At 59.2% G+C, this 57,671-nt stretch carries 52 protein-coding genes and 2 tRNA genes (1 of these 54 running past the window's edge); 24 read left to right on the forward strand and 30 right to left on the reverse strand.

All coding sequences use genetic code 11. The features are described 5' to 3' along the window. Both DXT96_RS05470 and DXT96_RS05475 read left to right on the forward strand, forming a co-directional pair. On the forward strand, positions 1-80 hold the 3' portion of the coding sequence (locus DXT96_RS05470; protein WP_153513752.1) for an NAD(P)-dependent alcohol dehydrogenase. 988 nt of this gene lie to the left of the window's left edge; only the last 80 of its 1,068 coding nucleotides appear in the window; its start codon lies beyond the left edge, outside the window; its stop codon occupies positions 78-80. Positions 81-151: 71 nt separating this feature from the next. Beyond that, positions 152-1,087, forward strand: a complete 936-nt coding sequence (locus DXT96_RS05475; RefSeq protein ID WP_194287550.1) for a DMT family transporter — start codon at positions 152-154, stop codon at positions 1,085-1,087. A gap of 19 nt (positions 1,088-1,106) precedes the next feature. Here the strand turns inward: DXT96_RS05475 and DXT96_RS05480 are convergent, their stop codons facing one another. The 5 genes from DXT96_RS05480 to yajC form a co-directional block, all read right to left on the reverse strand. Next, positions 1,107-1,565, reverse strand: coding sequence for a hypothetical protein (locus DXT96_RS05480; protein ID WP_153513753.1), 459 nt, complete (start codon positions 1,563-1,565; stop codon positions 1,107-1,109). A 129-nt stretch (positions 1,566-1,694) separates the two neighbouring features. Beyond that, on the reverse strand, positions 1,695-2,540 hold the full coding sequence (locus DXT96_RS05485; RefSeq protein ID WP_153513754.1) for a phytoene/squalene synthase family protein: 846 nt from the start codon (positions 2,538-2,540) through the stop codon (positions 1,695-1,697). A 22-nt stretch (positions 2,541-2,562) separates the two neighbouring features. Next, positions 2,563-2,955 (reverse strand): Mth938-like domain-containing protein, encoded by a 393-nt coding sequence (locus tag DXT96_RS05490; protein ID WP_153513755.1) that lies wholly within the window; start codon positions 2,953-2,955, stop codon positions 2,563-2,565. Beyond that, entirely contained in the window at positions 2,955-5,519 is a 2,565-nt protein-coding gene (secDF, locus tag DXT96_RS05495; protein WP_149897561.1) for a protein translocase subunit SecDF, read from the reverse strand. The genes DXT96_RS05490 and secDF overlap by 1 nt, the downstream gene beginning before the upstream one ends. An 83-nt stretch (positions 5,520-5,602) precedes the next feature. Next, on the reverse strand, positions 5,603-5,950 hold the full coding sequence (gene yajC, locus DXT96_RS05500) for a preprotein translocase subunit YajC (RefSeq protein ID WP_149897560.1): 348 nt from the start codon (positions 5,948-5,950) through the stop codon (positions 5,603-5,605). A gap of 207 nt (positions 5,951-6,157) precedes the next feature. Here yajC and DXT96_RS05505 point away from each other — a divergent pair, with 207 nt between their 5' ends. Both DXT96_RS05505 and fdhA read left to right on the forward strand, forming a co-directional pair. Further along, positions 6,158-7,030: an ATP-binding protein gene (locus tag DXT96_RS05505; protein ID WP_153513756.1), complete on the forward strand. Its 873-nt coding sequence runs from the start codon at positions 6,158-6,160 to the stop codon at positions 7,028-7,030. Positions 7,031-7,195: 165 nt separating this feature from the next. After that, positions 7,196-8,386 (forward strand): formaldehyde dehydrogenase, glutathione-independent, encoded by a 1,191-nt coding sequence (gene fdhA, locus DXT96_RS05510; RefSeq protein WP_153513757.1) that lies wholly within the window; start codon positions 7,196-7,198, stop codon positions 8,384-8,386. Between the two features lie 81 nt (positions 8,387-8,467). Here fdhA and DXT96_RS05515 read toward each other — a convergent pair whose 3' ends face one another. After that, positions 8,468-9,127: a TetR/AcrR family transcriptional regulator gene (locus DXT96_RS05515; protein ID WP_153513758.1), complete on the reverse strand. Its 660-nt coding sequence runs from the start codon at positions 9,125-9,127 to the stop codon at positions 8,468-8,470. A 111-nt stretch (positions 9,128-9,238) separates the two neighbouring features. Between DXT96_RS05515 and DXT96_RS05520 the strand changes: the two genes are divergently transcribed. Beyond that, positions 9,239-10,612 (forward strand): cytochrome P450, encoded by a 1,374-nt coding sequence (locus DXT96_RS05520; RefSeq protein ID WP_153513759.1) that lies wholly within the window; start codon positions 9,239-9,241, stop codon positions 10,610-10,612. Positions 10,613-10,682: 70 nt separating this feature from the next. On the opposite strand, the gene DXT96_RS05525 is transcribed toward DXT96_RS05520, so the two are convergent. From DXT96_RS05525 to DXT96_RS05535, 3 genes are all read right to left on the reverse strand, one after another. Further along, positions 10,683-10,886 (reverse strand): DUF3126 family protein, encoded by a 204-nt coding sequence (locus tag DXT96_RS05525; RefSeq protein ID WP_003502851.1) that lies wholly within the window; start codon positions 10,884-10,886, stop codon positions 10,683-10,685. 120 nt (positions 10,887-11,006) lie between these two features. Beyond that, positions 11,007-11,831: a serine O-acetyltransferase gene (cysE, locus tag DXT96_RS05530; RefSeq protein ID WP_153513760.1), complete on the reverse strand. Its 825-nt coding sequence runs from the start codon at positions 11,829-11,831 to the stop codon at positions 11,007-11,009. A 201-nt stretch (positions 11,832-12,032) separates the two neighbouring features. After that, positions 12,033-12,809, reverse strand: a complete 777-nt coding sequence (locus DXT96_RS05535) for an alpha/beta fold hydrolase (RefSeq protein WP_153513761.1) — start codon at positions 12,807-12,809, stop codon at positions 12,033-12,035. Positions 12,810-12,979: 170 nt separating this feature from the next. Between DXT96_RS05535 and DXT96_RS05540 the strand changes: the two genes are divergently transcribed. Both DXT96_RS05540 and DXT96_RS05545 read left to right on the forward strand, forming a co-directional pair. Beyond that, on the forward strand, positions 12,980-13,225 hold the full coding sequence (locus DXT96_RS05540) for a zinc-finger domain-containing protein (protein ID WP_045016369.1): 246 nt from the start codon (positions 12,980-12,982) through the stop codon (positions 13,223-13,225). Between the two features lie 28 nt (positions 13,226-13,253). Continuing rightward, positions 13,254-14,435: an FAD-dependent monooxygenase gene (locus DXT96_RS05545; RefSeq protein WP_153513762.1), complete on the forward strand. Its 1,182-nt coding sequence runs from the start codon at positions 13,254-13,256 to the stop codon at positions 14,433-14,435. On the opposite strand, the gene DXT96_RS05550 is transcribed toward DXT96_RS05545, so the two are convergent. Next, positions 14,436-15,623, reverse strand: coding sequence for a cystathionine beta-lyase (locus tag DXT96_RS05550; protein WP_153513763.1), 1,188 nt, complete (start codon positions 15,621-15,623; stop codon positions 14,436-14,438). It lies immediately after the preceding gene. Positions 15,624-15,998: 375 nt separating this feature from the next. Here DXT96_RS05550 and DXT96_RS05555 point away from each other — a divergent pair, with 375 nt between their 5' ends. The 6 genes from DXT96_RS05555 to DXT96_RS05580 all read left to right on the forward strand — a co-directional run bounded on the left by DXT96_RS05555 (position 15,999) and on the right by DXT96_RS05580 (position 21,200). Then, positions 15,999-17,021, forward strand: coding sequence for an amino acid ABC transporter substrate-binding protein (locus DXT96_RS05555; RefSeq protein WP_174372539.1), 1,023 nt, complete (start codon positions 15,999-16,001; stop codon positions 17,019-17,021). Positions 17,022-17,129: 108 nt separating this feature from the next. After that, positions 17,130-18,326 (forward strand): amino acid ABC transporter permease, encoded by a 1,197-nt coding sequence (locus DXT96_RS05560; protein WP_153513764.1) that lies wholly within the window; start codon positions 17,130-17,132, stop codon positions 18,324-18,326. 3 nt (positions 18,327-18,329) lie between these two features. Continuing rightward, positions 18,330-19,487: an amino acid ABC transporter permease gene (locus tag DXT96_RS05565; protein WP_153513765.1), complete on the forward strand. Its 1,158-nt coding sequence runs from the start codon at positions 18,330-18,332 to the stop codon at positions 19,485-19,487. An 11-nt stretch (positions 19,488-19,498) separates the two neighbouring features. Next, positions 19,499-20,272: an amino acid ABC transporter ATP-binding protein gene (locus tag DXT96_RS05570; protein ID WP_046800084.1), complete on the forward strand. Its 774-nt coding sequence runs from the start codon at positions 19,499-19,501 to the stop codon at positions 20,270-20,272. 328 nt (positions 20,273-20,600) lie between these two features. Next, positions 20,601-20,675: transfer RNA gene (locus DXT96_RS05575), tRNA-Glu, on the forward strand. Positions 20,676-21,125: 450 nt separating this feature from the next. Beyond that, positions 21,126-21,200 (forward strand) — tRNA-Glu (locus DXT96_RS05580). A gap of 128 nt (positions 21,201-21,328) precedes the next feature. Here the strand turns inward: DXT96_RS05580 and recJ are convergent. The 5 genes from recJ to DXT96_RS05605 all read right to left on the reverse strand — a co-directional run bounded on the left by recJ (position 21,329) and on the right by DXT96_RS05605 (position 27,531). Then, on the reverse strand, positions 21,329-23,137 hold the full coding sequence (recJ, locus tag DXT96_RS05585) for a single-stranded-DNA-specific exonuclease RecJ (protein ID WP_153514208.1): 1,809 nt from the start codon (positions 23,135-23,137) through the stop codon (positions 21,329-21,331). A 103-nt stretch (positions 23,138-23,240) separates the two neighbouring features. After that, positions 23,241-23,465, reverse strand: a complete 225-nt coding sequence (locus DXT96_RS26890) for a hypothetical protein (protein WP_174372537.1) — start codon at positions 23,463-23,465, stop codon at positions 23,241-23,243. A 210-nt stretch (positions 23,466-23,675) separates the two neighbouring features. Beyond that, the gene (locus DXT96_RS05595) at positions 23,676-24,986 is read right to left on the reverse strand and encodes a homoserine dehydrogenase (RefSeq protein ID WP_153513767.1); all 1,311 of its coding nucleotides are present in this window, start codon (positions 24,984-24,986) and stop codon (positions 23,676-23,678) included. Positions 24,987-25,047: 61 nt separating this feature from the next. Continuing rightward, positions 25,048-26,268, reverse strand: a complete 1,221-nt coding sequence (locus tag DXT96_RS05600; RefSeq protein WP_153513768.1) for an LL-diaminopimelate aminotransferase — start codon at positions 26,266-26,268, stop codon at positions 25,048-25,050. A gap of 303 nt (positions 26,269-26,571) precedes the next feature. Then, positions 26,572-27,531 (reverse strand): nucleoside hydrolase, encoded by a 960-nt coding sequence (locus DXT96_RS05605; RefSeq protein ID WP_153514209.1) that lies wholly within the window; start codon positions 27,529-27,531, stop codon positions 26,572-26,574. A 184-nt stretch (positions 27,532-27,715) separates the two neighbouring features. On the opposite strand from DXT96_RS05605, the gene DXT96_RS05610 reads away from it, so the two are divergent. Then, positions 27,716-28,519, forward strand: a complete 804-nt coding sequence (locus tag DXT96_RS05610) for a TSUP family transporter (RefSeq protein WP_207133049.1) — start codon at positions 27,716-27,718, stop codon at positions 28,517-28,519. 56 nt (positions 28,520-28,575) lie between these two features. On the opposite strand, the gene DXT96_RS05615 is transcribed toward DXT96_RS05610, so the two are convergent. The 8 genes from DXT96_RS05615 to hemN all read right to left on the reverse strand — a co-directional run bounded on the left by DXT96_RS05615 (position 28,576) and on the right by hemN (position 36,751). Beyond that, complete coding sequence (locus DXT96_RS05615; protein ID WP_149897546.1) at positions 28,576-29,274, reverse strand: hypothetical protein; 699 nt, start codon at positions 29,272-29,274, stop codon at positions 28,576-28,578. 279 nt (positions 29,275-29,553) lie between these two features. Beyond that, positions 29,554-30,483: a lipid A biosynthesis lauroyl acyltransferase gene (locus DXT96_RS05620; RefSeq protein ID WP_369809522.1), complete on the reverse strand. Its 930-nt coding sequence runs from the start codon at positions 30,481-30,483 to the stop codon at positions 29,554-29,556. 5 nt (positions 30,484-30,488) lie between these two features. Continuing rightward, positions 30,489-31,517: a zinc-binding dehydrogenase gene (locus DXT96_RS05625; protein WP_149897544.1), complete on the reverse strand. Its 1,029-nt coding sequence runs from the start codon at positions 31,515-31,517 to the stop codon at positions 30,489-30,491. A 152-nt stretch (positions 31,518-31,669) separates the two neighbouring features. After that, the gene (locus DXT96_RS05630) at positions 31,670-32,953 is read right to left on the reverse strand and encodes a beta-ketoacyl-ACP synthase (RefSeq protein ID WP_153513771.1); all 1,284 of its coding nucleotides are present in this window, start codon (positions 32,951-32,953) and stop codon (positions 31,670-31,672) included. Positions 32,954-32,965: 12 nt separating this feature from the next. After that, positions 32,966-34,162 carry a beta-ketoacyl-ACP synthase gene (locus tag DXT96_RS05635; protein WP_153513772.1) on the reverse strand — a complete coding sequence of 399 codons (1,197 nt, stop codon included), beginning with the start codon at positions 34,160-34,162 and terminating at the stop codon, positions 32,966-32,968. Between the two features lie 209 nt (positions 34,163-34,371). Then, positions 34,372-34,851, reverse strand: coding sequence for a 3-hydroxyacyl-ACP dehydratase FabZ family protein (locus DXT96_RS05640; protein WP_080790685.1), 480 nt, complete (start codon positions 34,849-34,851; stop codon positions 34,372-34,374). Positions 34,852-35,002: 151 nt separating this feature from the next. After that, a complete protein-coding gene (locus DXT96_RS05645) occupies positions 35,003-35,287 on the reverse strand; it encodes an acyl carrier protein (RefSeq protein ID WP_003495848.1) in 285 nt (94 codons plus the stop codon). Between the two features lie 114 nt (positions 35,288-35,401). Beyond that, the gene (gene hemN, locus DXT96_RS05650; protein ID WP_153513773.1) at positions 35,402-36,751 is read right to left on the reverse strand and encodes an oxygen-independent coproporphyrinogen III oxidase; all 1,350 of its coding nucleotides are present in this window, start codon (positions 36,749-36,751) and stop codon (positions 35,402-35,404) included. A 213-nt stretch (positions 36,752-36,964) separates the two neighbouring features. Here hemN and fnrN point away from each other — a divergent pair, with 213 nt between their 5' ends. Next, positions 36,965-37,690 carry a transcriptional regulator FnrN gene (fnrN, locus tag DXT96_RS05655; protein WP_149897539.1) on the forward strand — a complete coding sequence of 242 codons (726 nt, stop codon included), beginning with the start codon at positions 36,965-36,967 and terminating at the stop codon, positions 37,688-37,690. A gap of 564 nt (positions 37,691-38,254) precedes the next feature. Here fnrN and DXT96_RS05660 read toward each other — a convergent pair. Further along, entirely contained in the window at positions 38,255-38,680 is a 426-nt protein-coding gene (locus DXT96_RS05660; protein WP_236776530.1) for a hypothetical protein, read from the reverse strand. 139 nt (positions 38,681-38,819) lie between these two features. Between DXT96_RS05660 and DXT96_RS05665 the strand changes: the two genes are divergently transcribed. From DXT96_RS05665 to DXT96_RS05690, 6 genes are all read left to right on the forward strand, one after another. Then, positions 38,820-40,679: an alpha/beta hydrolase gene (locus DXT96_RS05665; protein WP_153513774.1), complete on the forward strand. Its 1,860-nt coding sequence runs from the start codon at positions 38,820-38,822 to the stop codon at positions 40,677-40,679. A 32-nt stretch (positions 40,680-40,711) separates the two neighbouring features. Beyond that, positions 40,712-41,431, forward strand: coding sequence for a DNA/RNA nuclease SfsA (sfsA, locus tag DXT96_RS05670; protein WP_153513775.1), 720 nt, complete (start codon positions 40,712-40,714; stop codon positions 41,429-41,431). A gap of 31 nt (positions 41,432-41,462) precedes the next feature. After that, positions 41,463-42,296: a type I methionyl aminopeptidase gene (map, locus tag DXT96_RS05675; protein ID WP_153513776.1), complete on the forward strand. Its 834-nt coding sequence runs from the start codon at positions 41,463-41,465 to the stop codon at positions 42,294-42,296. A 13-nt stretch (positions 42,297-42,309) separates the two neighbouring features. Beyond that, a complete protein-coding gene (gene radC, locus DXT96_RS05680) occupies positions 42,310-43,146 on the forward strand; it encodes a DNA repair protein RadC (RefSeq protein WP_153513777.1) in 837 nt (278 codons plus the stop codon). A gap of 148 nt (positions 43,147-43,294) precedes the next feature. Further along, a complete protein-coding gene (locus DXT96_RS05685; RefSeq protein ID WP_153513778.1) occupies positions 43,295-43,717 on the forward strand; it encodes a TadE/TadG family type IV pilus assembly protein in 423 nt (140 codons plus the stop codon). 1 nt (position 43,718) lies between these two features. Continuing rightward, the gene (locus DXT96_RS05690; RefSeq protein ID WP_153513779.1) at positions 43,719-45,458 is read left to right on the forward strand and encodes a TadG family pilus assembly protein; all 1,740 of its coding nucleotides are present in this window, start codon (positions 43,719-43,721) and stop codon (positions 45,456-45,458) included. Between the two features lie 67 nt (positions 45,459-45,525). Here DXT96_RS05690 and DXT96_RS05695 read toward each other — a convergent pair whose 3' ends face one another. From DXT96_RS05695 to rpiA, 4 genes are all read right to left on the reverse strand, one after another. Further along, a complete protein-coding gene (locus tag DXT96_RS05695; protein ID WP_149897531.1) occupies positions 45,526-46,902 on the reverse strand; it encodes a class II 3-deoxy-7-phosphoheptulonate synthase in 1,377 nt (458 codons plus the stop codon). A 250-nt stretch (positions 46,903-47,152) separates the two neighbouring features. After that, complete coding sequence (gene gor / locus DXT96_RS05700) at positions 47,153-48,541, reverse strand: glutathione-disulfide reductase (protein ID WP_153513780.1); 1,389 nt, start codon at positions 48,539-48,541, stop codon at positions 47,153-47,155. Positions 48,542-48,688: 147 nt separating this feature from the next. Further along, positions 48,689-49,258, reverse strand: coding sequence for a DUF2059 domain-containing protein (locus DXT96_RS05705; RefSeq protein ID WP_149897529.1), 570 nt, complete (start codon positions 49,256-49,258; stop codon positions 48,689-48,691). A 16-nt stretch (positions 49,259-49,274) separates the two neighbouring features. Next, the gene (rpiA, locus tag DXT96_RS05710) at positions 49,275-49,970 is read right to left on the reverse strand and encodes a ribose-5-phosphate isomerase RpiA (protein WP_153513781.1); all 696 of its coding nucleotides are present in this window, start codon (positions 49,968-49,970) and stop codon (positions 49,275-49,277) included. Positions 49,971-50,160: 190 nt separating this feature from the next. Between rpiA and DXT96_RS05715 the strand changes: the two genes are divergently transcribed. Next, complete coding sequence (locus tag DXT96_RS05715; RefSeq protein WP_371418791.1) at positions 50,161-50,862, forward strand: HAD family hydrolase; 702 nt, start codon at positions 50,161-50,163, stop codon at positions 50,860-50,862. A gap of 73 nt (positions 50,863-50,935) precedes the next feature. Here the strand turns inward: DXT96_RS05715 and DXT96_RS05720 are convergent, their stop codons facing one another. Continuing rightward, positions 50,936-52,792, reverse strand: a complete 1,857-nt coding sequence (locus tag DXT96_RS05720) for a murein L,D-transpeptidase (protein WP_371418812.1) — start codon at positions 52,790-52,792, stop codon at positions 50,936-50,938. A 500-nt stretch (positions 52,793-53,292) separates the two neighbouring features. Here DXT96_RS05720 and fumC point away from each other — a divergent pair, with 500 nt between their 5' ends. Both fumC and DXT96_RS05730 read left to right on the forward strand, forming a co-directional pair. Then, on the forward strand, positions 53,293-54,684 hold the full coding sequence (gene fumC, locus DXT96_RS05725) for a class II fumarate hydratase (protein ID WP_153513783.1): 1,392 nt from the start codon (positions 53,293-53,295) through the stop codon (positions 54,682-54,684). A gap of 208 nt (positions 54,685-54,892) precedes the next feature. Continuing rightward, positions 54,893-55,825, forward strand: coding sequence for an alpha/beta hydrolase (locus DXT96_RS05730; protein ID WP_153513784.1), 933 nt, complete (start codon positions 54,893-54,895; stop codon positions 55,823-55,825). Positions 55,826-55,942: 117 nt separating this feature from the next. Here DXT96_RS05730 and DXT96_RS05735 read toward each other — a convergent pair whose 3' ends face one another. Continuing rightward, complete coding sequence (locus DXT96_RS05735; protein ID WP_371418792.1) at positions 55,943-57,580, reverse strand: CTP synthase; 1,638 nt, start codon at positions 57,578-57,580, stop codon at positions 55,943-55,945. Positions 57,581-57,671 lie beyond the last annotated feature (91 nt).

The following is a 57,671-nucleotide window of genomic DNA, read 5'->3' on the forward strand; positions in this document are numbered from 1 at the left end:
ATGAACGCATGATAAAAAGCGATGTGCGTTATCGTTTCGTCATTGATATGAAGAGCCTGCCGCGCCGACAAGCCGCCTGACTTTTAGGAAGGGGCGATCTTACGACGCCCCTTTCCTCATTGGACCTTCGGGTCGAAAGCGCAGCCTGCCCATGACCAGCCAGACCGGTTTCAGCGACGTCGCCAAGGGTATGACCATCATGGCGGGTTGCATGTTCGTGCTGCCGATCATGGACGCCATCGCCAAATATATGGCGGTCAGCGGCGGCATGTCGCCCGCGCAGGTGACCTTTTACCGGTTCTTTTTTCAGGTGCTGTGCACCCTGCCCCTGCTCATTCTCGTCTCACCGAAAGCGCTGTTCAGCGCCAAGCGGCCGTGGATGAACTGCCTGCGCGGTGTGCTGCACGCCTCCGCCAGCCTGATGTTCTTCGCCGCCGTCAAATACATGCCGCTTGCCGATGTCTTTGCGATCTATTTCGTCGAGCCGTTCATGCTGACGATGATGTCGGCCCTCTTCCTCGGTGACAAAGTCGGCTGGAAGCGCTGGACGGCGATCGTCGTCGGTTTCGGCGGCGCGCTGATCGTCATTCAGCCGAGTTTCGAAATTTTCGGCTGGACATCGCTTCTGCCCGTCGCCTGCGCTTTTCTCTACACGCTTTACCTGTTCCTCAACCGCGCCATCGGCGATGCCGACAGTCCACTCGTCATGCAGACCATGTCCGGCATTGCGGGCACGATATTCATGGGTGCGGTGCTTCTGGCCGGCGATGCGCTGGGCGATAAGGATTTCACGATGTCGCTCCCGCAATCCGGCTTCGCGCTTGTCCTTCTCATCCTGCTGGGATCGATATCCGGCTACATGCACCTGCTGATCGTCAGGGCTTTCAGGCTTGCGCCGTTGTCGCTTCTGGCGCCGTTCCAGTATTTCGAGATCATCTCGGCAACCATTCTCGGTTATGCGCTGTTTTCGGATTTTCCGACGCCGTCGAAATGGCTCGGCATCCTCATCATCGTTGCGTCCGGCCTGTTCATCATCTGGCGAGAAAGCAGGCAGGCCCACGCCACCCCGCCGCTTGACGGGCAATGACGGTCAAAAGCGGCGCGCGTCAGGTGCCCGAGGGCAGCGGTCCTTCATCGTGATGGTCCTGCGCCTCCACAAGGCTGCCAAGCAGCCAGAGGGAAACCTCAGCCGCTTCACCGGCGGATTTGAAGCGGTATGAGCCGCTATATTTCGGCATGTCAAAAAAGGTGACGACAAAACCATCGCCGCTTTCCAGACTTTCGACCCTGATCCGCTCGGGGTCGATCATCACGCAAACATAATGGGAGCCCATGTTGCGCATGAAGCCGGCCTTGTTGTCGTGCAGCCGCACGAAGGCCGCCCCGCCGTCAACTGTCATATGCAGGCTTCGGATTGCCTCGTTGGGAAAGGCACGGGCGAAATCCATGATCGCCTGCCCCACATCATGGCTGTTATCCTCATCCGTTGCCCGCGTCATGCGCCAGGCATAAACGGCAAAGACCGCAAGCAGCACGAAGACGATAATCCAGATCGCCATATTCATCGGGGACGCTCCCTCAGCACCGAAACATCACGACTCGCGAATCGAAACGACGCGAACCCGCTTCAGGTTCATAGAGATCGAGGCTTGTGTGAAGTTTGGCTTGTCGGAAGACAAGGCGTGAACGGAAAATCAGAAGCGCTTCAGGAACGACGCCTTTGCAAGCGCCCACTGCCGGCGAAGCTGCGACAGCTGCAACTCGCCCTCGAACACGCCAACCCCGGCCTTTCTGGCGGCAAGGATGACCGGCCCGGACAGGGCAACAGGCAGATAGGCCGCAAAGACGGCCCTGGGAACCTTCGCGCGTCTTGCCCTTTCAAGATGATCGAGCGCATGGGCGGCAAACAGCTCGATGGCGATGCCGATACGTTGCCTGTCGTCGCCTTCGAGAAAGGTCTCGCGATCCAGCCCGGCGGCCGAGAGCATGTCAGCGGGAATATAGACCTGCCCGCGGCGGCGATGCAGCGGCATCAGGAGCAGAATGCCGGCCATGGCCTGCGCCACACCCGCATGTCCAGCCGCTTCCGCGCTCGCAGGGGCGTCCTCCGTCGAAAGCACGAGGCTCGCCAGCTGGATCAGGGCCGAGGCGGTTTCCCCGGCATAACCTTCAAGCGCATTGCGATCCTCGAACAGATCGTCATAGAGATCGAAAATGCGCGCCTCGATCATATTGGCCAGCACCGGGCGCGGCAGGCGGTATTGCTCGATAGCGGTCAAAAGAGCGGCAGCAACGGGATGGGACAGACTATCGCCATGTGCATTGCCCTCAAGCAGATCGCGCCACCATTGCATGCGCACTTCGCCGGGCAGCGCCTCGCGCACGGAATCGCGGATACGGGCGATTTCGGCATTAAAAGCGTAAAGCGCCGCCAGAGAATTGCGTTTATCGGCAGGCGACAGAAGACAGGCGAGATAGCGGTCGCGATCGGTGTCGCGCAGCGTCGCAAGGCAGACGTCGAGATTTTCTGTGGGTGCCATGGTTCCCGCCCGAAACGTCCTGTCAGCCTTCGACGGCAATCAGCGCCGCAGCCACGGCGCGCGATTCCGAAAGCATGATATTATAAGTGCGCACGGCAGCACCCGTGCTCATCGGATCGACCGAAATACCCGCTTCCTTGAAGGCCGCGCGCAACTCCTTCGGCAAAACACGCATGTCATCACCGGTGCCGATCAGAAGCACCTCGATATCCTGCGCCTGCGACAGAACATGATCGAAATGTCCGATCGTCAGTTCTTTAAAATCGACGGGGCTCCATCCGTGAATGCCCGAAGGCAAAAGCAGCAGCGAGCCGCGATGCGACATGTCGGCAAAACGGAAACCGCCATTGCCATAGGCATCGATGGGCGCCCGGCCGGGAAAATGGGCCGGGCGTATTTCTATCCCGCCGACCATCAGACGGCAGGCTTGCCGCCAATGGCGTTGCCGGGCTTTTCATCCTTCTCGTCTTCCGCGTCCTTGTTGTCGGGACGCAGCTTGAAGGCGATCAGCACCGGTGCCGCGATATAGAGCGAGGAGAACACGCCGATACCGACACCGAACAGCATGGCGAAGGTGAAGGACCTGATAACCTCGCCACCGAAGAGATAGAGCGCCAGCAGTGCCAGAAGCACGGTCAGACCGGTGAGGATGGTACGCGACAACGTCTGGTTCAGCGACACGTCGATGACCATCGACAACGGCATCTTTTTATATCGCCTGAGGTTTTCGCGGATACGGTCGTAGATAACCACGGTATCGTTCAGCGAATAACCGATAATCGTCAGGATGGCCGCGATACTGGTGAGGTTGAACTCTATCCCCAGGAAGACGAAAAGGCCGATGGTAAAGACCACGTCATGCACCATCGAGATGACCGCGCCCAGCGCAAACTGCCACTCGAAGCGGAACCAGATGTAGATCATGATCCCCGTCATGGCGAGCAGGATGCCAATCGTGGAGGTGAAGGTCAGATCGCCCGAGACCGCAGGACCGACGACTTCGACGCGGCGGAAGTCGTATTTGTCCTCAAGCTCGCCGCGCACCAGGGTGATAGCCGACTGCTCGGCATTTTCGCCGCCGTCCTGCGCCTGAATGCGGATCAGAACATCCTGCGGCGTGCCGAAGTTCTGCGCCTGGATTTCACCGAGATTGAGCTGATTCAGACGCTCGCGAATATCGCTAAGGTCCGCCTCGCCCTGCTTGGCGCGCACTTCGATGACCGAGCCGCCCTGGAAATCGATGCCCAGGTTCAGGCCCTTGCCGACGAAGCCGCCGATGCAGGCGAGCATGACCGCGCCGGTGATCATGAACACGACGCGACGGTAACGCATGAAGGGAATGTCACGGCCATCGAACATGGCGGTGCGGACACCCTTCGGCAGATGCTTCGGACGGCTGCGGCGCACCCAGTAGCCGAACATCCAAGCCGTCAGCGTGTAGGCCGTGAAGACGGTGGTGATGATGCCGACCGCAAGCGTGACGGCAAAGCCCTTGACCGGACCGGTGCCCATGTAGAACAGCACGCTCGCCACGATCAGCGTCGTCAGGTTGGCGTCGACGATTGTCGCAAAGGCGCGCGTGAAACCGTTATCCAGTGCCTGGATCAGCGGTTTTCCACTTTTCACCTCTTCGCGTATGCGCTCGTAGATCAGAACGTTGGAATCCACCGCCATGCCGATCGTCAAGACGATACCGGCGATACCGGGCAAGGTCAGCGTCGATCCGATCACACTGAGGACCGCCAGCAGCATGACGATGTTGACGATGAGCGCGATGTTCGCCAGCAGGCCGAAGAAGCCGTAGAAAACGAACATGAAGATGAGGACGCCGACAGCGCCGATGGCGCTTGCCGTCAGGCCGGCGGTGATGGAGTCGTTACCAAGGCTCGGGCCGACGGTGCGTTCTTCAACCACGGTCAGCGTCGCCGGCAGAGCACCCGCACGCAGCAGAACCGCGAGATCGTTTGCACCCTGTACCGAGAAATTACCGGAAATCTGCCCCGAACCGCCGATGATCGGCTCGCGGATGACAGGCGCGGAAATCACCTGGTTGTCGAGCACGATGGCGAAAGGCTTGCCGACATTCTGCTGCGTCGCCTGCGCAAAGCGCTGCGCGCCGCGGCTGTCGAAGCGGAAGGTGACGACCGGCTCGTTGGTCTGCTGGTTGAAGCTGGCCTGCGAATCCACGAGGTTATCGCCGGAAACGAGGGCGCGACGTTCCACCAGATAAGGAACCGGCGGATCGTCCTGCGAATAAAGAACTTCTGATGTCGCGGGCGGACGGCCGTTCATGGCTTCCTGCACCGGCATTGTCGTGTCGACCATGCGGAAGGACAGCTTTGCCGTCTGGTTGAGAAGCGATTTCAGGCGCTGCGGATCCTGAAGACCCGGCACCTGCACGATGATGCGGTCGGAACCCTGACGCTGGATGAGCGGCTCGGTGGTGCCCACTTCGTCGACGCGGCGACGCACGACTTCGATGGACTGCGCCACGGCCGAAGACAGGCGGTAATCGACGCCTTCATCCGTGAGGTTGAGCCGCAGCAGATTGTCGCCGCCGTCGCTCATCGTCACTTCGGTGATGGAACCGCCGACCAGCGTTCCGGCGGATACCGGCTGCGTCAGGTCGCGAAGCGCCGTCTTGGCGGCTTCCAGCTGGGCCGGGTCGCTGATGCGAACCTGAATCTGCTGGCCGTTACCGGTCAGCCCCGAATATTTGATATTGGCGTCGCGAAGCTGTGTGCGCACATCGCCAACGATCGTCTCAAGCCGTTCCTTGACAATGTCGGAACGCTCGATCTTGAGCATGATGTGCGAGCCGCCCTGAAGGTCGAGACCGAGCGTTACCTTGTTGTCCTTGTACCAGGCAGGCATGCTCTCCAGCTGTTTTTCCGAAAACAGGTTGGGAGAGGCGATGAAGACGCTTGCCAGCACAAGCAGCCAGATGAAGACTGTTTTCCAACGGGAAAAATGAAGCATTTCGATCTCGGTCAGGGTTGGGGGTCGCGCGGACAGCGCAACCCGTCAAAATTCGCAATCAGGCGTCCGGTTGTCCGGCAGGATCAGGAAGCAGCTTCCGTCTTGACCACTTCGCCCTTCACGCGCACTTCGGCGATGTAGGCACGAGCAGCACGGATTTTCACGCCTTCGGCGATTTCGACTTCGAGTTCATTGTCATCGATGACCTTGACCACCTTGCCGACGATGCCGCCACCGAGAACGACCTGATCGCCACGGCGAATGCTGGTCAGCGTTTCCTGGCGCTTCTTCATCTGCGCGCGCTGCGGGCGGATGAGGAAAAAGTACCAGACCACCATAAGCGGCGCAAACAGGAACAGCATTTCCAGGCCGGAACCGAAACCCGATGCAGCGCCTGTCGCGTCCTGGGCAAAAGCTTGACTAATGAACATATAAAACTCCTCAACGATTACAGCACGACCTCGTATGCCGCCCCAGCTTTCAAGCCGCCGGAATATAGTGGGGAACGCCGGGATTGCAACAGATGCAGGGCCCTCGCCGTACCGATTCCGGACCTCTTAACCTTTATGGTGCGGAAACGCCATGCTAGGCCGGGTCGAAAACATTGTTTTGAACATTACATAAGCGGAAGAAACCCCATGATTCGAGAAGAGACGGCCACCCTGCTTCTTGCTGAACTGCGTCGACTGAACGTCGCCGTGGAACGATTGGCCGGCCCGGCACCTGCCATAAATGACTGGAATGCGGCCGATTGTTTCGTGTGGACGCCAGTCAATTCCTTTCTGCAACCGGTCCCCCGCCCCAACCGCATCGCGCTGAAACTCATTCGCGGCGTCGATCATGTGCGTGATATCCTGCATGAAAACACCCTGCGTTTCGCCGAGGGTTTTCCCGCCAACAACGTGCTGCTATGGGGTGCGCGCGGCATGGGCAAATCCTCGCTGGTCAAGGCGGTTCACGAAGATGTGCGCACCGCAAGTGGCGTCCCCCTGAAACTGGTCGAGGTGCATCGCGAGGATATCCACACCCTGCCCGCTTTGCTCGACATCCTGAAAATCTCGGACCAGCGCGTCATCCTGTTCTGCGACGATCTATCCTTCGATCACGACGACACGGCCTACAAGTCGCTGAAGGCGGCGCTCGACGGCGGCATTGAGGGGCGGCCGGACAATGTCCTCTTCTACGCCACTTCCAACCGTCGCCACCTTCTGCCGCGCCACATGATGGAAAACGAGCAGTCGACCGCCATCAACCCGTCGGAAGCGGTCGAAGAGAAGGTCTCTCTGTCCGATCGCTTCGGCCTGTGGCTCGGCTTCCACAAATGCGGTCAGGAAGACTATCTGACGATGATCGACAGCTATGCCGAACACTTCGATCTGGGGCTGGACCGAGAAACCCTGCACCGCGAGGCGCTTGAATGGGCGACCACCCGCGGCGGCCGCTCGGGCCGCGTCGCGTGGCAATATATTCAGGACGCGGCCGGGCGTTTGAGAAAATCCATCGACCGATAACGCCACAGTGACTTCCGGCGAGAGCCGGTGTCGTTGCGGCTATAGGCGTTGTCGTATTCCCGACCGCCACATCGCCCGCCAAATGGTTTGCTGCACATCTATGGATTCACCCTGTCCGCGGAGGAGCGGGCGGGTGTTTGTGTTCAACCCGAGGAGGAGATGGATATGAGCAGGAACAGAGGCGTCGTTTACCTGAAGCCCGGACAGGTCGAGGTCCGCGACATCGATGACCCGAAGCTCGAGGCGCCGGATGGCCGCCGTATCGAGCACGGCGTGATTCTGAAAGTGATTTCGACGAATATCTGCGGCTCCGATCAGCATATGGTGCGCGGCCGCACGACCGCGATGCCGGGCCTTGTCCTTGGCCATGAAATCACCGGCGAAGTCATCGAAAAAGGCGTCGATGTCGAAATGCTGGAAATCGGCGACATCGTCTCGGTGCCCTTCAACGTCGCCTGCGGCCGCTGCCGTTGCTGCAAGTCGCAGGATACCGGCGTCTGCCTGACGGTGAACCCGTCACGCGCCGGCGGCGCTTATGGTTACGTCGATATGGGCGGCTGGATCGGCGGACAGGCCCGTTATGTCACCATCCCCTATGCCGACTTCAACCTTCTGAAATTCCCCGATCGCGACAGGGCGATGTCGAAGATCCGCGACCTCACCATGCTGTCTGACATCCTGCCGACCGGTTTCCACGGCGCGGTCAAGGCTGGCGTCGGTGTCGGCTCCACGGTTTATGTCGCAGGCGCCGGCCCGGTCGGTCTTGCCGCTGCCGCCTCAGCCCGCATTCTCGGCGCCGCCGTCGTCATGGTCGGCGATTTCAACAAGGAGCGTCTCGCTCACGCGGCACGCGTCGGTTTCGAGCCCGTCGATCTGTCCAAGGGTGACCGGCTGGGCGACATGATTGCCGAGATCGTCGGCACCAACGAAGTCGACAGCGCCATCGACGCCGTCGGTTTCGAAGCACGCGGCCATTCCGGCGGCGAACAGCCGGCCATCGTTCTCAACCAGATGATGGAAATCACCCGCGCCGCCGGCTCTATCGGCATCCCCGGTCTATACGTCACCGAAGATCCCGGCGCGGTTGACAATGCGGCGAAACAGGGCGCCCTGTCCCTGCGTTTCGGCCTTGGCTGGGCCAAGGCGCAATCCTTCCACACCGGCCAGACGCCAGTGCTGAAATATAACCGCCAGCTCATGCAGGCGATCCTGCATGACCGCCTGCCCATCGCCGACATCGTCAATGCCAAGATCATCGCACTCGACGATGCCGTGCAGGGCTATGAAAGCTTCGATCAGGGCGCAGCAACCAAGTTCGTGCTCGACCCGCACGGCGATCTTTTGAAAGCGGCCTGACGCCTCGATCAACAGGCAAGAATGATAGAACGCCCGCGACACATCCAGTCGCGGGCGTTTTTGCATGACCAAGCATGTCTCCTACGCTTCGCTCTCGGCAAGCGCTTCAAGCTCGGCCACCGCCTCAGCCGAAAGATAAGGCCTGAACAGGCTGGAGACCTGCTGCAGCCCCCAATCCAGCTGCTGCTGCCCGAATTCGCTGACGCCTTCCTGCAGATTGAGATAGGCCGCCCAATAAGTCGAGACGATCCACAGATTCGTCAGAACCGCGTCGCGCTCGCTCTCGGGAATAGTCACCAAACCCGCATTCTGCATGCGGCCGACAATGTCGCCAACCGCCAGCCGCATGGCGGCACTTATGGTTCTGACGGGTTCCACCAGTGACGGTGCAAGTGCGATCAGGCAGACCAGATCGCGAAACAGAAAGCGGTAGTTCCACACCAGCGAGAACCATTGCCGAAGAAAACCGGCATAGGTGGCCGCCGCCCCCTCGTCTGCCCCGTCAACGGTTGCGACCAGCATCATCGCATCGGCTTCGAACCGCGCAAACAGCGCAAGAACCAGCGATTCCTTGGTGCGAAAATGATAATAAAGATTGCCCTCGTTAATATCGACCGCAAGGGCGATTTCGGCCGTCGTTACGCGATCAGGCCCGCGCCCGTTGAACAGCTCAAGGGCGGCCTCCAGAATTCTGTCCCGCGTGCGCGCTCTGCGTGGTGGCTCTGCCTCATTGCTCTTCATCAAAATCTTGCCCCACCATTGAAACCTAAGGCATGTACCTTAAATACCTATAATAAGGTATGTACCTTAACAGCAAAATCCCGTTGTTCAAACGTGAATAAGGAGCTGTCGATGATCGGAACTGGCCTTCACACCCCGCCCATGGATGAGACCGGGGCAGAGCCCCTGTCAAAACTTGCCACGGCGCGTCTTGCAATCTCGCTTGTCCGTAATCCGTTAAAGGCCTTACCACCGGATATTTTCAGCGAACCGGCGGTTTTCACCCGGCTTGGCGGCACGATGCGCGTGCACCTCGCCGATCCCGTACTGATCCACGAGGCTCTGGTGAAGAACGCTCATGTGCTTGGCAAGGGTGAAGATGTGCGCCGGGTGCTCGGCCCCGCGCTCGGACAGGGTCCTCTGACCGCCGATGGCGACCACTGGAAATGGCAAAGGCAATCCGTGGCCGCCGCCTTTCGGCATGAAAAGCTGCTGGAATTACTGCCGGCCATGATCGAGACGGCGCGGCGCACGCAAGCACGCTGGCGCTCCCCTTCAATTGGCGACATCGATATCGGCCATGAAATGATGCGTACCACCTTCGACATCATCGTCGAAACCATGATGTCCGGTGGATACGGCATCGACATTGCGCGTGTCGAACAGAGCATTACCGATTATCTGAAGCCGACGGGCTGGACCTTCGCGCTCGCCATGCTGGGCGCACCGGAATGGCTGCCCCATCCCGGCCGGCGCAAATCCCGCACCGCCGTCGAGTATCTGCGCGCCAGCCTCGCAACGGTGATCGCCGGCCGGCGGCAAAACCCCAGCGACCGAACCGATCTTGTCTCCATGCTGCTGGAAGCCAAAGACCCTGAAACCGGACGCATGATGAGCGATGAGGAAATCATCGACAATCTTTTGACCTTCATAACCGCCGGCCATGAAACGACGGCGCTCGGTCTTGCCTGGACCTTCCACCTTCTGTCGCAGAACCCTGAAGCGGAAAGAAAAGTTATCGAGGAGATCGAGGCCGTCACCGGCGGAGAGCCTGTCGCGGCCGAACATATCGCCAATCTCACCTATACGAGACAGGTGTTTTCGGAAGCGATGCGGCTCTACCCGCCTGCCCCGGTCATCACGCGCACCGCGCTGCAGGATTTCAGGCTCGGAGAGCACGACATTGCAGCCGGAACGGTTCTTTATGTGCCAATCTATGCCGTGCACCGGCACGCCACATTGTGGGATGAACCCGAACGCTTCGACCCCTCACGTTTCGAGCCCGACAGGGTCAAGGCCCGTCACCGTTATGCCTATATGCCCTTCGGCGCCGGCCCACGCGTCTGCATCGGCAATGCCTTCGCCATGATGGAGGCCGTGGCGATCCTTGCGGTTCTTCTGCAGACCGCTCATCTCGAGAACAGGTCCGCTACTGCGGCGGAACCGCTGATGCGGGTGACATTGCGGCCGCAGGACCGGCTGATGATGATGATCACCCAGCGCTAAAACAAATCGCCCGCGGCGTGAACACCGCGGGCGACTATTATTGTTGAAATATGTCACCTGAAGGTGACGATCACAGATCGACGTCGAGGATCGCCATGGAGAAGTTGTACGAGCGGTCGCCGTCTTCGTCATCGATGTAGACGACGCCGAGAAACTCTTCGCCAAGATACACTTCGGCGGAATCGTCTTTGCGCGGACGCGCCTTGACAATCATCTTCTCGTTGAAGGTGCGCTTGAAATAGGCGTCGAGTTTTTTGATTTCGTCGGCTTTCACCAGTATTCTCCTGTGCGGTTCGGGTTGGGCCGCTTTTGGCATGGGACAAAGGCCAAAGTAAAGTGAAAGCGGCGCATCATCCGTGTCTTCCACACGGACGAGCGCAATATTCACGACCTGTCAGATATCGGCCCCGATAACCTGGTCCATCAGACGCGAGGGTTCCGAACACCCTGCTTCTCCCACCACACGCGCCGGCACGCCGGCCACGGTGGTCTTCGGCGGAACCGGTTTCAACACCACCGAACCGGCGGCGATGCGCGAGCAGCTGCCAATCTCGATATTGCCAAGAATCTTGGCGCCCGCCCCGATCATCACGCCATTGCCGATCTTCGGATGGCGATCCGCCCCCTCCTTGCCGGTGCCGCCGAGCGTCACCCCATGCAGGATGGAAACATTGTCACCGATGACGGCGGTCTCACCAACCACCAGCCCGGTGGCATGGTCGAGGAAGATACCCCTGCCGATGCGCGCGGCCGGATTGATATCAGTCTGGAAAATGCTCGATGAGCGGCTTTGCAGGTAAAACGCAAAATCCCTGCGGCCCTTCGCAAGCAGCCAATGCGCAAGGCGATGGGTCTGGATGGCATGGAAGCCCTTGAAATAGAGGAGCGGCTCCATGAAGCGCGTGCAGGCCGGATCGCGATCATAAACGGCCTGGATATCGACACGCAGCACACTGCCCCATTCCGGCCAGTCATCCAGCATGTCCTGAAAGGTCTGGCGCAGAAGCACGGCCTGCATGTCGGGATGATCGAGGAGTTCGCAGATACGATAGATCACACATTCTTCGAGAGATCGGTGATTGAGGATCGTCGAATAAAGAAAAGCGGAAAGCAGCGGGTCCTGAGCTGCGGCGCTACGCGCTTCATGCAGCAGGCTGCCCCAGATCGGATCGACGATCGCCAGCTGTTCGGGCTGACGGGCCTCGGTACGTGCGACCATGAATGGTCTCCTCGTTTGCAGTGGTCGTTCTTTATACAGAAAAAGACGCGCATTAGAAATGGGATTCGAATGACGACTTTAAAGGCGGCAAGGCTTCAGTTTTTCTTCATGCAGCATGAAAAACCGTTTCTTGGCCGTCCTGAGCGTTGCCGCATTTCCGGACGGAAAACCGGGCTCCACTTTTCCTGGAAATGCTCCAGATCAAAGGCTGCGGTAAAATTCCAGCACCGCCGCCTTGAACACCCGGTCGCCAACGGCCAGCATATGGTCGCGGCCGGGAATGTCGATCGCCCGCGCATGCGGCATGATCGCGGCGAGTTCCGCGCCCGATCCGGCAATATCGTCATTCGTTCCGACCGCAATCAGTGTCGGCGCATCGATCTTTGCCGCCTGTTCGCGGGTCACGAGAACCCGTGAGGTCTCGATACAGGCGGCAAGCGCCAGCCGGTCGCTTTTTGTCTGGTCGGCAAAGGCCCGGAACATGCGGCCGCGCTCATGGGTAACCACATCCAGCGAAGGTGCAAGAAGCGCCTCGGCGATCGGATCCCAGTCGCCCACACCTTCAACCATGCCGATGCCGAGCCCGCCGAAAACCAGCGAGCGCACACGCTCGGGATGAGCCATAGCCAGAAAGGCGGAAATGCGGGCACCCATGGAATATCCCATCACATGTGCTTCCGCGATGCCGAGATGATTGAGCAGCGCCACCGCGTCACCAGCCATGACCGGCGGATAATAGGCGTCAGAATCATGCGGCTTGTCGCTCGCACCATGGCCGCGATTGTCGATGGCGATCACCCGGTAACCCGCATCGCCCAGCGTCTTCACCCAGCCGGGATGCACCCAGTTGACATTGGCACTGGAGGCAAAGCCGTGGATCAGCAAAACCGGATCGCCCGCCGGATCGCCCTCGTCGAAATAGGCGAGGCGCAGGCCGTCATGGGAAAAATCGGAAAATTGCGGCACGTTGAGATTCATCAAGGACATCCTTTTTGCCGGACCATATGGCAGGAAAGCACAAGATTGAACATGTTTTCCTGACGATTTTTATGGAGATGCAATGCGTTTGAGGCTACATATCCGCAACGAAGAGCCGCTGCGCGACGACGGATTGCGGCTCGATAACGATATTGCATTTGGAGACGAACATGGCCGGGCATTCCATTCCCCACTTCCAGAACGATGGCGGACACAGCGTAATCGAGATCGGCGTCAAGGAATTCATGTGCACCGGCGCTTCCGTACCTTTCGACCACCCGCATATCTTCATCGATATGGGCGACGACAACGAGAAGGTCTGTTCCTACTGCTCCACGCTTTTCCGCTACAATCCGTCGCTGAAGGCCGAGCAGACCAACCCTCCGGGCTGCGTCTTCCATGTGAAGGCCGCCTGACCTCCACTTTTGCTGATCGGGGCGCGATATGCCCATAAAATCCGTAGCCATTGTCGGTGCCGGCATCGCCGGTCTCACCGCTGCCCTTTCTTTTGCCCGGCACGATATCGATTGTGACATCATCGAGCAGGCAGGCGAGCTGACGGAAGTCGGTGCCGGCCTGCAGCTCTCCCCCAACGCCGCCCGCATTCTCGCGCAACTCGGCGTGTTGCCCGAGATCGAGGCGCGCTGGACCGAACCGGTCAGCGTCGATCTCGCCTCCGGCAAATCGCTGGCCACGTTATTGTCGCTGCCGATGGGCTCGGTGGCCCGCACGCGCTGGGGCGCACCTTATGGCGTGCTGCATCGCTCGACGCTGCAAAGCGCACTTCTGAACGCGGTAAAGGATAATCCGCTCTGCCGCCTGCATCTCGGCAAGCGCATCGAAAACGCGACAGTCGATGTCATCGCCGCAACCACGTTCCGCGATCACGACCTGATCATTGGTGCCGACGGCGTCTGGTCGGCGGCCCGCTTTGCCGTGCCCTCCGCGCCCACGGCCACCTTTTCCGGCAATATCGCCTGGCGTTTCACCGTGACTGAAAATGATGTGCCTTCCGCCATCAACAAAAGCGCCGTCACCGCCTATCTCGGTTCAGGCGGCCATATCGTCGCCTATCCGCTGAAGGAAGTCGGCGGTTTCAATATCGTCGCCATTGCGCTTGGTGCCGATCCCGGCGCGACATGGCGGGCCGAATCGAGCGGGCAGCAGAAAGCCATGCTGCTCGAACAGTTTCGCGGCTGGAGCCCGGAACTGCTACGGCTGCTAAAAAAGGCCCAGAACCCCACCTTCTGGCCGCTTTATCAGGCCGGCCCCGGACGCTGGCATAATGGCCGCGATACCGTGCTGATCGGTGACGCCGCCCACGCGATGATGCCGTTCGCGGCACAAGGGGCGGCCATGGCAATTGAGGATGCATTTGAACTTGCGGGAACAATGGCAGGCAGCGGCGGCGGAGCCTCCCTGCCCGTGCCCCAAGCCCTTGCCACCTTTGAGGCTCTGCGCCTGCCGCGCATAGAAAAGGCCCGCAAGCGGGCCTCTCTCAATCGTTTTGCCTATCATGCGAAAGGCCCGGTCCGTATTGCCAGAGACTTCGTATTTTCCACACGTCCCACGGAAGCCTTCATGAGCGACTTCGACTGGCTCTACGGCTATCACGCAAAGGGCTGATTAAACCTCAGCCGCGGCTGCGAAGCCGACCTCCAGGTCCTTCTTCAGATCGGCTATATCTTCAAGCCCGATCTGAAGCCGGATGACCGGACCTCCCGACGGCCCCTTGGCGACGGTCCTGTCGATGAGCGATACCGAAACCGCAAGCGATTCGTATCCGCCCCAGGAATAGCCAAGCCCGAAGAAAGTCAGCGCATCGAGAAACGCTGCCGCCACCTGCTTGTATTTGCCCTCTTCCGCCTTCAAGACGAAGGAGAAGACGCCGCTCGCGCCCTTGAAATCACGCTTCCAGAGTTCATGCCCGGCAAAGCTCGGCAAGGCCGGATGCAGAACACGCACCACGTCGTCACGGCTCTCCAGCCACCCAGCGATATCGAGCGCGCTTTTCTGGTGGTGTTCCAGCCTGATGCCCATGGTGCGCATGCCGCGCAGGATCTGATAGGCGTCGTCAGAGGTGACGCAGATGCCGAGATTGGTATTGGCCTGATAAAGCGCCTTCCAGTGTTTCTCATTGGCCGAGACGAAGCCCATCAACACATCGGAATGCCCGGAGGGATATTTGGTGGCGGCGTGAATGGAAATATCGACGCCGAAATCGAGCGGCTTGAAATAAAGCGGCGTCGCCCAGGTATTGTCCATCGTGACCACACAGTCATGCCTGTGGGCGATCTCCGTGATCAGCCGGACGTCCTGAATCTCAAACGTATTGGAGCCCGGCGCTTCCAGATGCACAAGCTTGGTATTCGGCCGGATCAACGCCTCGATGCCCGTCCCGATCGCCGGATCGTAATATTGGATCTCCACACCGAGCTTCTTCAGCATCGTGTTGCAGAAGCGGCGTGTAGGGAAATAGACGGAATCGACGACAAGCGCATGATCGCCCGCACCGAGATAGGCAAGGAACGGCACGGTGATCGCTGCAAGGCCCGACGGCACGAGGATAGTTCCGAACGAACCTTCCAGCTCGTTGACGAGATTGCACAGCGCATCCGTCGTCGGCGTGCCGTGGGTGCCATAGGTATATTTCTGGTTTTCGGTCGAAAGCGTTTCCGCGTCGGGAAAAAGCACGGTCGAGCCGCGCACGATGGGTGGATTGACGAAACCGAAACAGTCCGCGGGATCATTGCCGCCATGGGTCAGGCGCGTATTCACACCTGCGGCGGAAAGCAGGTCATTTGTCTTGGTCATTTCAGATCAGCTTTCGAAGGAATATTGACGCGTGCGACAATGCTGAGAGCAGAAGGCAAGGTCAACCCCCGGAAAGTCTCGCCGAGTGGCTCGATTGATCCATCGCAAAACAGAATACAAGAAGTATACAAAAATCGTGCAAGTGCAAATTTTCGCAAAAATATGCTTATATTTTCACCCTTTGCACACTTCCCGACCAAAATTTCGAAAATTCCGTTTTATAGGCACAATTATCGCCGGCATGTCTTGACCCCGCTGCCAATTGCGATTGTGATAGAAAAAGCGGATCGAAAAGGTCTTGCTGAAGGGGGAGCTGGGGTAAAACAAACATGCCGGTCCTCTTCCATCGACGATAACAAACAAAGGTTGGGAAAAATGAAAAAGGCAATTCTGTCAGCCGCTATCGGCGCAGCAGTTTTGGGAGGAGCCTCGGTCGCTTCGGCTGCGACGCTTCAGGATGTGAAGTCGAAAGGTTTCGTCACCTGCGGCGTAAGTGCCGGCATTCCGGGATTTTCCAATCCCGATGACAAGGGCGAATGGTCCGGTATCGACGTGGACTATTGCCGTGGTATTGCCACAGCGGTTTTCGGTGATCCGTCGAAGGCGAAGTTTGTTGCTCTTTCGAGCAAGGACCGCTTTCCGGCTCTCCAGTCCGGCGAAGTCGACGTTCTGACCCGTAACACCACCTGGACGATCAGCCGCGACACATCGCTCGGCTTCAACTTCCGTACCGTCAACTATTATGACGGTCAGGGCTTCATCGCCAAGAAGGGCCTCAACGTGAAGTCCGCGCTTGAGCTTTCCGGCGCCGCCGTCTGCGTTCAGACCGGCACCACCACCGAGCTCAATCTCGCCGACTATTTCAAGACCAACAATCTGCAGTACAATCCGGTCGTCTTCGAAAAGGAAGCCGACGCGACATCCGCCTATGATTCGGGCCGTTGCGACGTCTACACCACCGACCAGTCCGGTCTTTATGCCATCCGCCTCAAGCTGAAGAACCCGGAAGACAACATTGTTCTGCCGGAAGTCATCTCCAAGGAGCCTCTTGGACCGGCCGTTCGTCAGGGCGACGACCAGTGGTTCGACATCGTGACCTGGGTTCACTACGCCATGGTCAATGCCGAGGAACTGGGCATCACTTCCAAGAACGTCGATGAGCAGAAGACCAGCGCCAACCCCGATATCAAGCGTCTGCTTGGCACCGAGGAAGGCACCAAGATCGGTACCGATCTCGGCGTCACCAACGACTGGGCTTACAACATCGTCAAGCTGGTGGGTAACTACGGCGAAGTCTTCGACCGCAACGTCGGCGCCGGTTCGCCGCTGAAGATCGAGCGTGGCCAGAACGCGCTGTGGACCAAGGGCGGCCTGCAGTACGCACCGCCGGTCCGTTGATCGGCCCCATCATCGGCTAGATCATGACAGGAGGCTGGGCAACGCCCGGCCTCCATTTAAAATTATATAAATAAGCTCGCAAAGAGCATATAAAAGGGAAAGGTGCCTATGGCAGGCAACGCGGTCAGTTCGCAACGATCGCGCGCGCAAAGCGCGTCGTCACTTATCAACGATCCACGCATACGCGGAATTTTCTATCAGGTTCTGACAGTCGTCATCCTGACCGCCTTCGTCTGGATCATCGTGACGAATACGATCACCAATCTTCAACGGTCAAACATTTCATCCGGCTTCGGCTTCCTCAATGGAAGAGCCGGTTTCGATATCGGCCAGTCGCTGATCGCTTACACCAGCGATGCGACCTATGGCCGGGCATTGCTCGTTGGTATTCTCAACACGATCCAGGTTGCATTTTTTGGCATCATCGCCGCCTCGATCATCGGTTTCATCGTCGGCATCGCCCGGCTGTCCAGCAACTGGCTGATCTCGAAACTCGCGCAGGCCTATGTGGAAATCTTCCGCAACATCCCGCCGCTGCTCGTCATCTTCTTCTGGTACAAGGGCGTCATTTCCGTTCTGCCGCAGGCGCGCGATTCACTGGAGCTGCCGCTTGGAAGCTATCTCAACAATCGCGGCTTCTTCTTTCCCAAGCCGCTCTGGGGAGAAGGCACCTGGCTGATACCGCTCGCCTTTCTGGTCGCAATCGTCATCAGCGTGCTTGTCTATCGCTGGGCGAAGGCGAGACAGGAACAAACCGGTCAGCAATTCCGCACCGGCATCACCGCCACACTTCTCATCATCGGCCTTCCGGCCGCGACATTTCTGGCGCTCGGCTCACCGCTGACATTCGACTTCCCGATTGCCGGGCGGTTCAACCTGTCGGGCGGCGCAGTCGTCGCACCTGAATTCATGTCGCTGTTCCTGGCGCTTTCCTTCTACACCGCCTCCTTCATTGCCGAAATCGTTCGCGGTGGCATCAAGGCCGTGGCAAAGGGCCAGACGGAAGCTGCGGAAGCGCTGGGGCTTCGCGCCAGCACGACGACGCGTCTGATCATCGTGCCGCAGGCGATGCGCATCATCATCCCGCCACTGACAAGCCAGTATCTCAACCTGACCAAGAACTCGTCGCTTGCGGTCGCGGTCGGTTTTGCCGACATCGTCTCCATCGGCGGCACGATCCTGAACCAGACGGGTCAGGCAGTCGAAGTCGTCGCAATCTGGCTGGTCATCTATCTCTCGCTGTCCCTGCTCACGGCCGTGGTCATGAACTGGTTCAACGCGAAAATGGCCCTGGTGGAGAGATAATCGATGACATTAAGCAATCACGCTTTTGTGCGACAGACCATCGAGGACGCCAGACCCGCTCCTTCGAGCGCCGTCGGCTTCGGCCATTGGCTGCGCACCAAACTTTTCGCCACACCGAAGGACACCGTCCTTACGGTTCTCGCCCTCGCCTTTCTGGCTTATCTTCTGCCGCCGGTGGTGAAGTGGCTGTTCATCGATGCCGTATGGACCGGCAGCGATCGTATTGCCTGCCTCACCGCCTCGCAGGGCGGCGCGCTTCCGGACGGTCAGTCCGGGGCATGCTGGGCATTCGTCTCGGCAAAACTCGGGCAATTCATCTTTGGCCGTTATCCGCTTGACGAACGCTGGCGTCCCATCCTCGTGATGGTGACGTTCGCCATCCTGCTCGTGCCGATGCTCATCCCGAAAGCGCCCTTCAAGCGCCTCAATGCGCTGGCGCTTTTCATCATTCTGCCCTTCATTGCGTTTTTCCTGCTCATCGGCGGCGTCTTCGGCCTGCCGAAGGTGGAAACGCAGCTCTGGGGCGGCCTGATGGTCACCCTCATCCTGTCATTCTTCGGAATAACGGTGTCCCTGCCTTTCGGCATTCTTCTGGCACTCGGTCGCCGGTCGAATCTGCCGGTCATCAAGATGCTCTGCGTGCTCTTCATCGAAGTCATCAGAGGCATTCCGCTGATCACTGTCCTGTTCTTCGCCAGCATCATGCTGCCGCTGTTCCTGCCCGACGGCTGGACCTTCGACAAGTTCCTGCGTGCGCTCGTCGGCGTGTCGCTGTTCTCCTCGGCCTATATGGCGGAGGTGATCCGCGGCGGCCTGCAGGCCATTCCCAAGGGACAATATGAAGGGGCGGATTCTCTCGGCCTGAACTACTGGCAGAAAACGCGGCTGATCGTGCTGCCGCAGGCGCTGAAGCTCGTCATTCCGGGCATCGTCAACACCTTCATCGGGCTGTTCAAGGATACGTCGCTGGTTTCGATCATCGGCATGTTCGACCTGCTCGGCATTGTCACACTCAACCAATCGGATGCGAACTGGGCGACACCCGTCACCGCCATGACTGGATATATTTTCGCAGGCTTCGTATTCTGGATATTCTGCTTCGGCATGTCGCGTTATTCGCTGTTCATGGAACGGCACCTCGACACCGGGCATAAACGATAAGGGACGCTCAAATGGCAGAAAACCAAGCAAAAAAACTGGCCGTCTCGACAACGGACGTGGCAATCGAAATCACTGGCATGAACAAGTGGTATGGCGATTTCCACGTGCTGCGCGATATCAATCTCAAGGTCATGAAGGGCGAGCGCATCGTCATCGCCGGTCCTTCGGGATCGGGCAAATCGACGATGATCCGCTGCATCAACCGGCTGGAAGAACACCAGTCGGGCTCAATCCAGGTCGATGGCATCGAACTGACCAACGACCTGAAGAAGATCGATGAAGTTCGTCGCGAAGTTGGCATGGTGTTCCAGCACTTCAACCTCTTCCCGCATCTGACCATTCTCGAAAACTGCACGCTGGCGCCGATCTGGGTTCGCAAGATGCCCAAGAAGGAAGCGGAAGAAGTGGCGATGCACTATCTGAAGCGCGTCAAGATCCCCGAGCAGGCACACAAGTATCCCGGTCAGCTTTCCGGCGGTCAGCAGCAGCGCGTGGCGATTGCCCGCTCGCTGTGCATGAAACCGAAGATCATGCTCTTCGACGAGCCGACATCGGCGCTCGATCCGGAAATGGTCAAGGAAGTGCTCGACACCATGGTCGGCCTTGCCGAAGACGGCATGACCATGCTGTGCGTGACCCACGAAATGGGCTTCGCCCGCCAGGTCGCCAACCGCGTCATCTTCATGGATCAGGGCCAGATCGTCGAACAGAATTCGCCCGCCGAATTCTTCGACAATCCGCAGCACGAGCGCACACGCCTGTTCCTCAGCCAGATTCTGCACTGAGAAATAGCAATCGGTGACAATAAAAGACGGGGCTGCAAAGCCCCGTTTTTTTTATGACGTAGAGACGCATGGCTGCGGCGACCCATCCCGCATGGGAGCAAAAAAATGACACCGCGAAACAAGACAGATACGGCGATTCTTACGAAACGCCGCCCGAGGAGACGCTGAAACAGCGCTCGCCCCGCTTCTTTAACCATCTGTTACGAAACAAGAATCCTTGTTTTACAGGGCTTCCGGCCGCCCATGTCATTTTTTTGTCAAATCATGCATTTTTCCGCTTGCAGACCTTCGGGAGCCTGACTATAAGGGCGCCACACCGCAAGTGTACGCGCCCTTCGTCTATCGGTTAGGACGTCAGATTTTCATTCTGAAAAGAGGGGTTCGACTCCCCTAGGGCGTACCACTTGCTGTCGTGTTCCCCTCCTTAAAAAATGCATCGATATCTTTCGAGTGTGCAAATTCACCACACGTGACTGATGCGTCGGAACCGATTTCCGCTCGGTACGTTAGATTGCTGTCCCCCCGATGGAAGGCAAGCCGGGTGAACCGCCAGCGAGCAGATCGACCGGCTTGCCTTTCCCCATCTTCCAGATGACAGCGCCTGTTCGATCCCGCCGGCAGAGGATGCCAGCTAAGGGATAAAAACGACATCTCCCACCTCCCACGACGAAAAAAAGCATTGCCGACGTGCGGTGATAGGGGCGATATTTCAAAGCTTTGGCCCGATGCGGCGCAGTTTTCCACAGCCCTTCGGACTTCCTCAAAAAAACTCGCCACGAAGGGAAAAAAATCAATTTTTCCGCTTGCAGACCTTCGGGAGCCTGACTATAAGGGCGCCACACCGCAAGTGTACGCGCCCTTCGTCTATCGGTTAGGACGTCAGATTTTCATTCTGAAAAGAGGGGTTCGACTCCCCTAGGGCGTACCATTGCTTCTCCTTGAAAATTAGTGGTCTGTATAAAAAACTTCACGTGACGCGTGAACGTATGGACAATTGCCGTTTGCAGCTCGTCCTTCACTTTTCTCTGTAAAATTTTGGCTCGATCCACAAACCCGTCAGGGTGCGAAAGCCGCGTCCAGAACGCGCAGCTGCACACGCCTCTGGCCCTGCCAGAGATCGGCACCCACGGTGCCTGCAACATGGATGGACCTGCCACGCGAATTCAGTAGCATCTGCCCCAGAGGAGCCTCCGCAGCGCGGAATGCGATACCGTCCAGCCGCGAGCCATCCATGGCCTCCAGCGTGATCTTGACATGGGCAGTGCCGACAAGGCGCACGTCGCGCAGGCGATGGGCCGGAACGGCAAAGATCGGCTGGGAGTGACCCGACCCGTAAGGACCGGCCTGCTCCAGCTGGTCGACAAGCTGCAATGTCGCGCCAGACGCACCGATGGCGCCATCGATCTTCAGCACGCTGCTTTCCACCAATTCGCTCACCGTCTTGACGGCCGCTTCTTCAAAGAACGTCCTAAGCTTGCCGAGATTGGCGCGCTCCACCGTCAGCCCGGCCGCCATGGCGTGACCGCCACCCTTGATCAGCAATCCCGCATCCACGGCGGCACGCACCATCCGGCCCATATCGAAACCATTGATCGAACGGCCGGAACCGGTGCCCTTACCGGAGGGATCGAAAGCAATTGCAAAGGCCGGACGACGGAAACGATCCTTCAAACGGGAAGCGAGCAAGCCGACGATGCCTGGGTGCCAGTTCTCCCGAGCCGTGACGATGACACCGGCCCCAGACCCGTCACCATATTCGAACAATGCCTCCGCTTCAGCCTCCGCCAGCATCACTGCTTCCATCGCCTGCCGTTCGCGGTTCAGCTCATCCAGCCGTTCCGCAATCACTTCCGCCTGCGAAGAGTCCTCGATAGTCAGCAGACGGCTGCCGAGAGCGGCGTCGCCGATACGGCCGCCGGCATTGATGCGCGGCCCGATCAGGAACCCGAAATGATAGGGCGTCACCGGCCCGCCAAGCCCTGCCTTCTTGAACAGCGCAGCGAGGCCGGGATTGTTCATGTGGCGCGCAGCAATCAGCCCCTTCACCACATAGGCGCGGTTCAGCCCCTTCAGCGGCACCACATCGCATACCGTCGCGAGCGCGACTATATCGAGCAGCGACAGCAGATCGAGCGTAAAGGCCTGCCTGTTGCGTCTGTCTTTCAAAAGCCGCAGCGTGGCGACCAGCACGAGAAACACCACGCCGGCGGCGCAGAGATGCCCCTGCCCCGAAAGATCGTCCTCCCGGTTGGGATTGACCAGTGCGACAGCCGGCGGCAATTCCGAACCAACCTGGTGGTGATCGATTACCACCACGTCGGTGCCCGCGTCCTTGGCGGCTTGCAGCGATTCATGGCTGGTGGAGCCGCAATCAACCGTCACGATCAGGGTTGCGCCATTGGCGGCAAGCTGCTGCATCGCCGCCGGGTTCGGCCCGTAACCTTCAAAAATCCGGTCAGGAATATAGATCTCCGGCGTCAGCCCGAAATGCGCGAAAAACCGATACATCAATGCGGAAGAAGCAGCCCCATCGACATCGTAATCGCCGAAGATCGCCACCTTCTCACCGGTCTCGATGGCGCGCACCAGCCTCTCGGCCGCCTTCTCGCAATCGGTCAGCATATGCGGATCAGGCATCAGCGAGCGGATGGTGGGATCGAGAAATGCAAGCGCATCATCCACGCCTACTCCACGCCCGGCGAGCACGCGGGCGATGAGTTCGGGAATGGCGTGGACCTGGGACATGGCCAGCGCACGGTTCTGTCCGGCCTGATCCAGCCGCGACACCCAGCGCTGCTCTGTCGCCGACCGCTCCACGCTTAAAAATGCGCGGGCCACGGTATCGGCCGGCTCCATCATTGCCATCCTGTCCATTCGTCCTGTCATGCGCGTATATCGGCGCTTTAATACTTAGAACGGGCTAAATGGCGATGGCGCGTTTTTCAAGCAAAAACGCGCTTTGCGGGTTTCACACCGAGAAAATCGAGAAAAATGGGCTGACGATCGATACCGCACCAACCAGAAGCAGCAGCGAGAACACGGCAAGCGAACACCAGTTCCGCTCATATTCGGCCATATCGAATTCCATGCTGCGAATATTGTCGTTGGCAGTGTGAGGCCGCGCCCGATGATGGGCGACCGGAACGTCTGCGCGCTTATTGTCCTTGAACAGGATGATCGATGTCACGGCCACGCCTCCCTCGCTTGGTGAACAGGATTAACCATAGGACCGAATCGTGTCGTATTCCAGCGGTTCTGCGGCTGTTTTTCTTAAATTTTATGACAGCTGAAACGTTAAATCCCGGAACGGTTTTTTGAACATCGCAGCCAGGCTTCCTAACGAAAAAAGACCGCGCTTCCATGCGGAAGCGCGGTCCTCAGATTCAAAAAAATCGTCAGCGTCTCAGGTCCGCTCGATGCGGATGACCTGCGGTTCGCTGACCAGATATTTCTCGTTCTTGATCGCCTTCACGGCCTTGCGGATCGCATCTTCCATCGTCGCATGGGTGACGAGGATGATTGTCTGCGGCGCGCCTTCCACATGCACGCGCTGACGCTGCACGATGGATTCCAGCGAGATATTGTTATCCGCCATGCGCGTGGCGATGGAGGCGAACACGCCCGCCTGATCCTTCACCGTCAGACGGATGAAATAACCGCCCTCATGGCTCTTCATCTTGGCGCGGCGATACTCGACCAGCGATTTCGCCGGGCGGCCAAGCACCGGCACCTGCTGGGCACCGGGACGGCTCTTGGCGATATCGGCGATGTCACCGAGTACGGCCGACGCCGTGGCGTTGCCGCCGGCACCCGGACCGACCATCAGCAACTCGCCGAGAATATCGGATTCGATAGCCACGGCATTGGTGACGCCATCGACCTGCGCGATGACGGAATCGAGCGGCACCATGGTTGGATGCACCCGCTGTTCGATGCCGGATTCGGTCACCTGCGCCACGCCGAGAAGCTTGATGCGATAACCGAGTTCGGCCGCCGCCTGAATATCCTCGCTCGAAATATTGGTGATGCCTTCGAGATAGATGTCATCGGCCGAAATCTTGTTGCCGAAGGCAAGCGTCGTCAGAATGGCGAGCTTGTGAGCGGTGTCGTTGCCCTCGATATCGAAGGCCGGATCGGCCTCGGCATAACCCAGCCGCTGCGCTTCCTTCAGACAGGCCTCGAAGGACAGCCCTTCCTTCTCCATCTTGGTTAGGATGTAATTGCAGGTGCCGTTCATGATGCCGTAGATGCGCGACACATGGTTGCCGGTGAGCGATTCACGCAGCGCCTTGATGACGGGGATACCGCCGGCTACAGCCGCTTCGAAATTGAGGAGCGCGCCCTTGTCTTCGGCAAGCGTCGCCAATTCGACGCCGTGCTTGGCAAGCAACGCCTTGTTGGCTGTCACCACATGCAGACCGCGCGAGAGTGCGGCACGCACGGCATTTTCCGCCTGACCGGAAGCACCGCCGACGAGTTCGACGAAGACGTCGATATCGGCTTCGCTCGCCAGCTGCTCCGGCGTGTCGAACCAGGTAATACCCTTGAGGTCGATGCCGCGGTCGCGCGAACGGTCGCGCGCGCTCACCGCAATAATCTCAATCGCGCGTCCGCAGGTAATCGCAAGTTCGTTGCTTCTCTGCTGGAGGATGCGCACGAGCGAAGCGCCGACAGTGCCGAGCCCCGCTATGCCGATTCTCAATGAATCTGCCATGGGTATGTTCCTGATTTGCTGATGATGGTGGCGGCCGAGGCCCGGCCGCCTTCGGTTGCCCTTATCTGTGGGCGTTAAGCGAAACGACATTGTGCATCGTTTCGTCTGCGCTCGACAGGAAACGCTTCAGATTGCGCGCTGCCTGACGAATTCGATGCTCGTTTTCCACGAGCGCGAGGCGGACGTAATCGTCGCCCATTTCGCCAAAGCCGATGCCGGGAGCAACGGCGATATCTGCCTTCTCGACCAGAAGCTTGGAAAACTCCAGACTGCCGAGATGGCGGAATTTTTCGGGAATTTTCGCCCAGGCGAACATCGTCGCCGCCGGCGGCGGGATCTCGAAACCGGCCTTGCCAAAAGTGTCTACCATGACGTCACGGCGGCGGCGATAGACGTTGCGCACTTCGGCAATGTCGGAGCCGTCACCATTCAGCGCATGCGTCGCCGCAACCTGGATCGGCGTGAACGCGCCGTAATCGAGATAGGATTTCACGCGGGTCAGCGCCGCAATCAGCCGCTCGTTGCCGACCGCAAAGCCCATGCGCCAGCCGGGCATGGAGAAGGTCTTCGACATTGAGGTGAATTCCACCGCGACATCAATGGCGCCGGGAACTTCAAGAACCGAAGGCGGCGGATTGTTGTCGTCGAAATAGATTTCCGAATAGGCAAGGTCGGAGAGCACGATGATCTCGTGCTTCTTCGCGAATGCGATGACGTCCTTGTAGAAATCGAGCGAGGCGACATGCGCCGTCGGGTTCGACGGATAGTTGACGATCAACGCCAGCGGCTTCGGAATGGAGTGGCGCACCGCGCGCTCCAAAGGTCCGAAGAAGCTTTCGTCCGGCTCGACATTCATCGAGCGGATAACACCGCCCGCCATCAGAAAGCCGAAGGCGTGGATCGGATAGGTCGGGTTCGGACACAGGATCACATCGCCAGGTGCCGTGATGGCCTGCGCCATATTGGCGAAACCTTCCTTGGAGCCGAGCGTAGCGACGACCTGCGTATCGGGGTTCAGCTTCACGCCGAAACGGCGGGCATAATAACCAGCCTGCGCGCGGCGAAGGCCGGGAATGCCCTTGGACGAGGAATAACGATGGGTGCGAGGGTCCTGGACGACCTCGCAAAGCTTGTCGACGATCGCCTTGGGGGTCGGAAGGTCCGGATTGCCCATGCCGAGGTCGATAATGTCGGCCCCACCCGCTCGCGCGCTCGCTTTCAAACGGTTGACCTGTTCGAAGACGTATTGCGGCAGACGCCGGACCTTATGAAACTCTTCCATCACTTTCCTCATGGGAATGGACCGGTTCTGCCGGCCCATAACGAAGGTTCGTTTTTGTTTTTAGACGCCGCCGACACGAACCGATCCGGCAGACGTTATTCATTGTAGCGCAAAGCACGGGAAAACCTACAGGGCTTTTCTCGGGCAGCACGCGGCATCGCAATCATCCGCCTGTGCTTCGGGCACAGCCTTTTCGGCCCCTTTGGCAAGGCGGATCGCGCAATAGGATCAAGGAACTTGCATAACGCCAGATTCTTGGAAAATGCAAGGCAAGCCATGCTCAAGAACGGCCATTCCTGTCGTTCAGCCGCGCTCACCCGTCACAATTGCCGCGCGGATGACCGAAAGCACGCGCTCCGGCTTGATATCAGTGCAGACAAGCTGGCTTGGATGCCCATCCCAGTCGCCCGGCGGAAAGGCACGGCCATCCGGCTTCTGAATGGTCTGGCCATCGGCGAGGCCCCCGCAGACGACGCGCACCGGGCCGCTGCGGGTCTCAAACAGGTCAGGCGCAACGAGATAGACGCAGGCGCAGCTGTCATGCACCACCATGCCGTCGCCGGTGCGGGTCTTGTAGAAATCGATGTAGAATTGCGACAGGTCGGAAAGCAGCTGCACCGGCTTGCCGCCGGCCTTGGCCATGTCAGCCATGAAGGCGCTGGTCATCACCGTTTTTGTCGTCACATCGAGACCGACGACGACCACGCGCCAGGGCGCTGTAAACACCAGATCGGCGGCTTCCGGATCGCCGTGAATATTAGCCTCGGCCGCCGGCGAAATGTTGCCGTTAATATCGAAAGCGCCGCCCATGACGATGACTTCCTTCACCAGCGCGGCGAAGTCAGGCTCCTCACGCAGCGCCAGCGCCAGATTGGTCATGCGCCCGACAGCGATCAGCGTCACCTCGCCGGGATTGGCCTTGACCGTCTCGATGATGAAACGATGCGCCGGGCGCGGATCAAGCGGCAAATCGACAGTCTCGGGGATATCGATATCGCCGAGGCCGTTTTCGCCATGGATGAAGGTCGGCCAGTGGCCTTCCTTGCGGGCGGGATCGAAGGTTACGCCGGCGCCCTTCGCAACCGGCGCTGTCATCTGCCATTCCCGCTTCAGGAAAAGCGCATTGCGGGTGGTGATATCGATGGGCGCGTTGCCGAAAACCGTGGTGACGCCGATCAGATCGATATCGGGATGCCGATGCAGGAATAGAAGCGCCATGGCGTCATCTACACCGGGGTCCGTATCGAATATCACTTTATGCATCATGTCCTCATCCGTATGTCCTGAGCGTCGTCCGCCTCTCTAGGCGACACGCCACGGAAACATACCCATAAGCGGCAACACCGCAATCCCCCTGCCCGCCACAGATCGGAGAGAAAAATATTGCGCGGCGTTGTTTTCGGTGAAAGAAGAGGCCCTCTCCCTTCCGCCTGCCCGGACATCCCAAGTGCAAGACATCGCCCTCAACGTTTTCGTCGTTCTTTTCTGCGTCGCCATCTTTGCCGGATTTATCGATTCCATTGCCGGCGGCGGTGGTCTCATCACCATTCCGGCCATGCTGATCATGGGTATTGCGCCGCTCGACACGCTCGGCACCAACAAGCTGCAGGCGCAGTTCGGCTCGGCGTCGGCCACCCTTGCTTACGCCAGACGCGGCCACGTCAATCTGAAAGAGCAACTACCGATGGGATTGATGGCCATGGCCGGCGGAATGCTGGGGGCTGTTACCGCCGCTTTCGTGCCTGCCGATCTGCTGCGCACCATCATGCCGTTCCTGCTGATCGCCATCGCGCTTTATTTCGCCTTTAAACCGCGGCTCAGCGATATCGACAGCCATCGGCGCATCACTCCCTTCGTCTTCGGCCTGACGGTCGCGCCGCTGGTGGGCTTTTATGACGGGGTTTTCGGTCCCGGCGCGGGTTCGTTTTACATGCTGGCCTTCGTGGCGCTTGCCGGCTTCGGCATGTTGAAGGCAACCGCCCATACCAAACTTCTGAACCTCGGCTCGAACTTCGGCGGCTTCATCGTCTTCGCCATCGGCGGCGCGGTTCTGTGGAAGCTGGGGCTCGCCATGGGGCTTGGCCAGTTCGTCGGCGCGCAGATCGGCTCGCGTTTCGCGATGAAAAACGGCGCGAAGATCATCCGCCCGCTACTGGTGGTTTCCTGCCTGGCCATGGCGACGAAGCTTCTTGTCGATGCTTCATCCGCTTGGTCGATCGCCACGATCTGGGAAACCATCTTCCCGAAATAACGGGAAGGTAAAACATTCCGTTGAAAACGGAAACGTCGACAACGTTATCCGTTGACTCACCCGGTGGCGCGACCGCGCCTGCGATCGGCGATTTCCCTGATGACCACCATTGCACCGACCAGCTTGTAGCTGGACGAGTAACAGGGCGACATCTCGAGCGACTTAACGATCGTCTGTCCGTCGTGATCTTCGGCATAGGTATATTTCGACGTACCGCCCTTGAAGCAATTGTCGAGCCGTTCCCGCAGGTCGTTCTGGAAACGGTGCACCCCAACGAGCTCGGCGATATGGCATCCCATAAGCCCATCCGGGCTGTTGCGCGGAAAGGCATCCAGCCCATTCGCGAAGGACACCCGGTAGCCGGGTGAGACCACCATCACGGGTTCGTCGAGGTCGTTGAGCATATCCTCATCGAGGATCAGGTGGCGGTGATGCCACTCCAGACTATCCTCATCCTCGTCGCCAATGACTTTCGCCTTGAGCGGCATGCCGACATAACGATCGACAAGCGTTCGCAAAAGCTCGGAATTGCGCTGCACGCAGCCGAGATCTTCCGCCTCGTGGTTGAGGAGATCGATGGCGAAACGGAACTGCTCGCGAATGTCTTCGGAACTGCCGGTCTGACGCCCGATGACCCGGTCAAGCAGCTGCTCCAGTTCACGCTCCAGCACCGCGATCTTGTCGGTCTCGTTTTTACCAACGGCAGATTGCAGTTCCGTATAACGCAGCCAGAACAGCTCAACTAAATCTTTCAACCCAACTCTCCCTGAACGGGCAAACACCCCGCTCCAATCCGTAAGGATAGACCCTTTATCCCTTGATCATAGCGTCTGCGCATTTAAAAATGACGTAACGAAACGCAGGAGCGCCGCAAGGGCCGTACTCCAAAATATCACAGCCACCGCTATTTTTTCAATTTCGATAATCCATGAACGAAAAATGAGGTTCCACTAATATGGAAAAATATCGAAATTCACAAATTCACGGCCCAATTTCGTAAAAATCGACCGGAATCAGGTGGCGTGGAAAACGCCTCAGATCTGATGCTTCACGTCCCAGCGGTCGTGATACCACAGCCATTGTCCGGGATGTTCGCGCACCCAGCTTTCCACCTTGTCGTTCAACAACTGCGCCGTCGCCTGAATGTCGACATTGCCTTTTTCATCGCGCGGAATCTCGACCTTCGGTTCGATTTCCAGCCGGTAACGATTATCCGGCAGGCGCACGCAACGCGCTGGATAAACGTCGCAGTTGAACTGCCGCACCAGCTTGGCCAGAAGCGGATTGGTGCGAACCTCAAGCCCGAAGAACTTTGTCGTCAACCCCTTGCTGAACTTCTGGTCAACGAGAACGCCGACACCGCCGCCCCTTTCCAGCTGCCGCGCCAGCGCGAAGGACGAGCCGGCATGCGACGGCACCAGATTGCCCATGCGCTCCTTGCGGAAATTGAACACCTTGTCGGCGACATACGGATTGTTGGGCGGACGAAACAGCACGGTGACATCGAGGCCGAAGGCGGAACTCGCCACCGGCAGTAGTTCGAAATTGCCGCTATGGGCGGTAAAAACGATGAAGGGCCGCGGATTGTCGCGCAATTCGAGAAAGGTCGAAATACCCTCGACCTGAATCCGGCCGGGCTCGCTGTTTTCCGGATCGAAATCGAACAGCCGGTCGAGAAACACATATTCCGCCGCAAGCCGCCCCATATTGCCCCAGCTGTCCATGGCGATGGCGAGGCGCTCCTCCTCGGATTTTTCCGGAAAGGCGCGCGCCAGATTGTAAAGCATCAGCTTGTGGCGGCCGGTTTTCGGCCCCACGAAGCGCGCCAGCCGGTCAGCGGCGCGGATACCTGCATCGGCTGGAAAAATCTTCAGAAGATTGAGCAGACCGAAGGCGAATGTCGCAATCAGCCATTGCCGGAAGCGGTCCAGTTTCAGGACGATCCGCGTGATGAAAAGCTTCAATTGGGTCAGTCCATCCGCAACACGATCTTGCCGAACACCTGGCGCGTTTCCATGCGTTCCAGCGCCCGGTCGATGTCCTCGAAGGTGACTTCGGTGTCGATGACCGGATGAACGATGCCGCGCGCCATCTTCTGCATGGCATTGGCCATATTTTCCATGCGGCAGCCGAAGGAGCCGAGCAGTTTCAGCTGCTGCTGGAACAGCATCATCAGGTTGATATCGGTGGAGACACCTGACGTGGAGCCGCAGGTGACAAGGCGGCCGCCGCGCTTCAGCGTGAACATCGAAGCCGCAAAGGTGTCCTTGCCGACATGTTCGAACACCACGTCCACGCCCTTCTTTTTCGTCAGCTTGCGCACAACGCCTTCGAAACGGTCGGTCCGGTAGTTGATGACGTGGTCGGCGCCAAGCGCCTTCGCCCGCTCGATCTTGTCGTCGGAACCAACGGTGGTGATGACGGTGCAGCCCATCTTCTTGGCAAGCTGGATCGCCGCCGTGCCGATGCCGGAACCGCCGGCATGCACAAGGATCGTTTCGCCCGGCTCAAGCTTGGCATTGTCGAACAGCATGTGCTCCACCGTGCCGAACGTCACCGGCGCAAGTGCCGCAGCGATCGCATCGATGCCATGCGGCGCGGGAACGAGCTGGCGGGCCGGAATATTGATCTTCTCCTGCGCAAAGCCGTCCAGGTGGAAACCGTGCACGCCCTGCACATGTTCGCACAGATTGTCACGGCCTTCGCGGCAGGGCTTGCAAATACCGCAGGTGCGCGCGCCATAAACCGCAACGAGCTGGCCCGGCAGTACATTCGAAACGCCCGGACCGATGGCTTCCACCACGCCGGAAGCCTCGGCGCCGATGGTGAGCGGCATCTTGCGCTTGGCGAAAGCCATGCCGCGCCAGCCCCACACATCGATGTGGTTGAGCGCCACGGCCTTGACGCGCAGCGTCACCTCGCCCGGACCCGGTGCATCCGGTTCGGGCAGGTCCACTTTTTCGAGCTTCCGGTCGTCCACGAGTTGAAGAGCGCGCATATTTCAGTCCTTCGCCCGAGGGCGGTTATCTAAAAGGCTATTCCAGCAAACCTCTGTAACGGTTTTGCGGCCGGAATGCGTAATCAAAGAAGCGAGAGCGTTTCCGGAGTTCCGTTCAGGCCCGGAAACGCTTCTGTTTGTGGCGGAACCGGTTAAGCCGGTTCCCGCGTCATGACAAGGCTTGCATTCTGCCCACCGAAGCCGAAGGAGTTGGACAGAACCGCATTCACCTGCGCGTCCCGCTTCACATTCGGCACAACATCGAGCGAAATGGACGGGTCGGGATTGTTGTAATTGATCGTCGGCGGAAGCGTGCCGGTCAGCATCGTCTGCAGCGAGAACACCGCTTCGACCGCACCCGCAGCTGTCAAGGTATGGCCGATCATCGACTTGTTGGACGACAGCGGAATATTCTTCAGGCCCTCACCGAAGACGGCGAGCATCGAGCCATATTCCATCTTGTCGTTCTCAGGCGTCGAGGTGCCGTGGGCGTTGATATAGCCGATATCGCTTTCGGCCACACCCGCATCCGCCAGCGCCGCGCGGATCGTCGCAATCGCCGGGCCGCCATCGGGCGAGGAGCGCGTGCGGTGGAAGCTGTCGGCCTTTTCACCCGCACCCTTGATGATGCCGAGAATTTTCGCCCCGCGTGCGACGGCGGCTTCGAGCGATTCCAGCACCAGCGTCGCGGCACCTTCGGCGATCACGAAACCGTCGCGATCCTTGCTGAACGGCTTGGAGGCCTTTTCCGGCGGGTCGTTCTGGGTCGACAGCGCAGACAGCAGCGAGAAACGGATCAGCGCTTCGGCGCTGACTGAACCGTCGGTGGCAACCGTCAGCGCCCGCTCGGTGCGGCCCTGGCGGATCGCCTCAACGCCCAGCTGGATCGCGGTCGCGCCTGATGCACAGGCGGTGGACAGCGTGACAGGCAGGCCGCGCGTGCCAAAACGGTCGGAGAGACGCTCGGAAATCGCGCCGAACAGTGCTGCTTCCTGAAACGCCGGATCGGGACGCTGGCGCAACGCCGTCATGAACCGCTGATAAGCGTCGCCCGGCTGGGCAGCCGGCGGCGAACGGTCGGCAAGCTCGAAACGGGCGCTCCATTCCGGCTCGATCGGTGGTGCGGCCAGAAACAGTGGGCCGTCGAAATCACCGGAGATGCCGGCCTGCGCCAAGGCTTCGATGGTCGTCTCGCGCGCAAAGGCATAGGAGCGCTCGACGGAATTCGGCACCGGAATATCGATGAAATCCACCGTGCCGCTGATGCGGGTGGAAAGCCCCTCGGTCGGGAAGCGGGTGATATTATGGATACCCGATTTGCCAGATGTCAGGGCCGACCAGTTGTCGTCAAGCCCCTGCCCCAGCGAGGTGATGATGCCCATGCCGGTAACAGCGACGATCGGGCGACCGAGATGATCCCTGAAATTGGAAGCCATGGTCTTTTCTCCTCAAACGTCGCGGGACAGAACGGCGACACCTTCGCCGCGCACATGGCCGACGGTGGTGACGACGGCCTCGGTGGCCGCCTCGCCCATCTGCTTTTCGGCAGCCGCGTCGAAGGTAGGAACCTTCGCGCCGCTTTCAAGCGTCAGCGCCGCCAAAGCCAGTCCAAGCGGAAACTGCGCTTCAAGTCCATGGCCGGTGACACCGCCAAAGCCGCGAATGACGGCCTGTGGCAGCGCCTTTTCGAGAATATCCTTCTCGCGCCGGGTAACCTCGTCGTAACCGCTCGCGCCGGAAAACACGACGGTCGCAGCGCTATCCTTTGCAGGCGCAAGCAGGCGCTCCAGACGCTTTTCCATGCGGCCCTCATCACGATTGCCGCGATCCCCTTCAATGGCGTCGATGCGGGCATAAATGCGCGCGCCGCGATCACTGGCATGCTTGCGCGATTCCAGCACGAGGAATGCGCCGAGCGAGCCGGAAATCATGCCGCCACCGTCCTGATCGCCACGCGACCACAGCGGCTGCCAGCCGCCCTGCGCATGTGCGCCGATGGCTTCGAACAGCAGGATCATGTCGGGACGTTCCGCCGAGAAAGCGCCACCCACCAGTGCGTGGCTCGATTCGCCGGAACGGATGCGGTGGAACGCGGTTTCGACAGCGGAGATACCTGCCGCTTCCTCGCCCATGAAGGTGCGGGACGAACCGGTGACCTTGTGCACGATGGAAATATTGCCGGCCATCAGATTGGAAAGCTGGGCCAAAAACAGCGTCGGACGCAGTTCGGTCGTCAGCTTCTCGTTCAGCAGCTTTTCACGGTCGTTGCGCTTCAGCGCTTCATCGACAATCAGCGTATCGACATTGATGTCACGCTCGCCGCCGCCGGCCGCCACGATCATGTCCATGGTGGCGCAGGCCTCGGAATCTTCCTTCAGCCCGGCATCATCGAGCGCAAGGCCGGCCGCGAACACGCCGAGGCGCTGCCAGTTTTCCATCTGGCGCTGGTCGCCGCGCTTGGCGATCTGCGCGGACCAGTCGATCTCAGGCATGGGATGGACCGGGTAGGGTTTGAATTTTTCGGTCTCGACAATCGTCGCCGGCGCAGCGGTTCCAGAAAGAAGCGCCACATGCGCCTGGCTGCCGACGCCGTGACAGGTCACGATGCCGACCCCTGTTATCACCACATCATTGTCAGATTTCATCGTCTGTCATCCTTTGCAGCCGGCCCCATCGAAATGGTCACGGCTATCCAACAACGGTCGCAAACGACCGCTCCATGCGTTGCGGAATAAAGCGCGCAGTGCGGATTGGCAATGGTGAAGGCCCGATCAGCCGTCGCCAGCCCACGTTTTTCATGCATCGAAACCGGGCCGACGGGAAAAACGCCCTCATTCGAGATGCGCCGAAGCGCTTATTTCTGCGCATCCGCGGCAATCGCCGCCATCAGGCCGACTTCCTCGGCCCGCTTCTTGACGATAGGCCCGAGCGGGATTTCGCTGAACGGCATGGTGCGCAGTTTCAGCTGCGCGTCGCAGACCTTCTTGCCATCGCTGGTAATTTTCGCCTTGGTGACCGCAAAGCCCGAACCGTCATGCTCCAGCACGGCCTCGATGTCGAGAACGGCACCCGGCTCCACGAAGGTCCGCATCTTTGCGCCGTCGACCGACATCAGGAACGGCATGGACGCAAAATCGCTGAACGCCAGAACCATCATGCCGGAGGCCTGCGCCATGGTCTCGATCAGAAGCACACCCGGAACGAGCGGCATGCCGGGGAAGTGGCCTTCGAAAACCGGGCTTTTGTCGGGAACGACCGACCGCGCCTTCAACGTGCGCGTCGCCATATCCACGGCCTCGACCTTGTCGATCATCTGAAAATATTCAAGCAACATCCGTCCGGCCCGTCTCTGGTCGGTTGCGACCCGCCCAATAAGGCCGGGTCCAGAAAGAGAAATGCCCGCTCTGTCTTTTGTTCGAGCATCGGATTATCCGAAAACCGCAATACACTTTTCGGTCCGATGCTCCAAGGCGGGCATCGTCGTCTCAGCCCTTGGCTGCGCGCAATTCGTCGATCTTGGCGCAGAGGTTCTTCAGCACGAAGTACTCTTCGGTGGAAACCTTGCCTTCGTTGACTTCCTGCGTCCACTGCTCGAGCGGAATCTTGATGCCGAATTCCTTGTCGATGGCGAAAACGATATCCAGAAAGTCGAGGCTGTCGATGCCCAGATCGTCGATCGTGTGGCTTTCCGGCGTAATGGTTTCGCGGTCGATTTCGCTGGTTTCGGCGATAATGTCGGCAACCTTGTCGAATGTAGCTGTCACGCCCATAATCCTTATTGTCGTTCGTATGAATTATCCTGTCTGACGCACCACATAGGCAAGTCGCACAAAAAAGCCAATGGTTTCGTGACGTAACTTTGAAATTTGCCCTGAAACTGTTGCCTAAACAGCAACCGAATGGCGGCCGCGTCCATTACCGAGATAGATGTCGAAGATTGCCGCGATATTACGGGCGAAGGGCCTGCCCAGCTCCGTGAGCGCAAAAATATCGGCATCCATACGCACCACGCCGTCATTGTTGCCGGCGGCGAAATGCTGTGCCTGCGTCCGCACGGAATGGCTGGCCTTGCCGAAACGCTGGTCTAGATCCGCGAAATCGAGCGCGAAATCGCACATCAGCCGCTCGATGACATGCGAGCGCAGATGATCCTCTTCCGACAATTCTATTCCCTTGACGATGGCAAGGCCGCCCTCGCCCACTATGCGCTGATATTCCCCGGTCGCCACCATGTTCTGCACATAACCCTGCGGCAGCCTGCCGATCGACGATGCGCCAAGCCCGATCAACGCATCGGCCGTATCGGTGGTATAGCCCTGGAAATTACGCCGCAGTTCCCCCGCTTCGGCAGCCTGGCATAAGGTATCGGCCGGCTTGGCGAAATGATCGATGCCGATCGCTTTGTAACCCGCTTGCTTCAGCATCTCTCCCGCCATCGTCATCTGGCGATAACGCTCGGCAATATCCGGAAGCGCGTGTTCCGGGATCAGCGACTGGTGCTTCTTCATCCACGGAACATGGGCATAACCGAAAAGCGCCACCCGGTCCGGATCGAGCGAGACGATCTGATCTACCGTCTTCTTCAGCGTCTCGCAGGTCTGGAACGGCAGACCATAAAGAATGTCGCAATTGACCGAGTGGACGCCCCTCGCCCGCACCGCATCGACGACCGATTTCGTCTGTTCGAAAGACTGGATGCGGTTGATGGTTTTTTGCACTTTGTCATCGAAGTCCTGCACACCAAGGCTCGCCCGCGACATGCCGACGGCGGCAAGCGCGTCGTAACGGCTGTCATCCAGATCGTTCGGGTCCATTTCCACGCTGATTTCAGGCGTAAGCCCGAAGGTGAAATGGCGCCGCAGACAGTCCATCAGGCTGACCATATCCTCAGGCTTCAGCATGGTGGGAGAACCACCGCCGAAATGCACCGCGCTCACCACCGCGTCAGGTGAAACAAGTGCGCCGACCGCTTCGATCTCCTGCTTAAGTGCTTCCAGATAAACGGCAATCGGCTCGTATTTCAGCGTGTGCTTGGTGTGACAGGCACAGAACCAGCACAACCTGTCGCAATAGGGAATGTGGAGGTACAGCGATATCCGGTTGCGATGGTTAAGCTCGCCGAGCCATTGCCGATAGGTCGCATTATCGATTCCCTCGTGGAAATGCGGCGCGGTCGGATAGCTCGTGTAACGTGGCACGGCACCCGAATATTTGCGAAGAAGTTCGGTATTCATCACCGGTTTTGCCTTTTATCAAGAAAATGTCGATTTCCTCTCTTTCAGTAACGGCTGCGACAGTTTGCAACTTTGACTTCAATCAAATTGCGCCATAAGTTCTTCCTAAAGTAGACGCGGGGACGACGGCTACGTGGCGCAAGCCTTTAAAGAGACCGGATTTGATACCCATGGTCGTAATCGTCCCGAAAAAGCCAGCATTGGAAGAGGCTTATGGACACGCTGCAGAAGACCATCCACAATTCGGAAGTGCCCGTCGTGTGCCGCTCCTGCGAGGCACGTCACGGTGGTCTTTGCAGTGCGTTGACGCCGCAGCAGCTCTGCGACCTCAGCCGTTATTCCAGCCGCAAAAAACTGGAGGCCGGCAATGAGTTGCTGGGCCAGGGCGAACTCGTCACCTCTTACGGCAACATCCTCAACGGCGTGGTGAAGCTTTCGAAAATGATGTCGGACGGCCGCCAGCAGATCGTCGGCCTGCAATTTGCCCCGGATTTTCTTGGCCGGCCATTCATGGCAGAAAGCAGGATGACGGCGGAAGCCGCAACGGATGTCGAAATCTGCCTTTTCCCACGCCGCATCGTCGACCGCATGGTTTCCGAAGTGCCTGACATGGAGCGCAAGCTTCACAGCCAGTCGCTGAAGGAACTGGATGAGGCGCGTGACTGGATGCTGACGCTCGGCCGCAAATCGGCGCAGGAAAAGGTTGCCAGCTTCCTTTATATGATCGCCACGCATATCGATCCGGAAAACGACGACAAATCGGCTTTCGACCTGCCGCTTTCACGCGCCGACATCGCCGATTTCCTCGGCCTCACCATCGAAACGGTGAGCCGGCAAATGACCAAGCTGCGCAAGGAAAGCATTATCCGCATCGAGAACAACCGCCATATCACGGTGCCCGATCTCGACGCACTGAACGATGCCGCCGGCAACGACTGACCGGCGGTCGCAATTCTTCATCGACCCTGAAGCGCGGGTGTTCCAATATTGATGTGCGGCGCCCGCGCCTGAGCCGGGGCGAGCGCAAAACCGGCAAGAACCAGCAAAGCGGCGATGCATTTCATGATATTTCACCCTGTATGCCGCCTTTTCAGCGGCCTGTTTGTTATGGCTGCATCATAAGCGCCAAACCGCATCCATCCGCTTAAAATCTTCGGTAAGCGGATGGTTCAAAGGCAGGGTAAAGAAGGGGTTATGATGGGTGCATCTGCCACAAACGGCACTGTCACAACCTCGGCATAGCCGCTTGTTTCTTCTCCCCGCCGGGGAGAAGGTGGCCCGAAGGGTCGGATGAGGGGGTAACGTTGCCGGATTTTCGGAGAGCTTGCCCCCTCATCCCGCTGCCGCGACCTTCTCCCCGGCGGGGAGAAGAAACAAGCGGCACTCGCTCGCTCCATATCAAGCATCATGGCACGTAAGGGCCTGCCCGGTTTCAGGGTGTGTTTCGTCACTCAAAGATGCTAGGTTCGGTCCGTTAGACCGTGCATGACGCGCGATATAATCTCACTGCGAAGCAGCAGGTGTCGCAACCGGCTTCTGGTTTTCGCCAAGCGCCCGCAGTTCGGCAACCCGGCGCTTATATTCGGCTTCCGAAATCTGGCCATTGCGGCGGGCAGCGCCAAGACGCGAGAGGCTCGATTCCATGGTGGAAGCCTCATCGTCGCCCATCTGGGTGCCGGCCGCAGTCATGGGCGCCGAAAAGGTTGGATAGGTGCCGGTATCACGCCTCTGGCTCACCGCATTGTCGCTAACGGGGCGCGGGCCGACGATTTCGGCTGTCGGGCGGCGCATATGGGCCGGCGCCACGATCGGTTCGGGAGCCTTGCAGGCGACGAGCCCGGTAACAGCCACGACGCCGGACAGGGAAAGCACAGCGATTCTCGCAGCATTTTCCGCATATGTTCCCCAGGTGCCCATCTGCTTGCCCATCGTCATGTTCCGCCTGTAAGGATATCTGCAGATATCGAATTCGACTGCGGTTCGGCGCTTTGCGGCCTCCCCTTGCTGGTGGAACTTGTATTCGTTTTCATGCAGAATGTGCAAACACAAATTTGGCGGAGGACAGCGCATGGCAGGTGTTGACGGTGGGCAGAGGAAAAAGGGCGGCAAAACGCCCGGTTTCGACGCCGGATCCGCCGAAGCCTACCTGATCCGCGACCCTGAAGCCTTCGCGGTCAACATTGCCCGCGCGCTTGAAAATCTCGGCAAGGCCGCCTCCGAATGGCTGGCGCCGCGCGAACGCGGTGAAATCCCCGAAAACAGCGCCGACCCCATGACCGACCTCGTCAAGACGCTGTCCGATGTCGCGGAATATTGGATGGCCGAACCGAAGCGTTCGCTGGAAGCACAGACCCATCTTCTCTCCAGCTATTATGACCTTTGGGCAAAATCGGTAGCGCAATTTTCCGACGCGGCCGATTCGGCCCCGGAAAAACCCACTGAGACCGGCCCTGCGGAACGCCGCGACCGGCGTTTTGCCGATGCCGACTGGCAGGCCAATCCATTCTTCGATTTTCTCCTGAAAGCCTACCAGACCACCGTCGGTTTCGCCGACCGGATGGTGACGGAGGCCGAAGGGCTGGATGAACACACCCGCACCAAGGCGCTGTTCTACATGCGGCAGGTAACGGAGGCGCTCTCCCCGGCCAATTTCGTCTTCACCAATCCGCAGGTCTTCCGCGAGACGGTGGCTTCCAGCGGCGCCAACCTCGTCAAGGGCATGGCGCAGCTGGCGGAAGATGTCGCGGCCGGCAATGGCCACCTGAAACTGCGCCAGACGGATTACAGCAAATTCGTCATCGGCCAGAATATCGCGGTGACATCAGGCAAGGTAGTCGCGAGAAGCCCGCTCTGCGAAATCATCCATTATGCGCCGACAACACAGAAGGCCTTCAAACGGCCGCTGCTGATCGTGCCGCCATGGATCAACAAATTCTACATTCTCGATCTCAATCCGCAAAAATCCTTCGTAGGCTGGTGCCTGGAGCAGGGTCACAGCGTCTTCATGGTCTCCTGGATCAACCCGGATGCCCGCCTCGCCGACAAGGGCTGGGACGACTACATCCGCGAAGGCATCGATTTCGCCCTCGACACCATCGAAGAAAGAACCGGCGAGAAACAAATCAACGCCATCGGCTACTGCGTCGGCGGCACGCTTTTATCCTCGGCGCTGGCGCTGCATGCGCAGCAAGGCGACGAGCGTATCCGCAGCGCCACGCTGCTCGCCGCCCAGACCGATTTCATCCATGCGGGCGATCTCAAGGTCTTCATCGATGAAGGCCAGCTGGCGGCTCTCGACAGGCACATGCGGGCGGTCGGTTATCTCGATGGCTCGATCATGGCCACCGTCTTCAACATGCTGCGCGCCTCCGATCTCATCTGGCCCTATATGGTCGATAATTACCTGCGTGGCACCGAGCCCCTGCCCTTTGATCTGCTCTACTGGAATTCCGATTCGACCCGGGTGACGGCCGCCAGCCACTCCTTCTATCTGCGCAATTGTTACCTCGAGAACAACCTCGCCCGCGGGCTGATGCGGGTCGCCGGCAAGCGGATCAATCTCGGCGACATCAAGATCCCCGTCTATGATCTCGCCACCCGCGACGACCATATCGCGCCGGCGAAATCGGTCTTCACGGGTGCTGCGCTGTTCGGCGGGCCGGTAGAATTCGTGCTTGGCGCTTCCGGCCACATCGCCGGCGTCGTCAATCCGCCGCAGCTTGAAAAATACCAATATTGGACGGGGTCGTCACCAGCCGGAGACTTCGATGCCTGGCAGGCCGCCGCCACCGCCCATAAGGGCTCATGGTGGGTGCACTGGCAGAACTGGATCGAAAGCCAGAATGGCGAGAAGGTGAAGGCGCGAAACCCGGAAGACGGCAAACACGCCGTGCTCGGCGATGCGCCGGGAACCTACGTCCTTTCCTGATCACGCCGACCATCTCTCACCCTTCAGGCCACATGTTCTTCACGCCCCCACTCGTTCCCGCCACGCTGATTTCCCGCTACAAGCGTTTCCTCTTCGATGCCGTTCTGGAGGACGGCACGGCGATCACCGGTTCCTGCCCCAATACCGGCTCCATGCGTGGGCTGACGACACCGGGTTCGCGCATCTGGCTATCCGAACATGACAGCCCGACCCGCAAATACCGGCACATGTTTGAAATGGTCGAGGCCGATGGCACCGTGGTCGGCATCAATACCGGTATGCCGAACCGGCTGGCGGAAGAGGCAATCCTGAACGGCCGTATCCCTGAACTTGGCGGCTATTCGACGATCCGGCGCGAACAGAAATACGGCCGCAATTCCCGCATCGATTTCCTGCTGTCCGAACCCGGCCGGCCGGATGCCTATGTGGAAGTGAAGAACGTGCATTTCATGCGCGAGAAAGGCCTGGCCGAATTTCCTGACACCGCCACCAAGCGCGGCGCCAAGCATCTGGAGGAATTGGGTGACGCAGCGGAAGCCGGTTACCGCTCGGTGATGCTCTATCTCATCCAGCGCGGCGATTGCGAGCGGATGCGCATCTGCGACGATCTCGATCCGGTCTATGCGCTGGCGTTTCAGCGGGCGATGGCACGTGGTGTCGAGGCCTATGCGGTAAAATGCGCGGTCTCCCCAACACAAATTTCGGTCAGCGGAACGGTTAAGATGGACGAATGGCGTCCGGCTGTTTTATGAACAGGGACGTAAAGAGACAGAAAGCACCAAGATGGTCACCTATATCGACGCAGCCTCCGCCCCCCTCAAGAACACGGGCGTCATCCGCCTTTATACGCCTGAGGATTTTGACGGGATGCGCAAGGCGTGCCAGCTGACGGCACGCTGCCTCGATGAACTGGCGGCGATCGTCAAGCCCGGCGTGACGACCGACGCCATAGACCGCTTCGTCTTCGAATTCGGTGCCGACCACGGCGCGCTGCCGGCGACGCTGAATTATCGCGGTTACACGAAATCCGTCTGCACCTCGATCAACCATGTGGTCTGCCACGGCATTCCGGATGAAAAGCCGCTGCGCGACGGCGATATCGTCAATATCGACGTGACCTATGTGCTGGACGGCTGGCATGGCGATTCGAGCCGCATGTACCCGGTCGGCCAGATCAAGCGCGCCGCCGAACGGCTGATGGAAGTGACCTATGAATGCCTGATGCGCGGCATCGCAGCGGTGAAGCCCGGTGTGCGCACCGGTGCGATCGGTGCTGCAATCCAGGCCTATGCCGAGGCCGAGCGCTGCTCCGTCGTGCGCGATTTCTGCGGCCATGGCGTCGGACGCCTGTTCCACGACACACCCAACATCCTGCATTACGGCCAGCCGGAGGAAGGGCCGGAAATTCGCGAGGGCATGATCTTCACCATCGAGCCGATGATCAATCTCGGCAAGCCGCATGTGAAGGTGCTCTCCGATGGCTGGACGGCGGTGACACGTGACCGTTCCCTCTCCGCGCAATATGAACATGCCGTCGGCGTCACGACCACCGGCTGCGAAATCTTCACGCTGTCACCGGGCGGCTTTGATCGCCCGGGCCTGCCGCCACTCGCATAAGGCCAGACCGCCTATGTCAAAACGCCCTGCCCCGCCTCCCGCCGATCTTTCCCCGACGTCAGGCTTTGAGGCGGGCGAAGGCGACCTGTTCGACGCGGCGGATGAGCGCGGCTTTTTTGCCGAACCGCGAAGTGCACCGAAGAATCCTGCCGCGGCCCTTGTGGAGCCCGAAGCGGAAATCGCCCATTATCATGGCCACCGGGAGCGGCTGCGGGCGCGTTACCGCGATGGCGGCGATGCCGCACTTGCCGATTACGAGTTGCTGGAACTCCTGCTGTTCCGGCTGATCCCGAGGCGCGATACCAAACCCATCGCCAAGGCGCTGATCGCCCGCTTCGGAACGCTTGGCGGCGTGCTCGGCGCACCTTTGCCGCTGTTACAGGAGGTGAAGGGTGTAGGCGAGGCTGTGGCGCTCGATCTCAAGCTCGTCGCTTCGGTTTCCCAGCGCATGCTGAAAAGCGAAATCCGCAACAAGCAGGTTCTCGGCTCCTGGTCTTCGGTCATCGATTATTGTCATGCCGTCATGGCCCATGAAACCCGCGAACAGTTCCGCATCCTGTTCCTCGACAAGCGCAATGTCCTGATCGCCGACGAGGTGCAGGGCCAGGGAACCGTGGACCACACACCGGTCTACCCGCGCGAGGTGGTGCGCCGCGCCCTTGAACTATCCTCTACTGCATTGATTTTAATACATAATCACCCAAGTGGAGACCCCACACCTTCGCGGGCCGATATCGAGATGACCAAAACCATCATCGATACGGCCAAGCCGCTCGGCATCGCCGTTCACGACCACATCATCATCGGCAAGGATGGGCATGCCAGCTTCAAAGGGCTTCGGCTTATTTGAAAATCAACTGGTACTGACGCGAAGGCTCTAACGCGCATGCAACCCATAAGGGCGGCATCAACAAAAAATTAACACCTATAAATTAGCATTTCCGAAAATAATAAAACAAGGCATCGAACCTTGGTGCCTTGAGGAACGGGGGTGCTTTATGCGTAATGCAGTGCGTTTCCTTCGCGATCGGTCCGGCTCGAACGCTGTCGAGTTCGCCATCGTCGCGCCGATCTTCTTTCTCGTCCTTTTGACCATGATCGCCTACGGGATCTACCTGATGGCGGCCTATTCGGTGCAGCAGATCGCCGCAGATGCGGCGAGAACGGCGGTTGCCGGCCTCAATACAACCGAGCGCCAGCAGCTTGCCCGGGATTTCGTCACCAAAAGCGATCTCAGCTACGCCTTCATGGACAAGAAGCGTTTCACCGTCGATGTCGCCACCGATCCTGCCAATGCCAACCAGTTCACGGTCAAGGTCGAATATGACGCCAGCGATCTGCCGATCTGGAGCCTCTACAGCTACACCATGCCAGAGCCGGTCATCCGGCGTTTTTCCACCATCCGGATCGGAGGAGCGTGACATGCGAACTATCCATTCCCTGCTCCCCGCTTTCCTCAAAGATCGAACGGGCAACATCGCCATCTCGGCAGGGCTTACCGCGCCGCTTTTCATCGGCGTCCTGGCGCTTGGCGTCGATTACGGTTATCTGACCCTGCAGAAACGGCAGTTGCAGCAAACCGCCGATCTCGCAGCCATATCGGCGGCCGCCAATGCCGCCGATCCGGAAAGGGCGGTGCAGCAATATTTCGCCCTCAACGGCATGGATCTCGGCGTCAAGACGCCGCAGGGCCTGCTCACTCCAAACGGTCTTCAGCCCTTCGATCCCGCAAACGAGTTTGCAGGCAGCAAGGGTTACGCCGAGGTCATCAAGGGCCATTATGAGCCAGACGCAACCGTTCCTGTCGGCGAGCGGTTCGTCGACAACGCCCTGCCCACCAATGCGGTGAAAGTGAACATCGTTGAAAAGGGCCAGATATTCTTCGCCGCCGCCTTCACCACGCCGCCCAAGATTTCCGCGGTTGGAACGGCCTCATCCCAGAAGATCGCGGCATTTTCAGTGGGATCGCGACTTGCAAGTCTCGACGAAGGTATTTTGAACAGCCTGCTCGGCGGCCTGCTCGGCACCACGGTTTCGCTCAAACTCATGGATTACCAGGGGCTGGTTGCCGCCGATGTCAACGCGCTGCATGTCGTCGAGGCGCTCGCCATCGATCTCAAGCTCACCGCCGGCACTTACAAGGATGTTTTGAAGACGGAAATCACCTACGGCCAGTTCCTCAATGCGTTGACCAAAACCACCGGCCTCCAGCCGGCTGTCGCCAACATTCTGAAGACACTGGAAAAAACCGCCAACAAGAGCAACATCAAACTTAAACTCGAAGAGATCCTCAATCTCGGGCCGTTCTCGGACAAGCTGATCGGTAGTGGTGAAAACCTCAAGGTCACCGCCGGCGTCTTCGATCTGCTCAATGCCGCAGCCGTTGCCGGCAATGGCGGCAACCAGCTGGCGCTCAATCTCAACGCCAATGTGCTCGGTCTCGCCTCCGTCAAGGCAACGCTTGCCATCGGTGAACCGCCGGTCGAAACCCCGTCGCTCGCCGTTGGCGGTCAGGGCACCATCGTGCGCACCGCACAGACCCGGCTAGCCGTCAGTGTCGTGGTGGACGGGCTTCAGGCCATTGCCGGCCTCAAGGTCAATATCCCGCTTTATGTGGAAGTCGCCCATGCCGAAGCACGGCTTGCCGATATTCGCTGCACGGGCGGCGGACAGGGAACGGTCGATGTGGAAGTCGTTCCCGGCGTTGCGGAAATCGCACTCGGCAATGTCGATACCTCAGCTTTTGCCAATTTCGGCAAGGACCCGCGTGTCACCAAGGCGGCCATCGTCGATTCAGCCCTGCTCGCCATCAATGGCAGCGCCCTCATCAATGCCACCAACATGACGAAGACCAAGCTGACCTTCACGCAGTCGGATATCACCCAAGCCAAGATCAAGAGCGTTTCCACCAAGGACACCGTCACCACTCTTGTCAGCTCGCTGCTGAAGAACCTCAATCTGGATATCAGGCTGCTCTTCCTCAACCTCGATCTGGGAGGCCTGGCGGGCATTCAGGCAGCGCTGGCCAACACGCTTGCGGTGGTCACCGCTCCGGTCGATCAGCTGCTCTACAACGTGCTTCTGGTTCTCGGCGTCAAGATCGGCGAAGCCGATGTGCGCGTCACCGATGTGCGCTGCCAGCAGCCGGCGCTGGTGCAATAGCACCGCAGATAGACACAAAAAAGCCGCCGGGACATTCCCGGCGGCTTTTGTTTGAGCAGTCTTTAAATCAAGCCGTAGCAATCGCCAGACGCTTCTCGTCCCGACCGCTCTTCATGCGCTCGGACAAAAGGAACGCCAGCTCCAGTGCCTGATCGGCGTTGAGGCGCGGATCGCAATGGGTGTGGTAACGGTCGGACAGCGAATCCGCCGTCACGGCACGCGCACCACCGGTGCATTCCGTCACGTCCTTGCCGGTCATCTCGATATGGATGCCGCCGGGATGTGTGCCTTCGGCGCGGTGTATCTGGAAGAAGCTTTCGACTTCCGACAGAATGCGCTCGAACGGACGCGTCTTGTAGTGGTTGAGCGTGATCGTGTTGCCATGCATCGGATCACACGACCAGACGACCTTGCGGCCTTCCTTTTCCACTGCACGAATGAGCTTCGGCAGGCTGTCGGCAACCTTGTCGTGACCGAAACGGCAGATGAGCGTCAGACGGCCGGCTTCGTTTGCCGGGTTCAGCGCATCGATCAGCTCGATCAGATTATCAGGCGTCAGCGACGGACCGCACTTCAGACCAATCGGGTTCTTGATGCCGCGGAAATATTCCACATGCGCATGGTCGAGCTGACGCGTGCGGTCGCCGATCCAGATCATGTGACCGGAGGTAGCGTACCAGTCGCCGGAGGTGGAATCGACGCGGGTCAGCGCCTCTTCGTAACCGAGCAGCAGCGCCTCATGGCTGGTGAAGAAATCGGTTTCGCGCAGGCTCGGATTGTTTTCCGCGCTGATACCGATCGCCTGCATGAAGTTCATGGTTTCGGAAATCCGGTCGGCCAGCTTGCGGTAACGGTCCGCCTGCGGGCTGTCCTTGATGAAGCCGAGCATCCACTGGTGAACGTTTTCAAGGTTGGCGTAACCACCCATCGCGAAAGCGCGCAGCAGGTTCAGCGTCGCCGCCGACTGGCGATAGGCGTCGAGCTGGCGCTCCGGGCTCGGTATGCGCGAGCCTTCGTTGAATTCGATGCCGTTGATGATGTCACCGCGGTAGGACGGCAGCGTCACGCCATCGAGCACTTCCACGTTGGAGGAGCGCGGCTTGGCGAACTGGCCGGCAATACGCCCAACCTTCACGACAGGCAGCTGCGCGCCATAAGTCAGGACGACAGCCATCTGCAGGAAAGCGCGGAAGAAGTCGCGGATATTGTCCGCGCCATGCTCAAGGAAGCTTTCGGCGCAATCGCCGCCCTGCAGCAGGAAGGCGTTGCCTTCAGCGACATTGGCAAGCTGCTTTTTCAGACGGCGGGCCTCACCGGCAAAAACCAGCGGCGGATAGGTCGCGAGCGTGGCTTCCGTTGCCGCAAGCGCTGCTGCGTCAGGATATTCGGGAACCTGCTGGATCGGTTTTTGACGCCAGCTGCCGGGTGTCCAATTCTGTGCCATGTTCTTACCCTTTTTTCGCCCGCGCAATAGCGACGCGGCCGCCTCCAAAATTTGAGCGGCTTATAGCTCCAAGCATCGACTTTGCATAGCCGATCTCCCGGCCAACAGGCTCGTTCTGCCCGTTTTGAGCGCTTGAGACGCACAAAAGTCAATTCAAACGATTTAACAAACCCGCCGCCATCCGAAAAACACCGGTTTCGAAGGGCGACTGGCAGATTTGGACGGCGATTATATCACGCTCGTATCAGCGCTACACGCGCTCGCCATTCACCACCCGGTAGCTCGGCGTATACATCGTCACCAGTTCCTCGGACGCTGTCGGATGAACCGCCATGGTGCGGTCGAAATCATCCTTGGTGCAGCCGGCTTTCAGCGTGATGCCCAAAAGCTGCGCCATCTCACCCGCCTCGTGCCCGAGAATATGCACGCCGACAACCTTGCGGTCAGCGGCATTGACGATCAGCTTCATGATCGTCTTTTCCTGACGGCCGGAAAGCGTTGCCTTCATCGGCCGGAACTGGGCGCGATAGACTTCCAGTTCCGGATATTTCTTGCCCGCTTCCTCTTCCGAAAGCCCGACGGTGCCGATTTCCGGCTGCGAGAATACCGCAGTTGCGATCAACTCGTGATCCGGCTTGGTCGGGTTGTTCTTATATTCGGTTTCGATGAAGCACATGGCCTCATGAATCGCCACCGGTGTCAGCTGTACCCGATCGGTGACGTCACCCAGCGCGAAGATGTTTGGCACATTGGTGCGCGAATAATCGTCGACGATGATTGCGCCGCGCGCATCCACCTTCACACCCGCATTTTCAAGGCCGAGACCCTTGGTATTGGGGTCGCGCCCGAGCGCCAGCATGACGAGACCCACATGCAGAGACTGGCCCTGCAACGTGCGCGCCACAAAGCCGCCGGAACCGTCCCTGCTGACCTCCTGGATGACATCTTCCAGAATAATCTTGATGCCCTTGGCCACCATCGCCTCATGCAGGCCCTTGCGCATGTCGTGATCGAACCGCGACAGGATTTCCTTGCCGCGATAGATCAGCGTCGTTTCGACACCGAGCCCGTGGAAGATATTGGCGAATTCCACGGCGATATAACCGCCGCCGGCAATCAGGATCGATTTTGGCAGGTCTTCCAGATCAAACGCCTCGTTGGACGAGATCGTCAGCTCATGACCGGGCAACGCTTTGTGCTCGTTCGGCGTACCGCCGACGGCAATAACGATACGCTCGGCCGTGAAGGTCTCACCGGTTTTTGTAAGCTTCACGGTATGGGCATCGACCAGTTCAGCGCGGCTGTCGAAAATATCGGCCTTGGCGTTTTCCAGCCCCTTGCGATACAGCCCCTCGAGACGGGTAATTTCCTTGTCCTTGGCCGCGATCAGCTTCTTCCAGTCGAAACGGCGTTCACCAACGCTCCAGCCAAAACCTTCGGCATCCTCGAAATGTTCGGGGAACTGCGAGGCGTAGACGAACAGCTTCTTCGGCACGCAGCCGCGAATGACGCATGTGCCGCCATAACGGTATTCTTCAGCAATCCCCACGCGCTTGCCGAGCGAGGCCGCCACGCGGCCGCTGCGCACGCCGCCCGAGCCGCCACCGATGACGAAAAGATCGTAGTCATAAGCTGTCATAGTCAAAACCCCTGATCAAAACCACGCCATCAGCCTTCAAGGCGAACGGTGGCGTCTTCACGGCACATATAGGTGCTGCGACGCACAAATGAAAAGCCCGGTCTTGCGACCGGGCTTTGAATATTTCTGAACTGTCTGTTCATTCAATCAGGGCTTGGGAGCAGCCGGAGCGCCGCCCGTGGCGTTCTGATCGGCCGGAAGCGGCTTCAGATCTGCGCCGGCAACCTTCTGCAGTTCCGACATGCTGGACGCGTTGAGATCGCGGTTGATGCCGGCGGCCCAGATATCGGCGGCCTTCATCAATTCACGCGTGGCGATCGGGCCGTCCTTCAGAAGCTTCTTGCCCGCTTCGCTGCTGTAGAAGGCGGAAATGGCGTTCAGCTCTTCAACGCTGAAGGCGCGCGCATAGGTGAGTGCAGCCTCGCGTTCCAGATCGGCGCGGCGCGGCGCAAGCTCGAGAGCCTTGGCATCGACGGTCTCGGTGATGGCGTCTTCGACGTTCGGCGAGGCCTGAATGAGTTCGGCCTTCAGACGCTCTGCCAGTCCAGGCAGAATGTCGTCAAAACGGTCGGTAACGCCAAGAGAGGCGATTGCCTGCCGTGCGGCAGTAACATGCGCTTCCGAAATTTCCTGAGCGCGTGCGGCAGTACCGAACACAACGCCGGAAATGAGGATCGAAGCAGCGGCAGCTTTGCCCAGTCCCGCTAGTTTGATCATGAAAATCTCGCTCCTGTTATACTGCCTGCATCACGCGGGCGCCTTCAGGACCCGCGATGATGGCAAGCGATGCCAAATTTATGAAAAGTCCGTGCTCGACAACACCGGGAATAGCGTTCAGCTCGCGTGCTAGCGCTTCTGCATCAGGAATACGGCCAAAAGATGCGTCGAGAATAAGGTGTCCGCCATCCGTCATGAACACGCCGTCACCGGACGAACGCATTGTCAGCGTGCCGGAAAGACCTGACCGCGCCGCCAGTTTCTCGATGGCGATGCGCGTCGCCACCTGGCCGAAAGGGTTGATTTCGATGGGAAGCGGAAAGGCGCCCAGCGTCTCCACCACCTTCGTCTGGTCGGCGATGACGATCATACGGGCGGATGCCGCCGCGACGATCTTTTCGCGCAGAAGCGCGCCGCCGCCGCCCTTGACGAGCCGCAATGCATGATCCACCTCGTCCGCGCCGTCGATGGTCAGATCCAGTTCAGGCAATTCATCGAGAGATTTCAGCGGAACACCAAGCTCGACGCACAGACGCGCGGTGCGCTCGGATGTCGGCACGCCCTCGACTTTCAGGCCGGCAGCAACCTTCTCGGCCAGAAGCCTGACGAATTCCTCGGCCGTCGAACCCGTGCCGATACCAAGCCTCATCCCGTCTTGCACATGGGACAATGCGGCCTCGGCGGCCTTGATCTTCATCTGGCGGGCATCCATGTGCCTGAAACTCCGGTAGCTTTGTCGTCGCCGTGCTGTTTACACGGGTCGAAAGCCAAACGAAAGCCTTTTTCAAGCCAACGAACAGAACGTTGTGACGCGGTTGCAAAGACAGGCTCGTTTGCCTAGGCTTGGCAGGAATAAAAGCACCGACACCTCGACACCCGCATTCTCCAAGAGGCCCGTTCCCGTGACATCCCGCCCGCTCTCTCCGCTCGCCATTTTCGATCTCGACGGCACGCTCGTCGATACCGCCGCCGACCTCGTCTCGAGCCTCAACCACACCATCGCCGTTGCTGGCCTTGCCCCCGTCACCTATGACGACCTGACCCACCTCGTCGGCCAGGGCGCGCGGGTGATGATCAAGCGGGCTTTCGCATTGCGCCAGACGGAACTACCGGAAGCCGAGATCGATCCGCTTTACGAGCGTTTCATCACCCATTATCGCGCCGAAATGCCGGGTAAAAGCCGCCCCTATCCCGGCATCGTCAACACGCTGGATGCGCTCTCGGAAGCCGGCATCACACTTGCCGTCTGCACCAACAAGACCGAAATCCTCGCTTTGCCGCTACTCGAAAAACTCGGGCTCACGCCCTATTTCGCGGCCATCACCTGCGGCGACACCTTCGCCTTCCGCAAGCCGGATGCCCGCCATATTCTCGGCACCATCGAAAAGGCCGGCGGCGATAGCAGGCGCTCCATCATGGTCGGTGACAGTATCAACGATATTCTCGCCGCAAAGAACGCCGGCATACCGTCGATCGGCGTGACCTTCGGTTATACGGATGTGCCGATGGCCGAGCTGGAACCTGACGTCGTGATCGATGATTTTGCAGCACTGACGCCGGCACTCTTCAAGAAGCTCATCGCCAAGGGCGCCGCTGCGGCCTGAAAAGCCGGACCGTCCAGCCGCTATCAAACAAAAAAAAGCGCCGTTTCCGGCGCTTTTCTCTCAATGCGATTTATCAGATCGATGCGGCCCGCGCCTTTGTCGTCACGGCAAACGCCTTCTGCACATAGCTGTCGCGGTCATACACGTCGTCGAAGAACTGCACCTTGCCGTCCCTGTCCGGCCAGGCGGTGAAATAAGCAACGTAGACCGGGATTTTCACCGGCACCTGCACGGCGCGGTTCTTGCCCGAAGCAATCTGCTCGCCCACCTTGTCGACGCTGGTGCCGAGAACCGCGGCCGCCATACGGCGCGGATCGACCAGACGGATACAGCCGTGGCTCAGCGCCCGCATGTCGCGGTTGAAGAAGCTCTTGGCCGGTGTGTCATGCATGTAGATGGCATGCGCATTGGGGAACAGGATTTTCAGGTCGCCCAGCGCATTGTCACTGCTTGGCGGCTGGCGCACGGAAACGGCATTGGTCGAGCCGTACCAGTTGACGCTGGTGGAGGAGACCGCACGGCCACCCACCTGCACTTCGTAACCCAGCCGGTCGAGATAGGACGGATCGCGGCGCAGCTTCGGCAGCATCTCGTTGACGATGATCGACTGCGGCACGCCCCAATAGGGATTGAACTCGACGGTCTGGATTTCGTCCTGGAAGAAATAAGTCTGGTTGGCCTTGGAGCCGACGACCACCTTCATGCCGAACTGTTCCACACCATCATTGTGGTAATAGGCCATGAAAGCGGGCTGATTGATGAGGACGTAACGCTGGCCGAGATCGGCCGGCAGCCAGCGGATCTGCTCCATGGCCACCTGCACCTTGGCGATCTTCGCCTCGTTGCTTTCGCCAACCATGGCGCGAACAGTGGCGCGGCCGATGACGCCATCCGGCTTAAGGCCGTTTTCGCTCTGGAACGCCTTCACCAGATCGACGAGATCAGGCGTGTAATCCTGCGTCTGCTGGTAGCCCGAAATGATCGCCGCATGCTGCGCCTTGAAGGCGGGCGAAGCGCGATGTTCGATCGCCTTGACCACATTGGCCATATCAGCGCTGCTATTGCCGGGCTTCAGCACCAGATCGGCGGGAACGCGGACGGTGTGAGCCGCATCGCCCTCACCGCGCAGGCGGGCAAGGTCAGCCTTCAGCGCCTGATATTCGGCACTCGATGGTTCGCGGCTGCGCAGATAGGCAGCGACATCGGGGCTGAGGCCGGCAAGCTTCAGCACGGGGGTAAGGTTCACCGTCTTGCGCTTGAAATCATGGTAGCCGGAGAGCCGGTTCGGATCGACACGGCCGCGGGTCGTATCCTGCACATAGGCCAGAACCTTGGCAGACAGCGCCAGTTCGAACCGCATCTGCGCCCGCTGATAGGCGTCGGAGGTCGATGCCGATGCCATTTCCACCGGCGTACCGGTTGCAGTCGTGCCGGAAGCATTGCTGCTGATGCTGGCGGTCACATCCTTTGCCGGTGCGGAAATGCTGTAATCAGCCGGATCGAGGCCGCTTTCGCCAACGGTCTCGAAGAAGGCGATGACGGCGTTGGCACGTTCGGTCAATTCGCCGTCGGAAACCCACAGCGTCTTGCCGCCGGCGCCATAATAGGCTTCCAGCGCCTTGGCGATTTCAGGCGTGGCGCTGAACTTCAGGTTGGCGAGATCGTCACTGAAATTGGCCGTGTTCACAGCGCGGGCGGTATCCGCCTTGTAGTCGTAATAACGCGGGCCGGAAACGCGCGGCAGGGGCTCGGGATCGGAAGCATCGGCGCTCGGTCCTGAAACCGACGGCGAGGTGACGACACCGGCCGGCGGCAATTCACCGCGGTCACGCGCAACCTTGCCCGGGCCGCCGCGCAGAAGGTCCATCAGCGTTACCGCACCGGCGCTGCCGGGAAGAGCGGTGGAAACGGAAAGACCGAGAACCAGCACCAGCGTTGCCGATGTTTTTCCAGATGTGACTTGCAATTTGATCCTCGTAGCACCCAGCACAGCCAGAAAAACGGCTTGCATCAGTTTCATGCCTGTCTAGCCGATAGACGGCCCGTTGAAAAGAAACGCCCAAAGTTCACAACCGTGCCGAAATGAACCTTATGATACAGCCAAAGCCATAAAAACGTAATTTCCAGAATTGGCGAGAATGGTTAAATTTCTATTTATTTCATTCACTTTGCCGTGGTTTGCCACACCGCTCGCATGCCACGGAAAGCCCGGTTTTCCGGACACTTCGGGACGTAGTAAAAATGCCACGCCGGTCCGTTTTTCACCCCGGCCCTGCCCTGATGTCGAAATCGCTTTAACACGGCGGGAAATATCTGCCCCTGCCGCATTGCAGCGCTTTCATTGCCGGCGCGATGATTCTATATATCGGCCGCGCAAGGCGGGCGAAGGCACCGTTTTGGCGGAGGAACACGAGTAAAAAGGCAAGATTGATGACAGCCACACGGACGGAAACCGATACATTTGGACCCATTGAAGTTCAGGCCGATCGCTATTGGGGCGCACAGGCGCAGCGCTCGCTCGGCAACTTCAAGATCGGCTGGGAAAAGCAGCCCGCCTCTGTCGTTCGTGCGCTGGGCATCGTCAAGCAGGCTGCTGCCCGCGCCAACATGGCGCTGGCCGGTCTCGACCCCAAGGTTGGCGACGCCATCATTGCCGCTGCGCAGGAAGTCATCGACGGCAAGCTGACCGAGCATTTCCCGCTGGTCGTCTGGCAGACCGGTTCCGGCACCCAGTCCAACATGAATGCCAATGAGGTGATTTCCAACCGCGCAATCGAGATGCTCGGCGGCGAAATGGGTACCAAGAAGCCCGTTCACCCCAATGACCACGTCAATATGAGCCAGTCCTCGAACGACACTTACCCCACCGCGATGCACATCGCCTGCGTGGAAGAGATCGTTCACCACCTGCTGCCGGCGCTCAAGCACCTGCACACGGCGCTGGAAGCCAAGGTCAAGCAGTTCGAGAAGATCATCAAGATCGGCCGTACCCACACGCAGGATGCGACCCCGCTGACGCTCGGCCAGGAATTCTCCGGTTATGCCGCGCAGGTCGCCTCGGCGATTGCCAATATCGAACTGACGCTGCCGGCAATTTCCAAGCTGGCCCAGGGCGGCACGGCTGTCGGCACGGGCCTCAACGCCCCGGTGGGCTTCGCCGAAAAGGTCGCCGACGAGATTTCCAAGATCACCGGCCTGCCCTTCGTCACCGCGCCGAACAAGTTCGAAGCGCTCGCCTCGCATGATTCCATGGTCTTCTCGCATGGCGCAATCAATGCCGCTGCCGCTGCACTCTTCAAGATCGCCAACGACATCCGCTTCCTCGGCTCCGGCCCGCGCGCCGGTCTTGGCGAATTGTCGCTGCCGGAAAACGAACCCGGCTCATCGATCATGCCGGGCAAGGTCAACCCCACCCAGTCGGAAGCACTGACGCAGGTTTGCGCCCACATCTTCGGCAACAATGCCGCCCTCTCCTTTGCCGGCTCGCAGGGCCACTTCGAGCTCAATGTCTATAACCCGATGATGGCCTACAACTTCCTGCAGTCGGTCCAGCTTCTGGGCGACGCCGCCGTCTCCTTCACCGACAATTGCGTCGTCGGTATCGAGGCACGCGAAGACAATATCCGCAAGGGTGTCGAAAATTCGCTGATGCTGGTGACAGCGCTGAACGGCAAGCTCGGCTACGACATCTGCGCCAAGATCGCCAAGACCGCCCACAAGAACGGCACGACCCTGCGCGAAGAAACCGTCGGCGGCGGATACCTCACTAACGAGGAATTCGACCAGTTTGTACGCCCGGAAAACATGATCGGCCCGAAGTAAGCCTGTCAGGATTATCGCTGGAATAGAGAACGGGCCTTCGGGCCCGTTTTTTGTTTGTTCGGTTGACGGGTGAGCGACGAGACCGTGACATGGTGCCAAAACATCGGGATGGCCCGGCATCGACCTCTCTTGGTGTTTTTAAATCGTCCTCGTAAACTGTTCTTCCGCAGAGAATACCGAAACCAAGTGCGCGATTGAGGATGACATCATGATCTGCCGCCGCAGCCTGTTTCTTGGAAGCGTATTCCTCGTCACGGCGATGAAAGCCCCAAATCTTTTTGCGCAAGGCGATCCGCCCCGGATTTCCCTTTGGCCCGGGCTGCCTCCGGGTGGTGGTGGTCCAAAGGGCAGCACAGATATCAGCAAAAAAGGCGCAGTCACCAACATATCCAGACCGGGCCTAGAGGTATTCGCCCCCGAAAAGTCAACTGGTTCGGCAATGATCATTGCAGGCGGCGGCGGATATAAACGCATAGAGGAAGGCAAGGAGTCCTATCCCGCTGCACGCTGGCTCGCAGCCAGAGGCATTTATGCTTTTGTCCTCACCTATCGCCTGCCAATTGAAGGATGGGCTGCCGGACCGCTGGCGCCGCTTCAGGATGCGCAGCGCGCCTTTCGTCTGGTGCGTGCACGCGCTTCGAACTGGCAGATCGATCCGCACAGGATCGGCGCGCTTGGCTTTTCCGCAGGCGGGCACTTGATGGGGCTTGTCGCCACCCGCCCGGCTTTTACATCTTACGAAGGCATCGATGACATCGACAGGCAATCAGCCGGGCCGGATGTCGCAGCGCTGATCTATCCGGTCATCACGCTGGCTGCACCCTATGATCACACATCAACCCGCAGATCGCTTGTCGGCAGACACCCGGCAGATGAAGCAACGCGGCAATGGTCGGTGGAAAGTCATGTGAGCAAAGATTGCCCCCCGGTCTTCCTCACACAGGCGGATGACGATCGGATTTCCGATCCCGCCAATAGCCGTGTCATGCGAGAGGCCTGTGAAAAGGCTGGTGTGGATGTCGAATTCCGTCCGATCGCATCCGGCGGCCACGGCTTCGGCATGGGAAAGCCCGGAACCCCAACACAGGAATGGCCAAACTGGTATGAGGCTTGGTTGCGGAAGCAGAACTTTCTGACATGAGGCCTCCCGGCGATCCATCGCACCGCGCGTCTTGAGGCCTATTGTCACTCCAATAAAATTGCCACCCCAATAAAAAAAGGGCCGCAAAAGCGGCCCTCTTCGTAATCATTCAAACCGTCAAACCAGCCGGCTCTGCTCCACCGCCGCTTCAACGAAGCTGGCAAACAGCGGATGTGGGTCGAGCGGGCGGCTTTTCAGTTCCGGGTGGTACTGCACGCCGATGAACCAGGGATGGTCAGGATATTCCACCGTCTCCGGCAGGACACCATCCGGAGACATGCCCGAAAAGACCAGGCCGCAATTTTCCAGCCGTTCCTTGTAGTCCACATTCACCTCGTAACGGTGGCGGTGGCGCTCGGAAATCTCGGTGGAACCATAGATGTCAGCAATCTTGGTGTCTTTCTTCAGCGCCGCCTTGTAAGCGCCGAGACGCATGGTGCCGCCGAGATCGCCCTTGGTGGAGCGCTTTTCAAGCTCGTTGCCCTTCACCCATTCCGTCATCAGGCCGACAACCGGCTCAGCGGTCGGGCCGAATTCGGTGGAGGAGGCATTTTCGATGCCGGCGAGATGACGGGCCGCTTCCACGACCGCCATCTGCATGCCGAAGCAGATGCCGAAATAGGGCACCTTGCGCTCGCGGGCAAACTGCGCCGCCATGATCTTGCCTTCGGAACCGCGTTCGCCGAAACCGCCCGGCACCAGAATGCCATTGACCTTTTCGAGATAGGGCGTTGGATCTTCCTTTTCGAAGACTTCCGACTCGATCCACTCCAGCTTCACCTTGACGCGGTTGGAGATGCCGCCGTGATGCAGCGCCTCGATCAGCGACTTATAGGCATCCTTGAGGCCGGTATATTTGCCGACGATCGCAATCGTTACCTCGCCTTCCGGCGTGCGGATGCGGTTGCAAACTTCTTCCCATTGTTCCAGACGCGGCTTCGGCGCAGGCTCGATGCCGAAAGCGGCCAGCACTTCCGAATCGAGGCCTTCCTTGTGGTAAGCCATCGGCACATCGTAGATATTCGCGGCATCCAGCGCCTGAATGACGGCGGATTCGCGCACGTTGCAGAACAGCGAAAGCTTGCGGCGTTCCGCTTCCGGGATTTCCCGGTCGGCGCGCACCAAAAGAATGTCGGGGTGAATACCGAGCGCCTGCAGTTCCTTTACGGAATGCTGGGTCGGCTTGGTCTTCAGTTCGCCTGCCGCCGGAATATAGGGCATCAGCGTCAGGTGAAGATAGATTGCGGTACCGCGCGGCAGGTCGTTGCCGAGCTGGCGGATCGCCTCCATGAACGGCATCGCTTCGATGTCACCCACTGTGCCGCCGATCTCGCAGATGACGAAATCGTAATCGTCATTGCCTTCGATCACGAAATCCTTGATCTCGTTTGTGACATGCGGAATGACCTGAACGGTTGCGCCGAGATAGTCGCCGCGGCGTTCCTTGTCGATGATGTTCTTGTAGATGCGACCGGTCGTGATGTTGTCGGTCTTGGTGGCCGAACGCCCTGTGAAGCGCTCATAGTGGCCAAGGTCGAGGTCCGTCTCGGCACCGTCATCCGTCACGAACACTTCGCCGTGCTGTGTCGGGCTCATGGTGCCGGGATCGACGTTCAGATAGGGGTCGAGTTTGCGAAGCCGCACCCGATAACCACGGGATTGCAACAAAGCTCCGAGTGCTGCTGCGGCGATGCCCTTACCTAAAGAGGAGACCACGCCGCCTGTGATGAATACATATCGCGCCATGGGATTCACCGGATACCTTTTTACCTCTGATTCCGCCAGCCCAAATTTCATGCTTTCGAAAATTCGCTGTTGACGAATTTACGATGGGACGCGGCGGAAT

This window comes from Agrobacterium sp. ICMP 6402 (assembly GCF_009498615.1).
Classification (GTDB): domain Bacteria; phylum Pseudomonadota; class Alphaproteobacteria; order Rhizobiales; family Rhizobiaceae; genus Agrobacterium; species Agrobacterium burrii.

What these genes read in the sequence shown, in the direction of transcription:
- DXT96_RS05475 (WP_194287550.1), top strand. Translation starts at nt 152, where the DNA reads ATGACCAGCCAGACCGGTTTCAGCGACGTCGCCAAGGGTATGACCATC.
- DXT96_RS05480 (WP_153513753.1), bottom strand. Translation starts at nt 1,565, where the DNA reads ATGAATATGGCGATCTGGATTATCGTCTTCGTGCTGCTTGCGGTCTTT.
- DXT96_RS05485 (WP_153513754.1), bottom strand. Translation starts at nt 2,540, where the DNA reads ATGGCACCCACAGAAAATCTCGACGTCTGCCTTGCGACGCTGCGCGAC.
- DXT96_RS05490 (WP_153513755.1), bottom strand. Translation starts at nt 2,955, where the DNA reads ATGGTCGGCGGGATAGAAATACGCCCGGCCCATTTTCCCGGCCGGGCG.
- secDF (WP_149897561.1), bottom strand. Translation starts at nt 5,519, where the DNA reads ATGCTTCATTTTTCCCGTTGGAAAACAGTCTTCATCTGGCTGCTTGTG.
- yajC (WP_149897560.1), bottom strand. Translation starts at nt 5,950, where the DNA reads ATGTTCATTAGTCAAGCTTTTGCCCAGGACGCGACAGGCGCTGCATCG.
- DXT96_RS05505 (WP_153513756.1), top strand. Translation starts at nt 6,158, where the DNA reads ATGATTCGAGAAGAGACGGCCACCCTGCTTCTTGCTGAACTGCGTCGA.
- fdhA (WP_153513757.1), top strand. Translation starts at nt 7,196, where the DNA reads ATGAGCAGGAACAGAGGCGTCGTTTACCTGAAGCCCGGACAGGTCGAG.
- DXT96_RS05515 (WP_153513758.1), bottom strand. Translation starts at nt 9,127, where the DNA reads ATGAAGAGCAATGAGGCAGAGCCACCACGCAGAGCGCGCACGCGGGAC.
- DXT96_RS05520 (WP_153513759.1), top strand. Translation starts at nt 9,239, where the DNA reads ATGATCGGAACTGGCCTTCACACCCCGCCCATGGATGAGACCGGGGCA.
- cysE (WP_153513760.1), bottom strand. Translation starts at nt 11,831, where the DNA reads ATGGTCGCACGTACCGAGGCCCGTCAGCCCGAACAGCTGGCGATCGTC.
- DXT96_RS05535 (WP_153513761.1), bottom strand. Translation starts at nt 12,809, where the DNA reads ATGAATCTCAACGTGCCGCAATTTTCCGATTTTTCCCATGACGGCCTG.
- DXT96_RS05540 (WP_045016369.1), top strand. Translation starts at nt 12,980, where the DNA reads ATGGCCGGGCATTCCATTCCCCACTTCCAGAACGATGGCGGACACAGC.
- DXT96_RS05545 (WP_153513762.1), top strand. Translation starts at nt 13,254, where the DNA reads ATGCCCATAAAATCCGTAGCCATTGTCGGTGCCGGCATCGCCGGTCTC.
- DXT96_RS05550 (WP_153513763.1), bottom strand. Translation starts at nt 15,623, where the DNA reads ATGACCAAGACAAATGACCTGCTTTCCGCCGCAGGTGTGAATACGCGC.
- DXT96_RS05555 (WP_174372539.1), top strand. Translation starts at nt 15,999, where the DNA reads ATGAAAAAGGCAATTCTGTCAGCCGCTATCGGCGCAGCAGTTTTGGGA.
- DXT96_RS05560 (WP_153513764.1), top strand. Translation starts at nt 17,130, where the DNA reads ATGGCAGGCAACGCGGTCAGTTCGCAACGATCGCGCGCGCAAAGCGCG.
- DXT96_RS05565 (WP_153513765.1), top strand. Translation starts at nt 18,330, where the DNA reads ATGACATTAAGCAATCACGCTTTTGTGCGACAGACCATCGAGGACGCC.
- DXT96_RS05570 (WP_046800084.1), top strand. Translation starts at nt 19,499, where the DNA reads ATGGCAGAAAACCAAGCAAAAAAACTGGCCGTCTCGACAACGGACGTG.
- recJ (WP_153514208.1), bottom strand. Translation starts at nt 23,137, where the DNA reads ATGGCAATGATGGAGCCGGCCGATACCGTGGCCCGCGCATTTTTAAGC.
- DXT96_RS05595 (WP_153513767.1), bottom strand. Translation starts at nt 24,986, where the DNA reads ATGGCAGATTCATTGAGAATCGGCATAGCGGGGCTCGGCACTGTCGGC.
- DXT96_RS05600 (WP_153513768.1), bottom strand. Translation starts at nt 26,268, where the DNA reads ATGGAAGAGTTTCATAAGGTCCGGCGTCTGCCGCAATACGTCTTCGAA.
- DXT96_RS05605 (WP_153514209.1), bottom strand. Translation starts at nt 27,531, where the DNA reads ATGCATAAAGTGATATTCGATACGGACCCCGGTGTAGATGACGCCATG.
- DXT96_RS05625 (WP_149897544.1), bottom strand. Translation starts at nt 31,517, where the DNA reads ATGCGCGCTCTTCAACTCGTGGACGACCGGAAGCTCGAAAAAGTGGAC.
- DXT96_RS05630 (WP_153513771.1), bottom strand. Translation starts at nt 32,953, where the DNA reads ATGGCTTCCAATTTCAGGGATCATCTCGGTCGCCCGATCGTCGCTGTT.
- DXT96_RS05635 (WP_153513772.1), bottom strand. Translation starts at nt 34,162, where the DNA reads ATGAAATCTGACAATGATGTGGTGATAACAGGGGTCGGCATCGTGACC.
- DXT96_RS05640 (WP_080790685.1), bottom strand. Translation starts at nt 34,851, where the DNA reads ATGTTGCTTGAATATTTTCAGATGATCGACAAGGTCGAGGCCGTGGAT.
- DXT96_RS05645 (WP_003495848.1), bottom strand. Translation starts at nt 35,287, where the DNA reads ATGGGCGTGACAGCTACATTCGACAAGGTTGCCGACATTATCGCCGAA.
- hemN (WP_153513773.1), bottom strand. Translation starts at nt 36,751, where the DNA reads ATGAATACCGAACTTCTTCGCAAATATTCGGGTGCCGTGCCACGTTAC.
- fnrN (WP_149897539.1), top strand. Translation starts at nt 36,965, where the DNA reads ATGGACACGCTGCAGAAGACCATCCACAATTCGGAAGTGCCCGTCGTG.
- DXT96_RS05660 (WP_236776530.1), bottom strand. Translation starts at nt 38,680, where the DNA reads ATGGGCAAGCAGATGGGCACCTGGGGAACATATGCGGAAAATGCTGCG.
- DXT96_RS05665 (WP_153513774.1), top strand. Translation starts at nt 38,820, where the DNA reads ATGGCAGGTGTTGACGGTGGGCAGAGGAAAAAGGGCGGCAAAACGCCC.
- sfsA (WP_153513775.1), top strand. Translation starts at nt 40,712, where the DNA reads ATGTTCTTCACGCCCCCACTCGTTCCCGCCACGCTGATTTCCCGCTAC.
- map (WP_153513776.1), top strand. Translation starts at nt 41,463, where the DNA reads ATGGTCACCTATATCGACGCAGCCTCCGCCCCCCTCAAGAACACGGGC.
- radC (WP_153513777.1), top strand. Translation starts at nt 42,310, where the DNA reads ATGTCAAAACGCCCTGCCCCGCCTCCCGCCGATCTTTCCCCGACGTCA.
- DXT96_RS05685 (WP_153513778.1), top strand. Translation starts at nt 43,295, where the DNA reads ATGCGTAATGCAGTGCGTTTCCTTCGCGATCGGTCCGGCTCGAACGCT.
- DXT96_RS05690 (WP_153513779.1), top strand. Translation starts at nt 43,719, where the DNA reads ATGCGAACTATCCATTCCCTGCTCCCCGCTTTCCTCAAAGATCGAACG.
- DXT96_RS05695 (WP_149897531.1), bottom strand. Translation starts at nt 46,902, where the DNA reads ATGGCACAGAATTGGACACCCGGCAGCTGGCGTCAAAAACCGATCCAG.
- gor (WP_153513780.1), bottom strand. Translation starts at nt 48,541, where the DNA reads ATGACAGCTTATGACTACGATCTTTTCGTCATCGGTGGCGGCTCGGGC.
- DXT96_RS05705 (WP_149897529.1), bottom strand. Translation starts at nt 49,258, where the DNA reads ATGATCAAACTAGCGGGACTGGGCAAAGCTGCCGCTGCTTCGATCCTC.
- rpiA (WP_153513781.1), bottom strand. Translation starts at nt 49,970, where the DNA reads ATGGATGCCCGCCAGATGAAGATCAAGGCCGCCGAGGCCGCATTGTCC.
- fumC (WP_153513783.1), top strand. Translation starts at nt 53,293, where the DNA reads ATGACAGCCACACGGACGGAAACCGATACATTTGGACCCATTGAAGTT.
- DXT96_RS05730 (WP_153513784.1), top strand. Translation starts at nt 54,893, where the DNA reads ATGATCTGCCGCCGCAGCCTGTTTCTTGGAAGCGTATTCCTCGTCACG.